This is a genomic window from Bradyrhizobium nivariense (genome assembly GCF_029846695.2).
Lineage (GTDB): Bacteria > Pseudomonadota > Alphaproteobacteria > Rhizobiales > Xanthobacteraceae > Bradyrhizobium.
This window is the reverse complement of sequence record NZ_JARWCR020000055.1, coordinates 1-57,671: the sequence shown is the minus strand read 5'-3', so window position 1 is coordinate 57,671 and position 57,671 is coordinate 1. Positions and strand designations below refer to the sequence as shown.

At 60.6% G+C, this 57,671-nt stretch carries 44 protein-coding genes, 1 tRNA gene, 2 pseudogenes and 1 other annotated feature (1 of these 48 running past the window's edge); of the genes and pseudogenes, 20 read left to right on the top strand and 27 right to left on the bottom strand.

What is annotated here, in order from left to right:
* The 3 genes from QCM77_RS33010 to QCM77_RS33000 form a co-directional block, all read right to left on the bottom strand.
* A protein-coding gene (locus QCM77_RS33010; RefSeq protein WP_279686269.1) for an IS91 family transposase crosses the window boundary here: on the bottom strand, positions 1-266 show its beginning. 934 nt of this gene lie to the left of the window's left edge; 266 of the gene's 1,200 nt are visible here — the first part of the coding sequence; it begins with the start codon at positions 264-266; the stop codon falls past the left edge of the window.
* A gap of 11 nt (positions 267-277) precedes the next feature.
* A complete protein-coding gene (locus QCM77_RS33005; protein ID WP_279686268.1) occupies positions 278-1,153 on the bottom strand; it encodes a tyrosine-type recombinase/integrase in 876 nt (291 codons plus the stop codon).
* 210 nt (positions 1,154-1,363) lie between these two features.
* Complete coding sequence (locus QCM77_RS33000; protein WP_027548237.1) at positions 1,364-1,564, bottom strand: DUF6494 family protein; 201 nt, start codon at positions 1,562-1,564, stop codon at positions 1,364-1,366.
* A 195-nt stretch (positions 1,565-1,759) separates the two neighbouring features.
* Here QCM77_RS33000 and QCM77_RS32995 point away from each other — a divergent pair.
* Positions 1,760-3,029, top strand: a pseudogene (locus tag QCM77_RS32995) (IS3 family transposase).
* Positions 2,085-2,199: a sequence feature (AL1L pseudoknot), on the top strand. Its footprint overlaps the pseudogene before it by 115 nt.
* A 788-nt stretch (positions 3,030-3,817) precedes the next feature.
* Here QCM77_RS32995 and QCM77_RS32990 read toward each other — a convergent pair.
* The 3 genes from QCM77_RS32990 to QCM77_RS32980 are packed head-to-tail and all read right to left on the bottom strand — an operon-like array spanning position 3,818 to position 6,275.
* Positions 3,818-5,452 (bottom strand): flavin-containing monooxygenase, encoded by a 1,635-nt coding sequence (locus QCM77_RS32990; protein ID WP_279686267.1) that lies wholly within the window; start codon positions 5,450-5,452, stop codon positions 3,818-3,820.
* A 48-nt stretch (positions 5,453-5,500) separates the two neighbouring features.
* Positions 5,501-6,031: a nuclear transport factor 2 family protein gene (locus QCM77_RS32985; protein WP_347882408.1), complete on the bottom strand. Its 531-nt coding sequence runs from the start codon at positions 6,029-6,031 to the stop codon at positions 5,501-5,503.
* 1 nt (position 6,032) lies between these two features.
* Positions 6,033-6,275: a hypothetical protein gene (locus tag QCM77_RS32980; protein WP_279686266.1), complete on the bottom strand. Its 243-nt coding sequence runs from the start codon at positions 6,273-6,275 to the stop codon at positions 6,033-6,035.
* On the opposite strand from QCM77_RS32980, the gene QCM77_RS32975 reads away from it, so the two are divergent.
* Positions 6,265-7,017: an IclR family transcriptional regulator gene (locus QCM77_RS32975; protein WP_279686265.1), complete on the top strand. Its 753-nt coding sequence runs from the start codon at positions 6,265-6,267 to the stop codon at positions 7,015-7,017. The two genes, QCM77_RS32980 and QCM77_RS32975, sit on opposite strands and share 11 nt — an antisense overlap.
* A gap of 32 nt (positions 7,018-7,049) precedes the next feature.
* Here QCM77_RS32975 and QCM77_RS32970 read toward each other — a convergent pair whose 3' ends face one another.
* From QCM77_RS32970 to QCM77_RS32925, 10 genes are all read right to left on the bottom strand, one after another.
* Complete coding sequence (locus QCM77_RS32970) at positions 7,050-8,549, bottom strand: tripartite tricarboxylate transporter permease (protein WP_279686264.1); 1,500 nt, start codon at positions 8,547-8,549, stop codon at positions 7,050-7,052.
* Between the two features lie 12 nt (positions 8,550-8,561).
* Entirely contained in the window at positions 8,562-9,029 is a 468-nt protein-coding gene (locus tag QCM77_RS32965) for a tripartite tricarboxylate transporter TctB family protein (RefSeq protein WP_279686263.1), read from the bottom strand.
* 23 nt (positions 9,030-9,052) lie between these two features.
* Positions 9,053-9,832: a carboxymuconolactone decarboxylase family protein gene (locus QCM77_RS32960; RefSeq protein WP_279686262.1), complete on the bottom strand. Its 780-nt coding sequence runs from the start codon at positions 9,830-9,832 to the stop codon at positions 9,053-9,055.
* Positions 9,829-11,349, bottom strand: a complete 1,521-nt coding sequence (locus QCM77_RS32955) for an SDR family oxidoreductase (protein WP_279686261.1) — start codon at positions 11,347-11,349, stop codon at positions 9,829-9,831. The genes QCM77_RS32960 and QCM77_RS32955 overlap by 4 nt, the downstream gene beginning before the upstream one ends.
* 35 nt (positions 11,350-11,384) lie before the next feature.
* The gene (locus QCM77_RS32950) at positions 11,385-12,158 is read right to left on the bottom strand and encodes an SDR family NAD(P)-dependent oxidoreductase (RefSeq protein WP_279686260.1); all 774 of its coding nucleotides are present in this window, start codon (positions 12,156-12,158) and stop codon (positions 11,385-11,387) included.
* Between the two features lie 15 nt (positions 12,159-12,173).
* A complete protein-coding gene (locus QCM77_RS32945) occupies positions 12,174-13,208 on the bottom strand; it encodes an acyl-CoA dehydrogenase family protein (protein ID WP_279686259.1) in 1,035 nt (344 codons plus the stop codon).
* Entirely contained in the window at positions 13,208-14,419 is a 1,212-nt protein-coding gene (locus QCM77_RS32940; protein WP_279686258.1) for an acyl-CoA dehydrogenase, read from the bottom strand. The genes QCM77_RS32945 and QCM77_RS32940 overlap by 1 nt, the downstream gene beginning before the upstream one ends.
* Positions 14,420-14,498: 79 nt before the next feature.
* Positions 14,499-15,728, bottom strand: a complete 1,230-nt coding sequence (locus QCM77_RS32935; protein WP_279686257.1) for an ABC transporter substrate-binding protein — start codon at positions 15,726-15,728, stop codon at positions 14,499-14,501.
* A gap of 54 nt (positions 15,729-15,782) precedes the next feature.
* A complete protein-coding gene (locus QCM77_RS32930) occupies positions 15,783-17,915 on the bottom strand; it encodes an acetate--CoA ligase family protein (RefSeq protein WP_279686256.1) in 2,133 nt (710 codons plus the stop codon).
* 2 nt (positions 17,916-17,917) lie between these two features.
* Positions 17,918-18,688, bottom strand: coding sequence for an enoyl-CoA hydratase/isomerase family protein (locus tag QCM77_RS32925; RefSeq protein WP_279664020.1), 771 nt, complete (start codon positions 18,686-18,688; stop codon positions 17,918-17,920).
* Between the two features lie 207 nt (positions 18,689-18,895).
* Between QCM77_RS32925 and QCM77_RS32920 the strand changes: the two genes are divergently transcribed.
* Positions 18,896-19,876 (top strand): tripartite tricarboxylate transporter substrate binding protein, encoded by a 981-nt coding sequence (locus tag QCM77_RS32920; protein ID WP_279686255.1) that lies wholly within the window; start codon positions 18,896-18,898, stop codon positions 19,874-19,876.
* A gap of 36 nt (positions 19,877-19,912) precedes the next feature.
* Here QCM77_RS32920 and QCM77_RS32915 read toward each other — a convergent pair whose 3' ends face one another.
* Positions 19,913-20,593 carry a TetR/AcrR family transcriptional regulator gene (locus QCM77_RS32915; protein ID WP_279686254.1) on the bottom strand — a complete coding sequence of 227 codons (681 nt, stop codon included), beginning with the start codon at positions 20,591-20,593 and terminating at the stop codon, positions 19,913-19,915.
* A gap of 127 nt (positions 20,594-20,720) precedes the next feature.
* On the opposite strand from QCM77_RS32915, the gene QCM77_RS32910 reads away from it, so the two are divergent.
* The gene (locus QCM77_RS32910) at positions 20,721-21,608 is read left to right on the top strand and encodes an SMP-30/gluconolactonase/LRE family protein (RefSeq protein ID WP_279686253.1); all 888 of its coding nucleotides are present in this window, start codon (positions 20,721-20,723) and stop codon (positions 21,606-21,608) included.
* Here the strand turns inward: QCM77_RS32910 and QCM77_RS32905 are convergent.
* Positions 21,605-22,519 (bottom strand): LysR family transcriptional regulator, encoded by a 915-nt coding sequence (locus QCM77_RS32905; RefSeq protein WP_279686252.1) that lies wholly within the window; start codon positions 22,517-22,519, stop codon positions 21,605-21,607. The two genes, QCM77_RS32910 and QCM77_RS32905, sit on opposite strands and share 4 nt — an antisense overlap.
* 128 nt (positions 22,520-22,647) lie before the next feature.
* Here QCM77_RS32905 and QCM77_RS32900 point away from each other — a divergent pair, with 128 nt between their 5' ends.
* From QCM77_RS32900 to QCM77_RS32885, 4 genes are all read left to right on the top strand, one after another.
* Positions 22,648-23,739 (top strand): LLM class flavin-dependent oxidoreductase, encoded by a 1,092-nt coding sequence (locus QCM77_RS32900; RefSeq protein ID WP_279686251.1) that lies wholly within the window; start codon positions 22,648-22,650, stop codon positions 23,737-23,739.
* Positions 23,740-23,781: 42 nt separating this feature from the next.
* Entirely contained in the window at positions 23,782-24,285 is a 504-nt protein-coding gene (locus tag QCM77_RS32895) for a flavin reductase family protein (protein ID WP_279686250.1), read from the top strand.
* A gap of 60 nt (positions 24,286-24,345) precedes the next feature.
* Positions 24,346-24,663: a hypothetical protein gene (locus QCM77_RS32890; RefSeq protein WP_279686249.1), complete on the top strand. Its 318-nt coding sequence runs from the start codon at positions 24,346-24,348 to the stop codon at positions 24,661-24,663.
* A 138-nt stretch (positions 24,664-24,801) separates the two neighbouring features.
* Positions 24,802-26,037 (top strand): tripartite tricarboxylate transporter substrate binding protein, encoded by a 1,236-nt coding sequence (locus QCM77_RS32885; protein ID WP_511337218.1) that lies wholly within the window; start codon positions 24,802-24,804, stop codon positions 26,035-26,037.
* A 61-nt stretch (positions 26,038-26,098) separates the two neighbouring features.
* On the opposite strand, the gene QCM77_RS32880 is transcribed toward QCM77_RS32885, so the two are convergent.
* A complete protein-coding gene (locus QCM77_RS32880) occupies positions 26,099-26,404 on the bottom strand; it encodes a hypothetical protein (protein WP_279686247.1) in 306 nt (101 codons plus the stop codon).
* Between the two features lie 370 nt (positions 26,405-26,774).
* Positions 26,775-28,021 (bottom strand): annotated as a pseudogene (locus QCM77_RS32875) (Y-family DNA polymerase).
* Positions 28,022-28,268: 247 nt separating this feature from the next.
* Here QCM77_RS32875 and QCM77_RS32870 point away from each other — a divergent pair.
* Positions 28,269-28,342: transfer RNA gene (locus QCM77_RS32870), tRNA-Arg, on the top strand.
* 238 nt (positions 28,343-28,580) lie between these two features.
* Here QCM77_RS32870 and QCM77_RS32865 read toward each other — a convergent pair.
* On the bottom strand, positions 28,581-29,681 hold the full coding sequence (locus QCM77_RS32865; RefSeq protein ID WP_279686246.1) for a LacI family DNA-binding transcriptional regulator: 1,101 nt from the start codon (positions 29,679-29,681) through the stop codon (positions 28,581-28,583).
* An 86-nt stretch (positions 29,682-29,767) separates the two neighbouring features.
* On the opposite strand from QCM77_RS32865, the gene QCM77_RS32860 reads away from it, so the two are divergent.
* From QCM77_RS32860 to QCM77_RS32830, 7 genes are all read left to right on the top strand, one after another.
* A complete protein-coding gene (locus tag QCM77_RS32860; protein WP_279686245.1) occupies positions 29,768-30,913 on the top strand; it encodes an aryl-sulfate sulfotransferase in 1,146 nt (381 codons plus the stop codon).
* A 51-nt stretch (positions 30,914-30,964) separates the two neighbouring features.
* The gene (locus QCM77_RS32855) at positions 30,965-31,930 is read left to right on the top strand and encodes an ABC transporter substrate-binding protein (protein WP_279686244.1); all 966 of its coding nucleotides are present in this window, start codon (positions 30,965-30,967) and stop codon (positions 31,928-31,930) included.
* Between the two features lie 80 nt (positions 31,931-32,010).
* A complete protein-coding gene (locus QCM77_RS32850) occupies positions 32,011-32,742 on the top strand; it encodes an ABC transporter ATP-binding protein (protein WP_279686243.1) in 732 nt (243 codons plus the stop codon).
* Positions 32,743-32,768: 26 nt separating this feature from the next.
* Positions 32,769-33,581, top strand: a complete 813-nt coding sequence (locus QCM77_RS32845) for an ABC transporter permease (protein ID WP_279686242.1) — start codon at positions 32,769-32,771, stop codon at positions 33,579-33,581.
* An 18-nt stretch (positions 33,582-33,599) separates the two neighbouring features.
* Positions 33,600-34,616, top strand: coding sequence for an isopenicillin N synthase family dioxygenase (locus QCM77_RS32840; protein WP_279686241.1), 1,017 nt, complete (start codon positions 33,600-33,602; stop codon positions 34,614-34,616).
* Between the two features lie 40 nt (positions 34,617-34,656).
* Positions 34,657-35,601 (top strand): isopenicillin N synthase family dioxygenase, encoded by a 945-nt coding sequence (locus QCM77_RS32835; RefSeq protein ID WP_279686240.1) that lies wholly within the window; start codon positions 34,657-34,659, stop codon positions 35,599-35,601.
* 513 nt (positions 35,602-36,114) lie between these two features.
* Positions 36,115-37,137 (top strand): hypothetical protein, encoded by a 1,023-nt coding sequence (locus tag QCM77_RS32830; RefSeq protein WP_279686239.1) that lies wholly within the window; start codon positions 36,115-36,117, stop codon positions 37,135-37,137.
* A 748-nt stretch (positions 37,138-37,885) separates the two neighbouring features.
* On the opposite strand, the gene QCM77_RS32825 is transcribed toward QCM77_RS32830, so the two are convergent.
* From QCM77_RS32825 to QCM77_RS32805, 5 genes are all read right to left on the bottom strand, one after another.
* Positions 37,886-46,372 carry an RHS repeat-associated core domain-containing protein gene (locus tag QCM77_RS32825; protein ID WP_279686238.1) on the bottom strand — a complete coding sequence of 2,829 codons (8,487 nt, stop codon included), beginning with the start codon at positions 46,370-46,372 and terminating at the stop codon, positions 37,886-37,888.
* A 46-nt stretch (positions 46,373-46,418) separates the two neighbouring features.
* A complete protein-coding gene (locus QCM77_RS32820; protein ID WP_279686237.1) occupies positions 46,419-47,081 on the bottom strand; it encodes a hypothetical protein in 663 nt (220 codons plus the stop codon).
* 79 nt (positions 47,082-47,160) lie between these two features.
* The gene (locus QCM77_RS32815; RefSeq protein WP_279686236.1) at positions 47,161-47,727 is read right to left on the bottom strand and encodes a hypothetical protein; all 567 of its coding nucleotides are present in this window, start codon (positions 47,725-47,727) and stop codon (positions 47,161-47,163) included.
* Positions 47,728-47,741: 14 nt separating this feature from the next.
* Positions 47,742-48,146, bottom strand: a complete 405-nt coding sequence (locus QCM77_RS32810; protein WP_279686235.1) for a hypothetical protein — start codon at positions 48,144-48,146, stop codon at positions 47,742-47,744.
* 126 nt (positions 48,147-48,272) lie between these two features.
* Positions 48,273-48,593, bottom strand: coding sequence for a hypothetical protein (locus tag QCM77_RS32805; protein WP_279686234.1), 321 nt, complete (start codon positions 48,591-48,593; stop codon positions 48,273-48,275).
* 261 nt (positions 48,594-48,854) lie between these two features.
* Here QCM77_RS32805 and QCM77_RS32800 point away from each other — a divergent pair, with 261 nt between their 5' ends.
* Together QCM77_RS32800 and QCM77_RS32795 are read left to right on the top strand one after the other, a co-directional pair.
* Complete coding sequence (locus QCM77_RS32800; protein ID WP_279686233.1) at positions 48,855-50,600, top strand: hypothetical protein; 1,746 nt, start codon at positions 48,855-48,857, stop codon at positions 50,598-50,600.
* 34 nt (positions 50,601-50,634) lie between these two features.
* Positions 50,635-55,137, top strand: coding sequence for a cytochrome (locus QCM77_RS32795; RefSeq protein WP_279686232.1), 4,503 nt, complete (start codon positions 50,635-50,637; stop codon positions 55,135-55,137).
* Between the two features lie 193 nt (positions 55,138-55,330).
* Here QCM77_RS32795 and QCM77_RS32790 read toward each other — a convergent pair whose 3' ends face one another.
* On the bottom strand, positions 55,331-56,095 hold the full coding sequence (locus QCM77_RS32790; RefSeq protein WP_279686231.1) for a hypothetical protein: 765 nt from the start codon (positions 56,093-56,095) through the stop codon (positions 55,331-55,333).
* A gap of 360 nt (positions 56,096-56,455) precedes the next feature.
* Here QCM77_RS32790 and QCM77_RS32785 point away from each other — a divergent pair, with 360 nt between their 5' ends.
* Positions 56,456-57,148, top strand: coding sequence for a hypothetical protein (locus tag QCM77_RS32785; protein WP_279686230.1), 693 nt, complete (start codon positions 56,456-56,458; stop codon positions 57,146-57,148).
* Positions 57,108-57,539 (top strand): hypothetical protein, encoded by a 432-nt coding sequence (locus QCM77_RS32780; protein ID WP_511337217.1) that lies wholly within the window; start codon positions 57,108-57,110, stop codon positions 57,537-57,539. The genes QCM77_RS32785 and QCM77_RS32780 overlap by 41 nt, the downstream gene beginning before the upstream one ends.
* Positions 57,540-57,671 lie beyond the last annotated feature (132 nt).

Here is a 57,671-nt window from a genome sequence, read left to right as displayed (position 1 = left end):
TCGGCCTCGCGCGCCGCCAGCCATTCCTTCGCTATGGCCCCCTGGCACTTCGGGCAATGCCGGTTGCGGCAGGAGTTGTACGAGATCTGGCTGTGCGCACAATTCTCGCAGCGCGCGACATGGCCGCCGAGCGCCGCCGTGCGGCAGTTCTCGATCGCCGACATCACCTTGAGTTGGCCGAGGCTGACATGGCCGGCGTTGGCTTGGCGCCATGCCGGGCCGTGGCCGCGGAAAATGTCCGCGACCTCCAGCGATAGACGCGGCACGCGAGCCGCGCTTAAGCGGGCGGTTCGACCCTTTCGATCCTGCGGGCGATATGCTCCAGCGGGCTCATGACTTGCTGGATCGTCTTGGTGGCGACGCGCGTATAGAGCGCCGTGGTGTCGAGCTTGGCGTGCCCGAGCAGCACCTGGATCACCCTGATATCGATGTTCTGCTCGAGCAGGTGGGTGGCAAAGCTGTGCCTTAAGGTGTGGAGCGACACGCGCTTGTCGATCTCGGCCGTCTGGGCCGCGGCATGGCAGGCGCGATTGAGCTGGCGCGTCGTCATTGGCTGCACGCGGTCACGCCCTGGAAACAGCCAGCCTTGCGGTCGTGCCGCCCGCCACCAGGTCCGTAGCAGTTCGAGCAGATGCGGAGACAGCATCACGTAGCGGTCTTTGCGGCCTTTGCCTTGTTCGACGCGGATCACCATGCGCTTGCTGTCGATGTCGCCGATCTTGAGCGAGATCACTTCGGCGGCGCGCAGGCCCGCACCATAGGCCACGCTCAGCGCCGCCTTGTACTTGAGCCCCGGCGCAGCATCGAGCAGCCGCGCCACCTCCTCCGGACTGAGCACGACCGGCAGCTTGCGGGGCTCGTGGAGGAACGTCGTGTGCTCGATGATGTCGGTGCGCCTGAGCGTGACCTTAAAGAAAAAACGCAACGCGGCCACGGTGTGATTGAGAACCGGGATGTGCGCGCCGTTCGCCGCCAGATGCAATTGAAAGCGTCGGACGTCCTCGAAGCTTGCCGTATCGGGCGAGCGGCCAAGGAACGCAGTAAAATCCCTGATCGTGCGGATGTAGCCTTGCTGGGTCTTTGGCGCTAACTTGCGGATCGTCATGTCTTCGATCATGCGCCGCCGCAATGGGCTCATGGCCTCGTCGGTCATGGGGATGCTCCTGTCTTGAGTGAAGGTTGCGAACCCCTCATCTCAGGACAGGACGTCCCGTTGCGCTATCGTCTTGGCTGTGCTGCCAGCCGCCGCGTCCTACCGCGAGAGCGGTTTAGTCCTTTGACCCGAAGGCGACGTTCGGCCGGCGACCGCAATGATAGCCTTCGTGAGGATCAGGGCCATGACTTCCCACAGCCGGGACAATCGTCAGAGCGCGACTGTTTCCTCGACCACATGTTTCAGCGGCGTCCCCTCAGCGGACAGGGTCATTCGCAGTTTGAGCTTGCCACCCTTCACCTCCCCGCTACGCACTAGGTTCTCAATTTCACGCTGCGATGTAACTCCGACATGCTTCAGAAATTTACGGATAGCCATATTGAAGCGGTCTTCATCGAACTCGGCGGTCATGGCTGTTCTCCCTGATCGGGCAGGTGAAGTCTAACACGAGGCGAGCAATGACGAAACACCGAGGCCCCGCTCGCGTCGCCGCCGACTTCCTCCTCAACCTGATTGCCTGCAACCTCGCCCCAAAGCTGAAGACTACACCTGGAAGTGAACCGCCCCGGGTTTGCCGGAGGCTCCAACTCCTGAGAGGATGGAGCCATGACGAGCAAGACGACGAACAAGTTTTCACCCGAGGTCCGGACCCGAGCGGTTCGGATGGTTCTGGATCACGCCAGCGAGCACCCGTCGCGCTGGGCGGCAGTGACGTCAATCGCGGCCAAGATCGGCTGCACGCCGCAGACGCTGCATGACTGGGTCAAGAAGGCCGAGGTCGACAGCGGGCAGCGGGCCGGCGTTCCGACCGACACGGCCGAGAGGCTGAAGGCGCTCGAACGGGAGAACCGCGAGCTTCGGCAGGCCAACGAGATCCTGCGCAAGGCAAGCGCCTATTTTGCGATGGCCCCTTTCGGCGAATGAAGGCATTCGCCTGTCGGGCGAGGGGAGCTCGACCGCCGGTCCAAGCCATGATCGCCTTCATCGACGATCATCGTGGGGCGCATGGGGTCGAGCCGATCTGCAAGGTCTTGCCGATCGCCCCCTCGACCTACCACGCCCATGTGGCCAAACGGCGCGATCCGGCCAAGCTGCCGGCGCGCGCCAGGCAGAACGCCGCGTTGAAGATCGAGGTTCGGCGCGTCTTCGATCAAAACTTCTCCGTCTACGGCGCGCGCAAGGTCTGGCGGAAGCTCAAGCGCGAAGGCTTCGATGTTGTCCGTTCCACGGTGTCGCGACTGATGCGGGACATGGGTTTGCAAGGGGTCATCCGCGGCAAATCCGTCAAGACCACGATCAGCGACAAGGCGGCGCCATGCCCGCTGGATCACGTCAACCGCCAGTTCAGGGCACCAAGACCGAACGTCCTCTGGCTCTCCGACTTCACCTATGTCGCGATCTGGACCGGATTCGTCTATGTCGCCTTTGTCATCGATGCCTATGCCCGCAGGATCGTCGGCTGGCGGGCCTCGCGTACAGCGCATGCGGGCTTCGTGCTCGATGCGCTGGAGCAGGCCCTGCACGATCGCCGACCGGTCCATCGCGGCGGGCTCGTGCATCATAGCGATAGGGGCAGCCAATACGTCTCTATCAAATACACCGAACGCCTGGCTGAAGCTGGCGTCGAGCCTTCTGTCGGCAGCGTCGGAGATTCCATGACAACGCTCTCGCCGAAACCATCAACGGTCTCTACAAGGCCGAGGTGATCCATCGGCGCGGACCATGGCGCCGCTTCGAGGCCGTCGAGTTCGCGACGCTGGAATGGGTGGACTGGTTCAACAACCGGCGGCTCCTGGAGCCCATCGGCAACATCCCGCCGGCCGAAGCCGAGCAACGCTACTACGCCATGCTGGAACAACCGGCCATGGCGGCATAACTTAAACCAAATGGCCTCCGGCAAACCCGGGGCGGTTCAGTTCGTCCTTTCCTGCCGGCTCAGGGGAAAGCGCGGTCGCCTGCCGCAGAAATACGAACTCTCGGTGAGGCCAAGCAACAGGAAGCTCAGGCGAGTGAGGAATGTCGCGCACAAGCACCGTTTGAAAAATCAGCTTCTCAAACGGTTGTTCTCGCTAAGCTATTGATTTGGTGGGCGCACCAGGGCTCGAACCTGGGACCCGCTGATTAAGAGACATACTACCGGTATTGATTTCTCAAGCGAATTTTTCCAACTGGGCCAATATCCGATCATTGCAGATCAATGGCTTACAGCGAAAACCCCAACCGCGAGTGCGCTTGGTGTGGCGCATCCCCCGCTATCGTTCGCGTCATTCTAGGGCTGGTTCAGCATTTTGGAGTTCGAGGTGCTTCCGCGCCGAAAGATGCGCATGTACAACCAACGGATCGCATCCAACAGAAGTGTAGGCCGACAGGTCGCACAACGATCAATCTGGACTTCGCCGCGTTGAACATTCGACGCTTCTATGCTGGCTGATCAATCGGTCTAATCCATCATGGGCTAGTTCGAACTAACTTAAGGAAGCGTCATCGAAGGACGTCAAATAGCAGCAAGGCGTGACACTACCAAGTTCGGGGGCTCGCAGCCACCGATAACGAGATTCGCTGATCGTGGCCTTTGGAAATGGAGCGATCACTTTTCTGTCCGACGGCACCCTCCCAGGATGCCATCCGCCATCCTAGACGTGGCGTCTCACTCGGTTGCGACCGTCAAGCTGCGACCGGCGTTCGCCTGCGTTCGAAGACGAAGTCGCGGTAGCCTGCCTGGATTGCGGCGGCACAATACTCCCGATATTTGGGGAAACCGCCGGTGAACAACGTCAGTCCCTGAGCCTTGTCCTTGACGTTGGTGCCGACGTACCAGGTCTTCGCCTTGGACAGCAACGAGCGCTGTGCGAGCCTGAAAACGAGCTCCATCCAGTCGTCTTCAGCCTGCTTGGTCGGCTCGATGGTGTCGAGGCCATGCTTGGCCATATGCGTGATCGCATGCGCAATCCAATCGACGTCGTTCTCGCTGATCCTGACGACGTTGGCGAGCGCCGCGGGACCGTTCGGCCCGGTGGTCATGAAGAGATTCGGAAATCCCTCCATCATGAGGCCGAGATAGGACCGCGCTCCCGCCCTCCACTTCTCCTTGACGGTCCGGCCGTTGCGGCCGACGACGTCGAAGGCCGTCAGCGCACCTGTCAGCCCGTCATAGCCGGTCGCAAAGATGAGCATGTCGAGTGCGGTCTCGCCGGACTGCGAGCGCACGCCATGCTTCGTGATCTCCACGATCGGATCTGTGATGCAGTCCATCAGCTGAACGTTCGGCTGGTTGAACGTTTCATAGTAGCCAGTGTCCAGGCACGGACGACGGGCGAAGATGGGGTAGTCGCGCGGCTTCAGCTTCTCGGCGGTGGCGGAATCCTTGACCACGTCGTTGATCTTGCCGCGCACGAACTCGGCAACGTGCTCGTTGGCCTCTTCGTTGCTCAAGAGGTCGGTGAAGGTGCCGAGCATCGTCAGTCCGCCGGATTTCCAGGCATCCTCGAGCAGTTCGCGACGGCGCGACGGGGTGATGCTGAAAAAGGCACGCGTCGTCCATGGACGCACGCCGCCGTTCGGGCTGTTCCGCGCCGCTTCACGAATGCCGGCGTAGTGGCGCTTGACCTCCGCGACGTAGTCGGGATCGAGCTTCTGGTTGCGCATGGGCATGGTAAAGCTCGGCGTGCGCTGGAAAACGAACAGCTCACGCGCCTGCCGACCGACCTCCTGCACGATCTGGATGCCGGTCGATCCCGTGCCGATCACGCCCACGCGCTTGCCGGCGAAGCTGACTGGATGGTGCGGCCATTTGCCGGCGCGCAGGAGCTGGCCCTCGTAGGCGTCGATGCCGGGAATTTCGGGATCTCTGGGAATCGAAAGCGGACCGGTCGCCATCACGCAATAAGTCGCCTCAACCGTCTCGCCGCGATCCGTCGTGACCTTCCAGAGCCTGCGGGTCTCATCCCAGACCGCGCTCATGATGCGGGTGTTGAACTGATAGTGCTTGCGCAAGTCGAGGCGGTCCGCCACGAAATTGAAATAGGCCAGCAGCTCCGGCTGCGATGCAAACTCTTCCGACCAGGTCCACTCCTGCTCGACCTCGGGTGAGAAGGAATAGCTGTAGTCGATGCTCGGAAGGTCGACCCGCGCCCCAGGATAGCGGTTCCAGTACCACACGCCGCCAACGTCACCGCCGGCCTCGAAGGCCGCGATCTTGAGACCCATTTCGCGGAATTTGTAGACGGCGTAGAGACCGCCGAATCCGGCACCGACGATGACGACGTCCAGCCGTTGTCCGCTGGCATCAGCGCTGTTCATGTCGGCGTTCCCTCGGTTTCGTGTTTGGTTCGTTGAGGATGGCGTCCGCTAGCGGGCGCGGAGAAGATCGTAGATGGGGTCGTCGGGAAAGCGTCCGCCCAATGGCAGCCGCGGACCAAAGCGCACCGCTTCGGGTTCGGTTGCAGCGACCTGCTCGTCCACCCAATCGTAGGCGAGCACGCGCCGGAACACCCGCCATTCGCCGTCGCGCTGCTGGAAGACATCGCAATAGCGACCAGCGATCAGAAATTGACGAACTTTGTCGTCTCTTGCCGGCCCGCGCTGCAACGCAAGAAAGTAGGTTTCGACAACGGCCTCGTTGGGCGCGGTGAATTCGATCAGGATGTTGCCGACCATGTGGACGTTACGGGCTCCGCTGTCGAAGATTCCGTTCGCCCATTGGAAGAAGCCTTCGACCGGCCCCGAATAGGGACCGTGCTGGTCCATTGCATCCGGCCAGTACGCGCCACGAAGCGAGGCCTCATCCGCCCGATCGACCCCGCGGCAATAGCGGTAGATGCAATCGCGGATCGCCTCTCTGTCGAGCAGCTCGGTGATCTTCTCTTGAGACATGGTCATATCAGAGCCCGTCCAAACTCCGGTCCGATGCGCTCAGTGCATCGGTCACTCCCTTGACGACAGCGACCATCTCATGTGCAGTGGGAGCAACCAACAAGAGTTCATATGTGAAGCCGAATTTCACATTCGTGAATTTGCTGCGACTAGGGAGCGGCACGAAGGGAAGCCAATTGCCGGCGCGCCTGACGACATCCGCCTCGATTTCCGCGGCCGGATCTACGGTCAAATCGGCCTTGCGCGCCATCGAAATCCTCGAGTTCTTCATGCGCGTGCGGCGGCCGTGCGCGATGTCCGAGATCGGCCTGGCGCTCGGCTATCCGCCGTCCAGCACCACGGTTCTGCTCAAGACGCTGGTCGGCCTCGGCTACCTGAACTTCGACCGCCGGGCGCGGGTCTATTTCCCGACACCGAAGGTGACTTCGCTGGGCGACTGGGTCCCGAAATCCCTGTTTGGCGATAGCCGCGTGCTCGAGGCGATGCACGACGTCCACGCCGCGACGGGTGAAACCGTTGCGATCGGCACCACGAACGATGTGTATCTGCAGTACGTCAAGATCGTACAGTCGATCCATGCGCTCCGCTTTCATGTCGATGAGGGAACGTTGAGGCCACTGACGCAGTCCGCCCTCGGCTGGCTCCTGATGTCGACGATGTCCGACGAGAAGGTCGACAGCATCGTTCGCCGCGCCAACATCGCCACACCCAACGCGTCCGACAGGGTCAAACTCCCGGACATGATGAAGCGCATTCGCCAGATCCGCGGCAAGGGCTACTGCTCCGCGGAGAACGTGCCCATGCTGGGCGGAGCCACGATTTGCGTGCTGCTGCCGTTCATGATTCAGAATCAACCCGTTGCCTTGGGGCTCGGTGGCATTGCCGAGCGGATCAAGCAGAACGCCAATCACTACCTCAGCGTTCTGCAACAGGCCGCCAGAGCGGTCAAAGCAAACGACGCGTTCGGTCGGCCGGCCGATACCAGCGCTTGATTTTGTATCAGCCCAGCCGACGCGCGACGCTTTCACTCCTGTAACGCCTCCTCCCGCCGCGTGCGGACCGTGGGCAGCATGATCAGGATGACCGCGATCGCGGCTGCGGCCAGCAGCGCGGCCGACAATGGCGATGTCAAAAACACGGTCGCATCGCCGCGCGAGAGCACCATCGCACGGCGGAAATTCTCCTCGATGGCGGGCCCGAGCACTAATCCCAGCAACAGTGGCGCGGCCGGCAGCTGCAGCTTGATCAGCAGATAGCCGAACACGCAGAACAGGGCGGCCTCATAGACCTCGAAGGTCCCGCTGTTGATCGAATAGACGCCGATCGAGCAGAACACCATGATCGCCGGAAACAGGTAACGATAGGGAATGGTGAGCAGCTTCACCCACAATCCGACCAAGGGAAGATTGAGGATCAGCAGCATCAGATTGCCGACCCACATCGAGGCGATCAGGCCCCAGAACAAGGTCGGGTTCTTGGTCATGACTTGCGGACCGGGCTGGATGTTGTGAATGTTCATGGCGCCGACCATCAGCGCCATCACGACGTTCGAGGGCACGCCGAGTGTCAACAGCGGAATGAAGGAGGTCTGGGCTCCCGCATTGTTGGCCGATTCCGGACCGGCGACGCCTTCGATCGCGCCCTTGCCGAACTGCTCGGGGTACTTCGACAGCTTCTTCTCCAGCGTGTAGGAGGCGAACGACGATAGCACCGCGCCGCCCCCCGGCAGCACGCCGAGCAGCGTGCCGAGAGCGGTGCCACGCAGAATGGCCGGAATCATGCGCCGGAAATCCTCCCGCGTCGGAAACAGATTGGCGATCTTCTGCGTCACCAGCGACAGCTTGTCTTCCTGCTCGAGGTTCTTCACGATCTCGGCAAAGCCGAAGATGCCCATCGCCAGCGGCACGAAATCCAGCCCATCGAACAGCTGCGGAACGCCGAAGGCAAAGCGCTGCGTTCCCGTGCTGAGGTCGGTGCCAACAAGACTCAGAAGCATGCCGAGCACGACCATCCCGATGCCTTCGATAAAGGGACCGCTCGATAGCACCGACGCCAGGATCAGGCCGAGGATCATCAGGGCGAAGAATTCCTTGGGACCAAATAGCAGCGCGGCCGCCGTAAGCGGCCCGGCCAGCGCGGCAAGCGCCAGGGTCGCCACGCAGCCCGCGAAGAACGAACCGATGGCAGCCGTCGAGAGCGCCACGCCGGCGCGGCCCTGCTTCGCCATCTGATAACCGTCGATCGTGGTGACGACAGACGATGACTCGCCGGGCAGATTGACCACGATAGCCGTGGTCGAGCCGCCATATTGCGCGCCGTAATAGATGCCCGCCAGCATGATCAGCGCCGCGTCCGGCGGCAGCGCATAAGTGATGGGCAGCAGCATCGCGATGGTGGCGAGCGGACCAAGGCCCGGCAGTACCCCGATCAGCGTGCCCAGCAGACATCCGAAGAAGGCGTAGAGCAGATTGGCCGGCTGCGCCGCGGTGGAGAAGCCGAGCGCCAGATTATGAAAGAGATCCATCAGGCTCCGCCTTCAATTGAACAGCGCCGGCCACACCGGCAGTTGCAGCCCAAGGCCATAGACGAACACCGCGAGGCACAGCGCAATCAGGATGGCCGCGTTCGCCAGCGCGCCCTTCCAGGTGAACTCGGGACTGGCCTTGCTCGACACCATGATCAGGACGAAGAGCGCGCCCACGAGGCCGAGTGGAAACAACAGAAGTGCAAACAGCGCAACCGAACCCGCGACCCAGGCGAGGCCCTTCATGTCCCAACTCTGCAAGGCCTGTCGTTCGGCGGTCCGCCTCACGGCGCCCAGCATCACGACCAGCCCGATGGCCGCGAGCACGATCGCAAGTAGCCGGGGGAAATAGCCCGGCCCCATCCGCGCCGCGGTGCCCGCCGGATAGTTCAGCGCAGTCACAAAGAAGAACACTGCAAAGGCGAGAAACAATGCACCCGAAGCGAAGGCGCGCTGGTCGCGGATGATCGGCCCGGTCATCTTCGTCCTCCCGCTTGTGTTTTCTACGCGCCGACAGCCGGCGACTTGCTCGTCGCCTGACCAATCGCATCCATCAGGAGCGGCACGCCCATGGCGCAGGCATGTACGCCCAGATGGGCCGTCATCTGAAGAACCTGGAGAATTTCGCACCGATCGATCCCAAGCCGCAGCGCTCGCCTGATCTGCAAGCGAAGCCCGTGCGGATTGAGCGCCGTGAAGCATCCGTTCAAGGCGAGCGTGATCAGGCAGCCCGATCGTTCGTCGAGACCGCCGGCCTGACGCCCCACCGCCAACAAATCGAGCATCGCAGCGAAGTAACCGGGATCGGCGCGCAGCCACAGGTCACAGAAGTCCGGCCAGTCGCCGAATTGGGCGACATAGGCGTCACGAAGCGCTTGCTGCTCGTTCGAGAGCCCCGCTTGGTCCGAATCGAGCCCCGCCATCACCAGCTCTTCAGCGAGGATGTCGACGCCGACGTAACAGCCCTCCAGCCCCTGCGCCGTGGCGAGCCGCAACACGTCGACGATCTCCTGCGCGGACGCGCCTTGCTCGAGCGCCAGCTGCATGTGCAAGGCAAGTCCCGAACGAAACAGATGCGTCGCCGATCCATCCAGCGCGACATAGATCAGTTCACACATCTTGCGCGACAGCGGACCGGTTTCGGCGGGATAGCCGCCATAGCGGGCATAGGTTGCAAGAAAGCCCGGGTCGAGCCGCAGCAAGCCCTCCGTCCAGGGCCGCCAGTAACCGCGGGCACGAATGAAAGCTTCCTTCAGGTCCTGCTCTTCGGCCGTGAGAGTCATGAGAGGTCTCCTGCAACGGCGCGATCGGGGCCCGCATAGACGCTGAGCCCACCGTCGACTGCGATGACGCTGCCGGTGACATAGGCGGCGTCCCGGCTGAGCAGAAACGCCGCCGTCTCGGCGATATCCTGCACGGATACTGCGCGCCCTAGCGGCATCCGGCCAATGGCGCTCGACGCCGTTCCCTCGATCGGTCCCGCGGCGATGGCATTGACGCGAATGCCATGCCCGCCCCATTCACACGCCAGTGTGCGCGTGAGCATCGCGACCGCCGCAGTGCTAGCTGCGATCTCGACATCGTGACCGAATGCGACCTCCCCCCCGATCGATGTCAGGTTGAGCAGCGTGCCAAAGCCCTGTCGCTGCAGGACGGGTCCAACCGCCTTCGCGACGCGAAGTGCTCCCGTCAGATGGACGGCGAGTGCGCCACCGGCAGCGGCTACGGCATCCGCGCCAACCGCATTCACCACTCCATCGACGCGCCCGAACCGGCGCGCAATGCTGACGATCGCCTCCGCCATGGCGGGCTCGTCCGAAATGTCGATCGGGAGCGCGTGGCATTCGGCTCCTGCTGCGGCAAGCGCCGCCAATTCGTGGCCGCCAGGATCGAGCACCACGACCGTTGCATCTTCATCGGAGAATCTTCGGGTCATCGCCTGGCCGAGCGAACAGCAGGCACCGACGACAATGTAGGTCGGCCGCCCAGACGGCCCCGCGTTGCCGTTGGCTTCTCGCACAACGCTATGACCGGCGACGTGCGATCCACCATCAACGAGAAAGGTGGCGCCTGTGATGGACGATACGCGCGGCAAGGCCAGAAATGCGATTGTCGCGGCAATTTCCTCGGGCGCCGCCATGCGACCGAGTGGAATTCTTCGAGCCACGGCGACCGGGTCGATGCGGCCGCGCGCGATCAGCGCTTCGACGAGTTCGGTGCGGGTATAGCCCGGCGCAACCGCGTTGACCCTTATTCCATCGCGCGCCCAAGCGCAGGCATGATGCCGCGTCATCGCGAGCACGCCCGCCTTGGAGGCGCTGTAGCCGTTTCGAAACGGCACCGGCCGCAACGCCGCCCCCGACGCGATATTGACAATGGCGCCTCCGCCGGAGCGCCGCATCGCCGCTGCCGCCTGCTCCGCGGCGACAAGGCTGCCGCGCAAATTGACCGCCACGAGATTTTCAAAGACGGACACCGGCTGGTCCACCACACCAACCCCATCCGTGTCGGTACAGCCTGCATTGTTGACGAGCACATCGATGCCACCGAGCCGACCAACGCAATAGCGCACCATCTCGGCGACCTGCTCCGGCTGCGCCATGTCCACGCCGAAGAAGCCGTGCGCTGCCCCAAGCTCGCGGGCGCGGATTGCGGCCTTGTCGGCATCGATGTCGGCGATCAGCACCCGGGCGCCCTGAGCTGCAAAGCGCCGCGCGGCCGCCCAACCGATTCCGGCAGCCGCCCCCGTGATCAGGACGACACGTCCGCTCAGTCCGACTTCCCGTTCCGCTTGCGTCACAGCCAGTCCCCGCGATGCACCTGCGTCGCTTGGCGCTAGGCGATGTTGGTGACGGCAATCCCGCCGTCGACCGTCAGCACCTGCGCCGATATGAATCCGCTATCGTCGCCAGCGAGAAAAGCGATCGCCCTGGCGATATCGTCCACCGTGCCGAGCCGCCCCAACGGCGTGCGTGCGATCCGGCGCGCGTCGAGTTCGGCATTGCGGTTTCGCATCGTGCCTTCGGTCGGAATCGCCGAGGGCGCCACCGCATTCACCCTAATGTTGCGTTCGCCAAGCTCCGCCGCCGCCGCGCGCGTAATGCCCATGACGCCCGCCTTGATGCCGCTATAGACGATGCTGTTCTTGGCCGAGATCAAACCGGCGACGGATGCGACATTAATGATCGCGCCGCCACGCTCGGCGTCCATGGCCTCGGCCGCGGCCTGAATGCCCCAGATGATCGCCTTGAAGCCGATATTGAGCATGCGATCCACGGTCTCGGGCGCAATGTCGGGCACCGACTGGTAGCGGACCCAGGCCGCATTGTTGACGAGGATATCGAGCCGACCCTGCCGCTCCGCATGGCCGAGAACCGCCGCGCGCATTCCGTCGCGGCTTGAGACGTCCTGCGTGATCGCGACCGCGTTCCCGCCGGCCGCCTTGATCGCATCCACCGTCGCATTGACGAATTCAGGCTTCAGATCATTGATGCCGACGATGGCGCCCCGCGACGCCAGCAGCATGGCGGTCGCCCGACCGATCCCGTTCCCGGCACCTGTGACGATCGCAACCTGACCTGCGAGGGCTCTGTCTTTCGTTTCGGTCATGGCGGTTTCCCTTCTTTATCCTGACACTGCGGCAGCGGCGACTGGCGCAATTGCATCGATGTAACGGCGACCGAGCGCGGCCAAGGTCGCGCTGGCTTCTCCCTGCGCCTGCAAAGCGCGGACACGGCGCAAGTGCCGGTGCACCGGCACGTCCCACGTGAAGCCCATGCCGCCATGGATCTGCAACGCGCCTTCGCTGATGGCGCTGCCATAGACACCCGCGGCGAGAAACGCCGCGTCGCGCTGGAGCGGGCCAGCCACGTCGCTCACGCTGCGCGTGATGGCGTGCCGGATGCCCTCGAGCCCGAGTTTCTGTCGGGCCAAGGCATGCCGTATCGCCTGATTATAGGACAGCGCACGGCCAAACTGGCGGCGTGTCGAGGCATGTTCATGTGCGAGCGTCAGGCATGCTTCGGCAGACCCCAAAATAGCGGCCGCGCGCAGCACGTTGGCGTCCGAGCACAGGAGATTCCAAGTGCCCTCGGGCAGAACGCTGGCCGCCGGAATGGTGACACCCTGCAAGCGGACGCTGTGTTCCGGCACGGTCAAATCCAGGCCGCTCGCGTCCTCGATGATTACACCATCGCGATCCGTCGGAACCAGCGCCGCCGCGCCGGCGCCGATCCGCACCAGCAGGTTATCGGCCTCACCGGCGCACGCCGCGCGCGCAACCCAGCCGTTGAGCACAATCGATTCGCCTTCACGCTCAGCACTGACGCTGCCCTGCCAAGCGATCGTCGCCAGCATCTCGCCAGTCACGACGGCTTCAGCCGCGCGCGGCAACGATTCATGCAACGCACGACCGAGCAGCAGCGCTTCCATCAGAGGAAAGCCGAGCAGGCCCGAGCCGGCGGCCGCGACCACGGGCACCGCAAAGGCCAGCGGCAAATCCAACCCGCCGACGCCCTGCGATGCTATCACCCCGAGCAGGCCGTCATTGGCCAAATGCCTTGCCTGCTCCCGCAAACCCAATGCCGCGCAGTCCGCAACCGCGCGTGACGCGGTGACGGCGAACTCGCTTGGCTGCAATCCTTCGCCGCTCAATGTCATCACTTGCCTTTCGAAAGCTGCAGGATCCTGTCGGCGATAATGCCGAGCTGAATTTCGGTCGTGCCGGCATAGATGGTTTCGGCGCGCGCCTGCAGATAGATCGCCTCGAAGCGACGGCGCGCCAGTTGCACGGCTGTGAGCTGCGGCAGCGATGCCTGCGACAGCAGTTCGAGCGCGAGCGCGGCAAAGCGCTGGTGCGCCTCGCTCCAATGCAGCTTTGCCAGGCTGCCTCGCGCACCGATCTTGTCGCCGTTCGCGAGCGCGTCCACCGCAGTCTCGACATGTGCCTTCAGCACCTCGATATCCACCACGACCTCACCGAGCCTGACCTCGTAGTGGCGCTCAGTGACCAGTTGCGCCAGCACGGGATCGCTCTTGCAGGCCGAGATCAGGTGGCGAAGCTCGTTCTCGAAGCGCCAGGACCGGTACATGCGGTTGGTCGCCCGCTCGATCTCGAGCACGCGGATCGCGGCATTCCAGCCTTCATCGGGTGCGCCGAGCGCGTCGGATTGCAGCACCTCGACGTCGTCGAAAAAGACCTCGCAAAAACTCTCGCGTCCGTCGATCGACTTGATCGGCCGCACCCGCACGCCCTTGGCATCGAGCCGCACCGCAAACATGGCAAGGCCGCGATGTCGATCTTCCAGCGGTCCGGTTCGCGCCAGAACCAGGCAGCGCTGGGCGCGGTAGGCCCCGCTGGTCCAGATCTTCTGACCGTTGATCCGCCAAGTGTCGCCATCGCGCGTGGCGCGCGTTCGCAGGCCCGCGAGGTCCGAGCCCGCTTCCGGCTCGGAAAAGCCCTGACACCAGACATCCCGCATCTCGAGGATGGCGGGGAGAAAGCGGTGCTTCTGCTCCTCGGTGCCGACGGCGAGAATGATCGGGCCGGCGAGCTCCTTGCCGATCGAATTGACGCTCTCCGGCATCGCGAGCGTGCCGATCTCCTGGTTTGCGATCAGGTGCTCGCGCAAGGTCCGGCCGTGGCCGCCATAGGCCTTCGGCCAGGTGATGCCGGCAAGCCCGGCGCGATACATCGCCGCTTCCCAGGCAATCGATTGCGACAAGGTCGGCGATGCGAATGCTGCGTCATCGCTGCGAAAGCTCGCCGGCAGATTCGCCCGCAGCCAGCGACGCACGGCGACCCGATACGCCTCGCCGGATAGCTCACCGGTCGTGGCAGCTTCAGGCGGCGCTATTTCAATCACTGTCATCGTCGACATCCCGCTTTAACTTACTCTGCAGGGACCGACACCGGCCGAATATCGGCCGGGTCGCCCCATGATCACCTGCTCATTGCGACTTGAGCAGATCGCACACGCTCTCCGAGGCCGGCCGCCATGCCTCCTCGGCGGGGATGGTTCCCGTGATCTCGTAATAGTCGTAGGTGTATTTGGACTCGGCCGGCGTCTTGATGCGGGCGACGTAGAGCGGACGCATCACCTGCCCGTCGGCGCGGATGCCGACATCCTTCATCTCGAAATCGTTGATCGGCGTGTTCTTCATCTGCTTCATCACAACGTCCCCGTCATCGGTACCTGTTGCCGCGACGGCCTTGAGATAATGCGTGATGGCACTGTAGGTGGCGGACTTGGCCTCGTTCAGGATCTGGCCGTTAAACGCCTCGCCAAAGCGCTTGGAAAATGCGCGCGTTTCGGGATTGAGGTCCCAATAGAACGGCGTGGTCAGCCGCACATTCTCCAGGTCGCGCAGCCCGATGCCGTGCGCCTGGTTGATCATCAGTCCCAGCGGCACGAGCAATTGCTTCGGCGACAGTCCGAATTCATGCGCCTGCTTGATGGCGTTGCCGAAGTCCGCTCCCGAATTGGCGAGCGCGATCGCCTTGGCGCCGCTCGCCTGCGCCGTCAGCAGGAAGGAGGAGAAGTCCGACGAGTTGAGGGGATGCAGCACCGAGCCGACCACCTTGCCGCCACCGGCCTTGATGAAGTTCGTGGCGTCAGCCTGCCAACCCTTGCCGAACGCGTAGTCGACGGTGAGGAAGAACCAGGTGTCGACGCCCTGGGCCAGCAAGGCCTTCACCGTGGCCTTTGGCTGTGCATAGGTGTCCACCATCCATTGCGTGGTCATGGGCGAGCATTTGTCGTTGGTGAAGAACGAACCGGCCGTCCCTGCCAGCATGTAAGGCTTCTTCCGCGCCTTCATGATGTCCTGCACGCCAAGCGCGATCGAGGAGGCCGAGCAGCCGACGATGGTGTCGACGCCCTCATTGTCGAGCCAGCGCAGCGCGACCGCGACGCCGATATCGGGCTTGTTCTGGTCGTCGGCGACGACGAGCTCGATCTTCTTGCCATTGACGGTGCCGCCGAAATCGCTGACCGCAAGTCTCGCTGCGGCCACTGAACCGGGGCCGCAATTGTCGGCATACGGGCCGTTCTGGTCGTTCATGATGCCGATCTTGATTACGTCGCCGGAGACGCCTTGCGCACGCAGCGGCATCGCCAGGACCAACAGAGCGCCCAACATCACGGCGATGTTGAGAAGACGGGTATTGAGCTTCGTCATGGATTCCTCCCTACAATCATTGAGCCGACTTCGCGGTTCTTGTTGATCGACGTCTCACTGGTGATGCGTTGGTGGGCCGCCGTGCGGCACGAGCAGTGCGTCGAGTGCGATAGCGCCCTCGCCTTCCGCCTTCAGCAGCAGTGGATTGATGTCGATTTCCGACACCGTGTCCGCGTGTGCAACAGCGAAGCGCGACAGAGCAGCGATCGCGTTCGCCGCGGCCTTGAGATCGGTGCGCTGCCGTCCGCGCGCCCCGTCGAGGACAGCGAACGCCTTGAGCGATTTCAGCATCGCTATGGCCTGCGTCTCGTTCACAGGCGCCATCTGCACGGCGGTATCCCGGACGATCTCCGCAAAGATGCCGCCAAGGCCGACCATGATGACCGGTCCGAACACCGGATCGATCCGGCTGCCGAGGATCAGCTCGGACAGGCCCCGCGCCATCGGGGCGACGATCACGCCATCGATCACCGCGCGCGGCGCCTTCGTGGTAACACCCGCCAGCATCTGGGTATGGGCCTGCCGCACCTCCTCCTCGGAGCGAAGGCCAACAGCAACGCCGCCGACCTCCGTCTTGTGCGGCAGATCGGGCGAGGCGATCTTCAACACCACGGGAAAGCCGATTTCGCGCGCGGCTCGCGCCGCAGCATCGGCGTCCGACACCAGCCGCTCGCCAAGCACGGGGATACCGGCGTCCGCCAGCGCTCGCTTGGCGCCGGGCTCATGCCGGAACGCGTCGGCGGCCAGCGGCGAAGCCTTTGCAATGGCAGGCTGGCTTGGTTCCCTTGGCGCGGTCGCCAACGCCTGCAATCGCGCCAGCGCCGCAATGATGGCGCAGCAGCCGTCAAAGCTCGCAATCGTCGGATAGCCCAAGAGATGTAATTCAGCGAGCGCATCCGGCGGGCCCTCGACACACAGAATGACGGGCCGATCGGGATACTGCGCGCGGATGGTGCGCAAGGTCTCCATATAGACCGAGCGCAGGCGTGGCATGTGCAGCGAGAACGGCAGCGGCAGCACGATCACGTCGGAGCGGTCGTCAGCCACGACCGCCGACAGGATCTTCTGCAGCATATCGGGTCGGCTGGACATCTGCGCGGTGGCATCGACCGGATTGCGCGCTGACGCAAACGGCACGAGCTCGAGGATCGCGCGCTGCGTCGCTTCGCTCAGCTCCGGCAGCGACAGCCCGACGGCCTGCGCCGCATCGGCGAGCAACACGCCAAAGCCGCCCGATGCCGTCACGACCGCAAGGCGCGGCCCCTTCGGCAACCGATCCGGTAAGAGGATGGAGGCCGCATGACCGAGATCGATCAATTCCTCGATGCTGCGCACCCGAACTGCGCCGTAACGCGCGAGCAGCGCATCAAACACGGCGTCCGATCCCGCCATGGCCCCGGTGTGCGACGCCGCCGCAGCCTGCCCCGCCTCCGATGTGCCGACCTTCAGCGCAATGACCGGCTTTCCGGCATCGCGCGCCTCGGTCAGCGCGGCGATGAGCCGACCGGCATCGCGGCAAGCCTCGAAGCAGCACAGGATGACTTTCGTAGCAGGATCACGGGCCATCCACGCGATACCGTCGGCAATGTCGATGTCGCACTCGTTGCCGGTGGTCATGAAGCGGCTGATGCCGGCGCCGCGATCACTCGCCATGCGCATGGTGTAGCTGCCAAGATTGCCGCTTTGCGAGACGATGCCGAGCGAGCCGGCCGTCGGCATGCTGTGCTCGAGCACGATCGAGAACGTGGCGATGGCGCGTTCGGCGATACTGACCGCGCCGAGACAATTCGGTCCCAACAGACGCATGCCGGTCCGGCGCGCCGCCGTTTGCAATCGATCCTGCATCGCGCGCCCCTGCTCGCCGAGTTCGGCGAAACCGGAGGAGAACACAACGACGCTGCGAACGCCGCGCGCAGCGCATTGCTCCACCGCTTCGGCCGCCCTCTCGGCGTCGACCGCGATGATGGCCAGATCAGGAGCTTCGGGCAATTCAGCCACAGACGCGTAGGCCTGAAGACCCTGGACCACCGCGGCCTTCGGATTGACCGGATAGATCCGGCCCGCATAGCCGTAGCGGCGCAGCAGATCGACTGGCCGACCACCGATCTTGGTCGGCTCCTGAGATGCGCCGACGATCGCGATCGAGCGCGGCGACATCAACGCGTCGAGACCCTCTCCCGGCCGCATGATCAGCGTCCCTTGAACACCGGCGCGCGCTTCTCCAGGAAGGCCATGCGCGCTTCCTTGGCGTCCTCGGTCTTCGACAGCGCCATGGTGATGTTCTGCTCGAAGCGATAGGCATCGCGCGGCGGCATCAGCTCGACCATGTTGGCCGCATTCTTGGCGTACTCGATCGCAATCGGACTCTTGGCGGCGATCTCGCGCGCGATCTTCATCGCCTCGGGCATGAGATCCTCCTTGCTGGTGCAGGCCTCGATGATGCCGAGGCGATAGAGCTCGCCGGCCGGCACCCGGTAGCCGGTGAAGAACATCCGCCGCATCAGCGAGCGCCCGAACAGCGTGTTGAGCATCGCCGCACCGCCGGCGAGGCCGACATTGATCTCGGGCATGCCGAACACGGCTTCTTCGGAGGCGTAGAAGATGTCGCACGACGCCATCAGGCCGAGGCCGGCACCCAATGCAACGCCGTTGATCGCGGCGATGACGGGCTTGGAACATTCGCGGATGCAGTTTCCGGTTTCGCGGGTGATGCGGTTATGGTCATGGAACGCGCCGACCTTCGCCGGGTCCGGACGGTCTTTGAGGTCGGCGCCGCTGCAGAAGATCTTGCCGTTGCCGGTGAGGATCGCCACGCGGACGTCGCTGCGCTCGGAGATCTCGTCGAACACACTGACGATGCGGTCGCGCATCGCGCGATTGAGCGCATTCACCGGAGGACGGTTCAGCGTCACGATTGCGATATGGTCGGATACTTCGAGCGTCACGATGTCATCGGACATGGCTTCCTCCTGGCTTTGCTTGATCTTGACGTCGTGGTCTTCGACGTTGGCGACGACTTTTATCGCCTGACCGATCGGTCAGTCGATTGGCTCATAACACCAGGGTTGCCGGCTTGCAATAGCCGCGACGATAGACCTGTTGACTGACCGATCGGTCAGGTCGTAGATTTGGACCAACCGACCACAAACTCACCGGGAGAAATCGCCATGGCCGAAATCAGCCGGCGTCAGGCCGCAACCCTCATGGCCGGCGCCATCATCGCGCCGTTTGCCGCGCCCGCGATCGTGAGGGCGCGCTCGTCGCAGACCATCTTCATCATCGTGCCCTATGCCAGCGGCGGCTCGATCGACAGCCTGATGCGCTCGATCGCAAAGGGAATGTCGGAGACACTCGATCAACCGGTTCTGGTCGACAACAAGCCCGGCGCCAACGGCATCGTCGGATCGCAATATGTGGCGCGCGCGCCCAAGGACGGCACCGTCCTGCTCGCCGGCGGCACTGGCCCGATCTCGCTGAACGTCCTGCTGCGCAAGAACCTGCCCTACAGGCTCGCGGATTTTGCATCCGTTGCGATGCTTTGCAACGGTCCGCTGTCGCTGACCGTGAACGCAAAGATGCCGGTCACCGATGTGAAGAGCTTCGTTGCCTACGCCAAGAGCCGCGACAAACCGCTGTTCTACGCCACGCTCGGCCCCGGCAGCGTCACGCATCTGTTCGGGATCATGATGGGAAAATCGATGGGGTTCGCTGTGACCGACGTCGCCTATCGCAACAATCCGGCGTCGATCATGGAAATGCTGTCGGGCGAATGCGATCTCAATTTCGCAACGCCCGCCGCCGTCATCGAGCACGTCAAATCGGGCCAGCTGCGCCTGCTCGCCGTCTCCTCGGACAAGCGCATGCCGAACCAGCCCGATGTTCCGACATTCGCGGAGTCGGGCTATTCAGAGCTTTCAGCATCGTTCTGGACCGCGCTGCACGCGCCCGCCGGCACGCCGCGCGACGTTATCGAACGACTGAATGCAGCAGCCAACGCCGCGATGCAGAAGCCTGATATCGCAAAACAGCTGGAAACCGATGGATTGCAAGCCGATACCGGCGCGCCGCAATTGCTCGACTCCCAACTGAGCAGCGACGCAGCTCTCTGGGGACCCGTGATCACGGCGCAACATATTGCGCTCGAATGAAGCGGGCTTGCCCTCACTCGCAGGACCGCCTCGGCCTCAGTTGCCAGCGCGCTTTCGTCGGGCCTGCTTGGGCTGCTCACCGGTCGGCGGCTCTCCGAAATCCGGGTTACGGAGACCATTGAACACCATGTCGAAGAAGATATCGGCGATCTGCTCGGGCGTTGCCGTCTTGTTGGGATTGTACCACCGATGCATCCAGTTCAGGGACGACAGGATCAAGCGTCCGGTCATTGGAACATCGAGCTTGCGGATCTCGCCGGCGTCGATCGCGTCCTGGATCAAGCCGCGCAGGAAGTTCTCGAACCGGTCGCGGCGCGTCAGCCTTTCTTTCTGCCTGTGACGATCCGGATCGTTCCAGAAGGCCGTCGTCGATGCGATCCAGGCCCAGCGATAGCGCCGGAAATATTCGGCGGTCGCGACCATGAAGGCGCGGATCTTCTGCGACGGTGGGCCGTCCGGAATCCGGTCGCGCACGAACAGATACAATTCGAGCGTAGAGCCGACCGCCACGCGCGCGTAAATCTCGTCCTTGTTGGAGAAGTGATGATACAGCAGCGATTTCGAGATGCCGCAAGCGACCGCAATGTCGCGCATCGACGTCCCATCATATCCCTTGGTGGCGAACAGCCGCGCGGCTTCCGCGAGAATCTGCAGGACACGATCGGACTGCTCTGCCTGATTGGCGGTTCCGTCCTTTGTCGTCGATAATTCAACCATCGAACCTGCAATCTGCCCTGACGCATCCAAACAGGCCGACCATCGACCAGCACATGGAAACAACCGTAGTTTTTCACCGACCGATCGGTCAAGCCCGCTCTGTCCTGCGGACCAAAGAGGCGCCCTGATGAACCCGGTCCCACGCATCACACGTATCGGCGAAACCACAGACCAGCTCGGAGAGAGCCCGGTGTGGGATGACCGCACGCAGTCATTGTACTGGATTGATTCGCTGGCGGGATTGATCCGCAGATTGTCCTCTGCGACTGGCGCGATCGAGGAGTTTCAGGTACCCGCTCCGATCGGATCGATGGCCCTGGCGGACAATGGCGATGCGGTCCTGGCGCTGCGCCATGGTTTTGCGTGCTACGATTTCCGGACGCGAGGCCTGACCCCGGGTCCCTCGATCGGCCTCGATCACCCCATGCTCCGCTTGAATGACGGCAAGGCGGATCCCTATGGACGCTTTCTGGCCGGCACCATGCAAGGCGGGCGGACTGAGGAGGAAAAGCCGCTCGGCGGCCTCTATCGCATCGACGCATCGGGCGCCATCGCGCAGCTCGAAACCGATCTCGCCGTGACCAACGGCCCATGCTTCAGTCCCGACGGCAAGACCTTCTATCTCGCCGACACGGCGCGGCACGTGATCTGGGCTTATGACTACAGCCGCGATGGCCCGCTTGCGAACAAGCGCGTCTTCGCCAACATGGATCCTCTCGGCTCGGGCGGCGATGGGGCGACGGTCGATGCGGAGGGGTATCTGTGGACCGTGCTCGTCCGCATCGGGGCAATCGCGCGGCTCGCGCCGGATGGGACGATGGTGCGCAAAATCGACATACCCGTCCGCCATCCGACCAGCGTGACGTTCGGCGGCGCCGGCCTCGATGTCCTCTATGTGACGTCGATCTCGCGCAGCACTCACCTCTTGGACGAGACGCCCGGCGCCGGCGGATTGTTCGCCGTCGAGGGTCTCGGCGTGACAGGGCTGCCGGCCCACAGGGTCGACACGCGCTAGGTGGATCGCTTGATCTGCCGCGGCACGCTGTCCGCCATGTAGTCGACGAAGACCCTGATCTTTTCCGGCAGGTAGCTGCTCTGCTGGAAGGCGGCGTAGATGCCCTCGTCGAACGTCGAATTGGTGACACGGAATCCGGGCAGCAGCCGCACCAGTTGCCCGCCCTTCAGCTCGTCCGCGACCGTGTAATCGTCGAGCAGCGCGATGCCATGACCGCCCACCGCGAGATCGCACAGGATGATGCCGTTGTTGCTGCTGAATGAGGACGGAACGACGACCTCCCGAAGCCTGCTCTTGCGCATGAACTTCCAGACCACATCGTCCGGCCCCATCCAGTAGGTCAGGCAGTTGTGCCCCGCCAGATCATCCGGCCCGCGCAGCTTCGGCATCCGCGCGACATAATCCGGTGACGCCACCAGGATGCGCTCGCTCCGCACCAGGCGGCGCTGCATCAGGCCTGGGTCTTTTGGCGCGGCGATCTGGAAATCGATATCGAACTCCTCCTCGCGGAGGAGGACACGCCGCTCCGACAGCCGCAGCTCGACCTTCAACTCCGGATACAGCTTCTGGAACTGCGGAATCAACGGTGACAGCACCTTGATGCCGAACAGCGTCCGCGAATGAACCCGAAGCGTTCCGCGCGGCGTGCTCTGGAGGGAAAGCGCCGCAGCCTCTGCATCCTCGATGCCGTGCAGCACCTGCTCGGTTCGCTGGAAGAAGATTTTTCCAGCCTCGGTCAAGCCGAGATGGCGGGTGCTGCGGTTGATTAATTGCACGCCGAGCTGGGCCTCGAGCTCGCCGACATAGCGCGACACCGACGCCGGCGAGAGCCCCGCCCGGCGGCCGGCCGCGGAGAAACTGCCTTCGCGGACGCTGCTGACGAACAATTCCATAGCCTGGAGGCGATTCATCGATCTTTTCAGATTCTGCAAAAGACATGCTCAGATTACGCCAATTGTTCGAAAAATCTCAAGGCCATAACCTTGCTTCAACCGGTCGAAAAACGGCCGCAGCGCAATATGGTGGAGGAATGCATCCCATGGAATTCGGCGTTTTCATCCTGGCGCAGCAGCGCGGCTATCATCAGACCTCGCAGCAGGTCATCAACAACGCGGTCGAGCAGACGGTGGCCGCGGAAGCCGCCGGCTTCGATACGGCCTGGTATGCCGAGCATCATTTCAACAATTACAGCCTGTGCCCCTCGCCGCTGATGATGGTCGCGCATTGCGCCGGACTGACCAAGCGCATCAGGCTCGGCACCGCGGTCTGCGTGCTGCCGCTGTATCATCCCGCGCGCCTGCTGGGCGAGATCGGTTTTGCCGACACGGTCTCGAACGGCCGCCTCGATCTCGGCATCGGCTCGGGCTACCAGCAATTCGAGTTCGATCGTTTCGGCGTCGACCTGAAGAACTCACACTCGTTGTTCGCCGAGCTCTACGACGTGCTTGAAGCCGGCATGAAGGAACACGTCTTCTCCTATTCCGGCCAGCATCTGCAGATTCCGCCGACCTCCATCGCGGTGCGTACCGTGCAGAAGCCGATGCCGCCGATCTGGGTAACGTCGGGACATGCGGAGACGCTCGGCCGCGCCATCCGGGACGACCACAATCTGTTCGTCACCGCCCTGCTCAACGGTACCGACGCCATCAAGGCGCTGCGCGAGCGGCTCGAAGGCATCGCTGCCAAGGAAGGCCGCTCGATCGACGACACACATTTCGGCTTCCTGCGCTGCGCCTATGCCAGCGACAATGACAGCGAGATCCAGTCGTATCTGGACAATGCGCGCTTCCAGCGCCGGCTCTCCGAAAGCCTGAAGTTCCGCCGTGCCCAGAGCGATGACGGTTACCTCATCAAGGAAGAGGCCGGGCCGAACGACATGAGCCTCGAGACGATGCGGAGCAACTTGCCCGTCGGCAGCGTCAACCAGGTGATCGACCGCATGCTGGAAGAGATCAGCATTCTCAAGCCGACTCACATCGCGCTTCAGACCCAGCTCGGCGATTTCGACCAGCGCACGATGCTGCGCCAGATCGAGCTGTGGGGCAGCAAGATCATTCCCGCGATCCGGAAGGAGCTGAAATCCGCTACCGCCGGACGCGGCAAGATCGCGGGCGAAGCGGTTTCCGCGTAGCCCTGGTACCCTCGCGTAGGGAGGAACGTCATGGGATGTCAAATGGCTCAAATGACCGATTTCCGCTCGGTTGAGGCCGCCGAATTCCGGCTCGCCATGCGGAACCTCGCCTGCGGTGTCGCGATCGTGGCGACGGGACGTGAGACCGCACGGCGTGGATTGACCGTGAGCTCCGTCACCTCGCTGTGCATGGAGCCGCCCTGCCTGCTCGTCGGCGTCAATGCGAGCTCCGAAACGTATGCTGCCATTCTCGCCAACGACCGCTTCGGGGTCAGCCTGCTCGGCCGAGGCCAGGAGGATCTGGCGCTGCGTTTCGCGGGCGGCGCCAAGGGGGCCGAACGCTTCGCGACAGCACCTTGGCAGCAAGGCGTCCTCGATGTCCCCCTGCTCGAACCGGCGATCGGCATCTTGGAGTGCGTGCTGCATCATCACCACTTGGTCGGCACGCACGGTCTCTTCATCGGCAGAATCGTCGCAACCCGCGGCGGGAACGGCGATCCCCTACTCAACTATCAGGGGACGCTGCGCGCGTTGCCGCAGGCATAGTTGACGTTCGGTGCTAGCGAAGCGGCATAATTGCAACACGAATAGAAGGATAGCGGCTCCGTGATCATCGAATGCTTCTACGGCGGCATGGTCCAGCTGAGCGAGCCGCTCGACTTCCGAAACTTCAAGCTGGTGCTGCATGCCGATGCAGGATCTAAAGCGCAGGGGTGGCAAGGGATTACGCTGCTCGACAATCGGGATGCGCTCGTTTCGGTCGATCTCGTTCCAACCCTTGCCGGTTGCCCCGGCGGGGCCAACTGGGCTCAAGGCTACGCGGACATGATCGCCAAGGCCGGCGAGCATGGCTGGATTGATCCAGAACGGAACGTTATCCGGGCTCATGTCGAACGCGCGGCCGAGACGAGTGGCCTCAGTTAGCACGCGCAGATCTGCTGGCCTTCACGTCGGTCGCCGTCGACGTGAACTCGGCGACGCACAGCGGCGCTCCCGTCAACATTCAGAACTCAATTGCGGACGATGCCTCAATTTTTTAGTCGCCAAGAATGGAATGTACCAATGATCACAGAGTGTCCAGCTGAAGGCGATCTACAACTGACGGAGCCGTTTGACTTCCCGACGTTCGAGGGATCGCTGAAGGATAACGCAGGCATCCAATCGCTTGAGCAAGCCAGGATGATTATCATTGATGACGGCAATGTCCTCGCGCCCACGGCTCTGGTTCCAGCCCTGCTCGGCGGTCCGCCTGGCCCTGCTGCAGCATTTGGCACGCGCCGCGGCCTGAGGGGGCGCCGCGGAGGGGTGGTGGCGAGCGCGCTCCTATGTCTCGTCGTCGCGACGACGCTGGTGTTTCAGACGAGCGCCGCGACGGCCCAGACGGCGGCGGAAACTTGGCCGAACCGAGCGATCACTTGGATAGTACCGTTCGGGGCTGGCGGCGTCACCGACCTCGTCTCGCGCAAGATCGCAGAGCTGCTGCGGACGCGGCTTGGGCAGCCCGTGGTGGTAGAAAATCGACCCGGCGCTGGCGGGACCATCGGGACGGAGTTCGTTGCCCGGGCCCAGCCTGACGGCTACATGGTGCTCTACGCCTCGGGCGGGCCTATGACGATCCAGCCAAACCTAGGAATGACGAAGCCGAATTACGACCCGCTCAAGAGCTTTGTTCACGTCCGTGGCGTGAGCTCGTCAAATCAGATCCTCGTCGCGACTGCAGCAGCGCCATACAACACGCTGGCTGAGTTCGTGGCCTACGCGAAGGCTAGCCCGGGCAAGATCAACTTTGGCTCCCCGGGGCCCGGCACCGCCCAGCACCTCGCCGGCGAGATGTTCCAGGCGGCCGCCGGGATCACGCTGACACACGTGCCCTACAAGTCGGGCTCGAGCCAGATGACCGACATGATGTCCGGCATCCTGGATGTGTCCTTCGACTATCTCAGCGTGCTCAGGCCGCTGATCGACACCGGCAAGGTCAAGGTGCTCGGCACCACCGGTGCGGCGCGGTTGGCCGCGCTGCCCGATGCGCCGACGGTCCTCGAGGCCGGCTACCCGGACGCCGTCAGTGTCGGCTCAACCTGGGTCGCGCTCCCGGCCGGGACAGACCCGAAAATCGTAAGCAAGCTCTCTGAGGCACTCAGCTCTGTCCTTGCCGACCCAGGCCTCGTCGCCGACCTCGTCACCAACGGCCAAGTGTCGATTGCCGACAAGGGGCCGGCCGAGATGGTCCCGTTCATCGTCAAGGAGACCGCAAGTTACAAGCGGGTGATCGACAACACAGGCATCGCCGTCCGTTAGCTCTGGCGCACGGGGTCAAACACCGGCCACAGCAGCGCCGCCGTTCGCACGAATGTCGTGTTCAGCCAATTCTGAAAATGTCTTGCCGCGGGGTCAAGTATTTCAGCGACGAGTGCGGGCGCTCCGCCACAATAGCAATTGGTTGGGTCGGTGAGAATGCCGCTTGTGCTGACGTGATGACTGCTATTGGCCCCCTTTGGCGTTCGCCGTGCATCACCTGACGACTCAGCTTCTTGCTATGACTAAAGCGAGTCCGCCCGTGCGGTGCATCGAAGGTTAGTGTCCTGAGGCCAGCCGAGAATTGGGATACGTCAGTTGGCATTCTGCCGCCGAGCTTCTCAAGCATGAGCAGGATGGTCTTGATCATCACTGCGCGGTGCTTGTCTTCGGCTTCCTGGTCGGCACCGCCGGACTGTTGTTTGCGCTGCCTGCGCTTGTGACCCTCTCTGCATCACGGGACCGAGATCGCCCGGAGAAGGGTTTATTGGTTGCGGGGAGGCGCAACCACCGATACCGACAATCGCTTCAAGTCCAGATCTGAGCGAGGCCCCCATGCGTCCCGAACGCAGTGAGCATCTTCTAAGTTGTTGATTTTTCTTGTCCAGGCAGGTGCTTCCGTCACGTTCTGTTCACGGTCGTTTCACCCAATTCGTTGCGATTTCGTTGCGGCGTTCTCGCGCCAGGGCTCGCACGCGTTGGACGCACATTGCTGCGGCCTTTCCCGTTACGGATGACGGTCATAAGTCTTTTTCAGCGAGCTCGCGAAACTCGTCAGGAACCGAATGAAAGATGCTCAACGCCACCGAGCCATAGCCAATGGCATCCCATCCAAAACGATCACGGATCTTATCGACGGCACGGTCGGCCGCCCAACGTGCCATGCCTATTTTGCTGCCGGGGCGACGGGGTTCATCGTGAAGCCCAAGCGGAAGGTCCAGCTCCAGATCCCAGTCCTCCTCAAGGTGCGACACTGAGATCGCGAGGAGCGAAATGGTCTTCTCGTCAGGGTAATCTGCGAGGACGGCGCGCACCAGGTCCGCGGCGAGTTCGGCAAGGATCACAGTCGCCGAGATTGGCGCGTCGAGCGTTACCGAGCGCGTAGCGGAGTTCAGATTGGCGAAGCGAACACGGACCGTCACGGTTCGGCCCGGCCTTGCCTTAGCCCAGAGCCGGGTGCCGATTCGGTCCGCAAGGTGAAGCAGGATCGGTCGAATAACTCGCTCTTCAGCGGGCTTCCTGCCGATCGCCGATTGCGCTCCTGCCGAGCCGGCTCGGCGGTGAGCTTTGATTTCCCATGGATCACGATTCCAAGCCAGCGCTGCGAGTTTCTCCCCAGCAGCGGGGCCGAGCAACCGCTCGAGCGACCATCCCGGTGTCGTCGCCAACTGCCCGGTCATCACTACGCGTATCTCGGCCAGCCGCGCCTTGGTGACCGGGCCCACTCCCCACATCAGTTCGACGGGCAGATGGTGAAGGAATTGCAGCTCGGTGTCAGGATCGACGATCACCAGCCCATCGGGCTTGGCCACTTGCGACGCAATCTTTGCAAGATGCTTGGTGCGAGCCACGCCGACTGAAATCGGAAGGCCGAGCTCAGCCCGCACACGTCGGCGGATTGTCCTCGCAATTTCGTCAGGTGGACCGAAGAGATAGGTACAGCCAGCAACGTCGGCGAAGGCCTCGTCGATGGAGATCCGCTCCACGAGCGGTGTGAAATCGCCGATCACCTTGATGGCGGCATCGCCCAGCCGTTGGTATTCCTTGAAATGCCCGCTCAAAAAGTGAGTTGCGGACAGAGTTCGCGCGCTCGCCGTCCCGGCATCCCCCCGCTGACCCCGAAGGCACTGGCTTCGTAGGAAGCGGCAAGCACGACGCCACTACCGACCGCGACGGGTTTGCCGCGCAATGAAGGATCAAGCAGCTGCTCTACGGAGGCATAGAAGGCGTCCAGGTCCGCATGAAGAATGGTGGCTGTCGTTGCCATCCGATCGTTCGCTCGTCTCGTTTCGAGGAAACCCTCGCCGAGAACATAATGAGAACACGGGCAGCAGGTGTCGAGCCGATTTGTGAATGACAGAAAGCCATGGCTGGGCGCCCCTTAGTAAACACGCTGCCGATGGCAAGTATTCGAACGCAACAGATGGCGGGGACTGCACGAATGTCCGGTCTTAACCCCTCTCGCAAACTTTCTCGAGTAGGTTCAAATGCCTGACGTGCAACCGTCTCAAATTGCTATCTGAGGCGGCCGCTTAGCGTTGCCCTCCGAAGGCGAAGGCCACACGTTCGAATCGTGTCGGGTGCGCCAAATATGATCGGGACCTTTGATATTGCTATTCTCGTACCGAGATCGTCCCACCGCGAAATAAAAAAACTCGAACCACAACCAATCTCCATTGGATGGCATCGGTCCTTTAGGTATCGGCAGTGCGCCATTCAACACCACCCTCGTAGTCCCAACGGCTTGAGAGTTATCGTGACGTAGCGGTGCCGCCCGTTCAACTTCGCGTTCGTGCCGGATTTTGAGCGTGAAGGTTCAGCGATATTCAGGCCGACGACGCCCGCTGTATCAATGTCGCCATCGGACCTGTTGCAAATTTGCGCTCGGTTCGTCCGGCGATATGTTCGAGCAGCATTTCAACGCCCAGAATAGCCAGTTCGTCCAGATGCAAGTTGACAGCTGTGAGCGGTGGGTCGCTTTCGCGCGCGTGGATGCCGTCATAGCGCGTAGCCATCTTCAAATCACCGGGAACCGTGCGCCCAAGTTCAGCAACCGCGCGCCGCGTCCCGGCGGCAAACGCATCGACTGATACGAACAGTCCATCGAGTTCGGTGTGTTTTGAGAGGAGATCGAGGGCCGTGGCATGGCCGGCCTCCTCGCCTCCAGCCTCGTTCGCGCGGCGCACGATGGCGGGCATTCGATGCGCACGCGCAAAATCGCGGTAGGCACGTTCGGTTTCCAAATGCGTGTGTCTCTGTTGGGCCCCGACGATCAACGCGATGTTGCGCGCCTTCTGTTGGTAAAGGTGCTCGGTCAGTAACTTGGCCACTTGATAGGGGTTAAGATCGACGTACGGCACGACCTCCTTGCCGGGATATTGGCCGATCGAAACAATCGGGACGCCGCGGTGTTGCAGAAGCATAAATTCAAGATCGCTCTTCGTTGGCTCGACGATGAGCGCGCCGTCAATGTGCAGGTCGCGAAAAGCGGATTGTCCGTTGGTCGATGGTGGGACAAGCACCAGCGCGATTCCGCTTTCGAGCGCGCGTACGGCAGCGGCGGCGGCGATTTCCATCGTGAAGCCCAGCCGCGCCCGCCCGCCGGCGATGGCCATCGACATAGACGAAAAGATCGCGATCGTGTCGGCTCGGCCCGTACGCAGCCCGCGTGCACGAAGATTGGGCGTGTAACCTAGCTTTTCGACCGCCGCCAGCACACGTTTGCGTGTTTCCTGATCGACATTCGGCCGGTCATTGAGCGCGTTGGAAACCGTCGCCGGCGACACCTTCGCCATCTTCGCGACATCGATGATCGTCGGCCGGGGGCGTCTGGCCGGTTCTGGCATCGATGTCGCTGCCGGACTCGTCTGCTCGTTTTTTGAACCGGCCCGCACAATATTTTTGCTAGGTGTTGGATTGACTTTCAACGGGCAAGATCCTCAGAATAGCGCCATTAAAACGTTTTAATAAGACGTTTGTACAAACTACCAGAAAATCGACTCTGAGGACAGAGATGTTGCAAGACGCCGGCCTCCCCCATCATGACCCCGTTTCTGTTGATCAGGTGACCCTTCGGCGACGGGGGGGCGGAGTTATTGCCCACGATCCGGCGCGCAGCGCGGGCGGATATACGCTGATTGCGCCGCAGACCGACGATGGCAACGTCTATCTCATCGATATGACCGGCGAAGTCGTCCATCACTGGAAGATGCCGTGCCGGCCGGGTCGCCACGCGGTGCTGCTGCCCAACGGCAATCTCGGCTATAACGGCAATCTGCCCAATTCGACAAATGCATATCCCGCCTGGAAGCTTTGGCGCGGCGGCGCTTTCTACGAAGCGACGCCCGAGGGGGAGATCGTTTGGGAATACTCCGATCCGTTTCACCATCACGACGGCCAGTGGCTGGCGAACGGCAACCTGCTTTATGGAGCGATGGAGCCGATGCCCAAATCGATCGCCGCGAGAGTTGTCGGCGGTAGCTCGGCACATGACCTTCCGGATGGAGCAGTCTATGCCGACGTCATCAAGGAGGTGAACCGCGAAGGTGAGATCGTATGGATTTGGCGCAGTTGGGAGCATCTGCGCCCGGAGGATTTTCCTATCCACACGATTTTCGACCGCTACCACTGGCCGCTCATCAATGGCCTCGGCGTGACACGCGCCGGTCTTGTGCTGATGAGCCTGCGAACCACTTCCGGCGTCATCGGCGTGGACAGGGCCAGCGGCGACGTCAAGCTGCACATTCCTCATCCTGTCGTCGCGCAGCAGCACTCGCCGGTCGAGCTCGATAACGGCAACATCCTGATCTTTGATAACGGCAACTTGCGTCATGGTGTGACCTCGCCGTCGTCGCGAGTCGTTGAGGTCAACCCACTGACCAACGCCGTTGCGTGGGAGTATTTCGACGAGATGCGACCGGCCTTTTTCTCTCCCTATATGGGCGCCGCCGAGCGTCTGCCGAACGGCAATACGCATATTACGGAGTCCGCGACCGGCCGCCTGTTCGAGGTAACGCCCGAACGCGATGTCGTTTGGGAATACGTCATCCCGTACTTCTCCGTATATCCGGAGCCCGAGGTGCGCAGCTATTCGACGGGCCAGCATAACAGCGTGTTTCGCTCGCACCGCTATCAACAGTCGCAGATTCCATGGCTCTGAGCCGCTGTCAGAAGCGCACGAATTGATCCCGATACCTCATGGAGAAGACAGATGTCCGGTCCGTCTAAAATGACCTACGTCGCACTTTGCGGACTGACCGTGTCCATGCTCCATATGGTCTCGGTCCATGCCCAAGAACCGAAGCAGGTTCGGCTGCTGATGGGCTGGTTTGCTCAGGCGGACCAGAGTGGCTACTGGCAGGCCCAGATCGATGACGCCGGCAAGGACAAAGGTCTCAAGATCACGACCCTTGCCGGTGGTCCAAAAATTCAGACCATTCCCCAGGTTTTGGCGGGGCAGGCCGAATTCGGCGTTGGTAATGCGGACGACATCATGCTCGCGCGCTTGCGCGGCGCACCCGTTCGCGCGGTCTTTACGTCCCTCGATTATGTGCCTTACACGCTCGTCTATCACGCTGACCCCGCAGTCAAATCGATCACCGACCTCAAGCAGAAGACCTTCGCGGTCAATATCGGCTTCGGCTATTGGGAATGGATCAAAAAGAAATATGGAATTGCGGGCGTTCGCGAAATTCCCGTGAGTGGCGACCTCAGCCTGTTCAAGTCCGATCCGAACATGGTGCAGCAAGGCTACTCCCTCTTTCTGCCGGCGCGCATGACGGAAGCGAAAATTCCCAATTCGCAAATCAAGGTCTCCGACCTCGGTTACAAGCCATACAACGTGCTATTCACCAGCGACGACATGATCGCGAAGAATCCGCAACTCGTGAAAGACACGGTCGCCGCCGTGAAGGAATCCTGGAAACACTTTGCGCAAGACCCGTCCACGTCACGTGCGTTTATTCTCGGACTGAACAATTCGGTTTCCCCGACCGTTCACGATGCAGCGGTCAAGGATTTGACGTCGGAGCTTCTGCCCAAGGATATTTCAAAGATCGGTTGCATGACCGATGGCCGATGGCAGGAGCTCTCTGCGCAGTTGAAGGACGTCAATTTTCTGCCCGCAAGCTTTGACCCCAAGACAGCCTACGACCTGTCCTTCGTCCCGGGGTGCTGACCGTGTACTCTCCTACTCCAGCCGCCGTCGTCCCTGAAACGGACCCGTTTGCGCCCTCATCGCGGCGGCGCGCCGGCGCGGTGTCGATCTCTATCGAAGATGTCTGGAAGCAATTTTCGTCCGGCGCGAAGGCGCTCGATAACATCAACCTCGCAATTGCCGGAGGCGAGTTCATCTCGATTGTCGGTCCGTCAGGTTGCGGCAAGTCCACTCTCCTCCGGATCGTGGCCGGTCTCATCGCGCCGACAGCCGGGACGTGCCGGAAAGCAAGCAATGCAACGGCGGCATTCGTCTTTCAAGAGGCCGCGCTGTTGCCATGGCGCAACGCGGCGCGCAACGCCGAATTGCTGATGGAATTGGAACGTTATCCGCTCGCGGACCGTCGCGCGCGCGCTCAGGAGGCGCTCGATCTCGTCGGACTTGCCGGTTTCGAAAGATTTTATCCGCACCAGCTGTCGGGCGGTATGCGTATGCGGCTTTCGTTGGCGCGCGCCATTGCATTGCGCCCGGATCTAATGTTGCTGGATGAGCCGCTCGCAGCCGTCGACGAACTGACGCGCGATATCCTGCAGGAAGAACTGTCCAGCCTGTGGCAGAAGACCGGCTTTACCGCCTTGCTGGTCACGCACAACATCCACGAGGCGGTGTTCTTGTCCGATCGCGTCGTCGTGATGTCGCAGCAGCCGGGTCGCATCGTCGATGTAGTGGATGTTCCTTTCCCGTTTCCTCGTTCTCCCGAACTGCGGTCGACAGTCGAATTCGTAAAGCTGACGGGAACGGTGTCGGCGGCGCTGCGACAGCGGAAAAGCTGAGACCAAAGCAAGGCTGGGATCAACACATGGCGACCATGTCACACATTCGCAGCAAGGTGACCTCGGGGCTCGCGATCGGCCTGCCGCCCACCCTTGTGGCGATCGCTGCCCTGTTGCTGTGGTACGTGCTGGCGATCAAGGTCTTCAAAGGCCAGAGCTACCTGCTGCCGGCGCCGGACGACGTGGCCGCCGCCTTCGCCGAAAACGGCGCAGTCATCCTTGCCGCAGCCATGACGACGCTCAAGGAAGCGACGTGCGGTTACGTCGCGGCAGTGGTGCTTGGTATCTCCTTCGCGGCGATCCTGAGCCAATCGCGCGTGCTTGAGCGCAGCTTCTATCCCTATGCTGTTCTGCTCCAGACTGTTCCCGTTGTGGCGGTCGCGCCCCTGATCGTCTTGTGGTTTGGCTACAACGACCTTTCGGTCATCATCATCAGTCTGATTATCTCTCTGTTTCCGATCATCAACAATTCTTTGCTTGGGTTTCGGTCGACGTCCCGAAGCCTGGTGGAACTGTTCGCCATGCACCGCACGAACAGGCTGACGAGTTTCTGGAAGCTGCGGCTCCCCGGAGCGCTTCCGAATATCCTGGCGGGCCTCAAGATTTCCGCCGGCCTTTCGGTGATCGGAGCCATCGTCGGCGAGTTCATCATTGGCTCGGGCAATTCGCAGGGCGGATTGGGCGTGCAAATCATCTTTGCCCAAGGTCGCATGTACACGTCGCTTCTGTTTGCGGAGGTGATCGCGGTGACCGCACTTGGCTTTCTATTTTTCACCGTCATCAGCCTGATCGGCAATCTGTTGCTGAAAAATTGGCATGAATCGGCAACGAGTCACTGAATTTCCAAGGAGAAAACCATGACCGCAGGCGTTCCTATTGTCGATATCTCCGCGTGGTTTAACGGCAGCGAGGCGGAGCGTGACCAGGTCGCGCAGAATGTCGCCCGGGCTTGCGAAGAGTGGGGCTTTCTTCTCCTCGCGGGGCACCAAATCGATCTCCATCTGATGCGATCGGTGGCCGAGGTTTCGCGCGGGTTTTTCGATCTTCCCGTTTCGGAGAAAATGGAATCGAATGCCATGGGCAGCATTGGCGGCCGTGGTTATTACCGCATGGAAGCGAAATCTCTCGCGCGTACATTGGGCGACAAGAACGCGCCGGGCGATTTGCGCGAGTCGCTCCGGATCGGGGCGGAAACGCGTGACGATGATCCTGCGACAACGACGCCAACTGCCGCCGGCCATTTCGCCTCCAACACATGGCCACGAAAGCCCGCCGAATTGAAGGCGATCTGGACGGCCTATTACAATGCTTGCTCGAAGCTTTCAGCGGAGTTGATGCGAATTTGCGCACGCTCGCTTGGCCTCGCGGACAACTGGTTCGACGACAAGATCGACCGGGCCACCAGCAACCTCATCGCCCAGAATTATCCGGCGCTCGACAAGCCTCCGGTTCCCGGCCAAATCCGTAACGGCGCGCACACCGATTTTGGAACGCTCACATTGTTGATGGCTGAAGACAAGCCGGGTGGGCTTCAGGTTGTGGGAATAGACGGCGAGTGGCACGACATTCGTCCCGTTCCGGGAACGTTCATCGTCAATCTCGGGGACATGATGGCGCAATGGACGAATGATCGCTGGCGTTCGACCCTGCATCGCGTCGTCAATCCCCCGGTCGACGCCGGCGCCGCATCGCGCCGTCTCTCGGTCGTGTTTTTCCATACGCCGAATTACGACGCAACGATCGCCTGCATCCCGTCGTGCACCGACGCGGACCATCCTCCGAAATACGCGCCGATCCTGTCCGGGGAACACATCGCTGGCAAGCTCAGGGCCACAGAGAGCCTGGCGAAAGAACCGGCCAAGCCCAACGCCTAACGGAACGTGATCGTTTGCTCTGGACTGCGGAGTTGTCTGAGTGAAGATCCCCGTTGGAATTCCTGTCATCGACATCGCGCCATTGCTGGAAGGCGATTCGGATAAAGTACGCGACGTCGCCGGCAGCATCGGCGACGCGTGCCGCCAGATCGGGTTTTTCCATATCACCGGACACGGTATACCGTCTGAAACGGTCTCGAGAATCTTTCAGATGTCGGCCGCCTTCTTTGCGGCGCCCGACGTCATCAAGCAATCCGTCGGGTTCACCGGAATTGGCAGCAATCGCGGCTATGTCCGGGACAGGGGCGAAGCGCTCGACCGCCGGCAGCCCGCGGAGGTGAAAGAGGCGTTCAATATAGGATTGGAGCTTGCGCCGAACGATCCCGAACTGTTGGCCAAAAAGTCGTTTCGTGCAGCGAACATGTGGCCCAACATACCGGGCTTCCGCACGACCATGCTCGACTATTTCGACCGGATGTGGGGCTTGGGCCGCACACTGCATCATGCGTTCTCGATAGACCTTGGCCTTGAGGCAACTTTCTTTGACGAACACTTTCGGAAGCCGATGGCGAAGTTGCGCTTGCTGCATTACCCGCCTTCGACGAAGCCCCTTGAGGAGGGGCCGCTCGGCGCGGGCGTCCATACGGATTACGGCCACGTCACCGTCCTTGCGACCGATGCCGTCGGCGGCCTCATGATTCGTGACCGCAACGGCCGTTGGCTGTATGCCCCCGTTGTCCCTGGAGCATTCATTTGCAATGTCGGTGATTGCCTGATGCGCTGGACAAACGATATCTACGTCTCGACACCTCACAAGGTATTGACGCCGCCGGGGCGCGACCACTTTTGCGTCGCATACTGTTTCAATCCTGACCCCGGCGCGGCGATCCGGTGTCTGCCGACATGCGCAACTCAGGACCGCCCTGCGCGATATCCGGCGGTGACCTACGTGGATTTTCTGAAAGCGAGACTGGAGCCGACCTAAACGGGCAACGGGCGGCTGACGCTTGACCTCGATGCAGATGCGCAATCGATCGGGTGGCGCTCCGAGGTCAACCGTGTAACTGGCGGCGCGGCCTCGCTTGGGCGAGGCCAGCGGCCGGCTATTTTGACACGCATTTTGGTTGGTGGCGACAGGCGCGTCAATTCTACGGGCGAGCGCAAGCGTCGATCATGCGGCGTACACCTGAGACAAGGCGCGAAGATAATCACTCGTGCCTCATTGCGATGCCGCCAGTTTAATCAATGACGCCACGCTTTGACCACGACACAATCCAATTAAAACGTTTTAATACGGCCGATCTTGATGCCAGATGGTTTGACCAACTTAAGCGAAGCAGGCGAGGCCGTCAGGTTCGACGAAGCAAAGGTCAAAATGAAATCGTCGATCAGGTGGCGCGTGGGGGCAAGAATCGCGCGCTGTCAAATCGATAGAGCACCGCATTCAGCGGTGTTGTGACGTCAGTCAAACATTGTGTGTCGAACGGGGGACTTCCTTATGGCCTACAGTTACCGGGCAGTCGCAGCCGCGACGATGCTTGCACTTGCGATCCTTGATCCATTGAGCGCGGCAAGCGCCGCCGACCTCGAGCCATTCCCGGCCAAGGCGAAACCGATCGCAGATCTTCCGTTCTTTCTGATCAACGACAATCGCCTGACCTTCGCATACCAGTTTACCGCGACTGAGCCGGGTGCCACGGCCAAGACGGCGAAACAGGTTTATGCCTTCACCCACTTCGACGCGTGGGCTTACGGCACCAACTTTTTCAACATTATAGCGTTGAAGTCGGATCACGCCGATCCCGCCGGTCCGTGCCTCGGCACGGTCGCCACGGGTTGCGCTGGCGCCACCGAATTCTTCGGCGCGGCCCGCAGCACGTTCGGTTTCAATGAAATCTTCAACACAAAAGCGTTCAGCATGGGTCCACTGCGCGACGTGTCGTTTGAGGTCGGCGCGGACGTTGGCGTCGAGAACCGGTTCTTCGGTGCATCGAGGCGCGCCCTTGTCGCTGGTCTGCAATTTGCGTTCGATTTGCCTTACAAGGGCTTCTTCAACATTGCGCCGATGGTCTCCCAGATCAACAACCATAACAGCTTCGCGCAATGCGGCTTTGCCGCGTCTGCGACGAACTGCCTCCCTGACGGAAACACCCATTTCGACGCAACCTGGGCGGTTGAAATGAACTACTATATGGACCTCGGATTTCTACCTCCGAGCCTGTCGTATTTCGCGATTAGCGGTCGCGCCGGCTTCACCGGTCCGAAAGGCAGCTCCACCGCACCGGCGGTTAGTACGCCGACCAAAACGGAGCTCAACAGCGAGCCGATCCGTCTGACATTCGATGCCGGCAAGGCCTTCTGGGGAGCGAAATACACGCACGGTGTCGACATCTGGGTCGCATACAATTACTGGCAGAACAAATTCGGCTCTGATCACAACAAAGCCTTCGCCTGTATCGGCGCCTTTGCCGGATCCTGCACCGAGAGTACTGTGTATTCGGGCGTCACCGTCAAATTTTGATCCGGCATAAGCTCGACAAATAATATGGCGTCGCGATGACCTTGCGGCGCCAATTTTGTTTGGGCTCAGCTCCTTACAATGTAGAGAAGCCTCCAAGATTTTGACACCGATTGCCCCCTCCGCAGGCGGCGCAAGCGATTCCGGCGAATCCGCGATTACAATTGCGGGTGACAAAGCCCCGCTTTAGCGCCGCCCAATATCGTGCGCCATCGGATCCGAACCGAGGCCCTTGCTCGTCAGCAAACGGTTGAACTGATCGGCTGAAAAAAGCTGCCCGTCCGGGGCCGTTGCTCTTCATCGCAAAATCCGTCCTCCGACCCCACGCTCAGGAGCTACGGCGCGCGCGGTGACTAATTTGGGAGTAACATCACGAAACTGGCCGCAACAGCCGCTGTCGCACTACGCATTGAGTTGCTGCCGGTTCGAACGATCGGATACAATGAGAACAGTGCAGCGGCGGAGAGAGTGTCAGTCAATCCCCATTGAAAGATAAAACATTTTCGAACTTCCTAGGCTACAACCCACCGTTTGACCTACGGCCAAATAGGATTGCGCCTTCGACAAAAATCTGTTTCGGCCAATGGCCCATTGTGGATCGGCTTAACCTTTGCCCCCAGTCGCGCCCGATCCCAGCTCGTGGGCTGTGCGTGCCGCAACCCATTCCAGTTTGCAGCGCTGCACGAGGTCGATGTTTGCCGCCGAAGGCGAGGCAATCGGAGCCGCGACACAGGCAGGGTGCGATTGTTTGTCATCGGAAACCCGAGAACGCCCCACCCTCGCCGCGTCCATATTTGTCGGCCGATCTCTCGAAGCCGTTTGTATCCTTGATCCCACCAAACATGAAATATGCTGGTGCGAAGAGTGGCCCTAACCTCTCGTACTGATAAGTGTGCCCCTCCTCGTGCGGCCCGTACTGAACCGAATTTGTCGAATTGAGTGGCTGAGATTGATCCGCGCCATAAACGTAGGTTAGCTCGTCTCGACGAACACCGTTGAATATCTCGACACTTCCGATGGTTATCGCTCCGCCGGTACCCCACGGCGCGTTCAGCAACTGCAGGGAATTATTCCCGAACGTCCATTCGGGATGGGTACCCATGAGCAAACCAGCACCATACTCAACCAATCCAACTGCGAGGCCAAGCACCGTATTCGGGAGCGCCCATATCTTTCCTACCAATGAGGACCCACCCTCGACCCAGGTCCTGAAATCGGCGCTGAAGGCGCCGAGGATTGCTCCATTTGCAAACTTCTCGCCATTAATCGCCGAAGTTGTCCCCCCGATTAGACCGGACTTCACGACATTCCCTGTATGGCTCATGTCCTGGGGACCATATGTGCTGACTGCTGTGGCAATGAGTCCGGCCTCTAAACCGGTCCAGAAATTACCGCCTTCCGCAGCCTGACGAGCTCCGGAAATCACACCATGCGTGGCGATCGAGCCGACCTCGGATGCAGTCGTCGTCTGCGTACCAACCGCCCCGAAATAGGCATTGGCTTCCCCGGACGCAGCGCCCGCAAAAGCACCTATCACAGCACCTTTGATTGCAGCGCCGATGATGTCGTCCGTGCTACCTCCATATAGGGCGGCACCGAGCGCACCGCCCGCGGCCCCAGCGGCCATTCCGCCAAGAATCCCCGCCCCCACCGCACCTAGCGCCGGTGTAGCAGCACCGACTGTTACAACTTCGATCACGATAACGACGACAACGACAACGACGATACGCCAGTTTTCACTGAACCATTTACCCACCTCGCCGCCAAAATGCTTTATACCCTCCCAGGCAGAGCCGATGGCGCCGCCGACAGCGTGTGCAGCACCTTCTATAGCTCTGCCGATGTCACCAAGTGAGAAGTAGCCGGTCGGATCGGTGTATCGGAGCGGATTTGCGCGCGTGTAAAGATAACCGTTCCCGCTCTGTGTATCGGTGACCATCTGATTGAGTGGGTCGACAGAGGTAAACAGACCAAGGGCAGAGCTGTATACTCGCCCGTTCATGTGTACCAGCGCAAACTGATCCAGTTGTTCTTGCCCGGTAAATCCTCGCGTCCACGTACCCGCGATCCGTTCCGACTCTCCCTTCCCAGGATGATTGTTTTCGCGCTTGGTTGTTGCGCCCCACGGATCGTACCAAAATCGTTCGCGAATTCGCCCATCCTGATCGGTCACGCGGAGAGTCGAACCGAGCTGGTCTGCATGAATATACCAGGTTTCGGTCTTTGTTCGCTTTCCAAACCACCGTGATTTCGGATCGCGCGGCTCGAAGAGCTCAGTGTTAGCGTACGACTCGTCGGTCTCCACCACCGCAAAGACGCCGGATCCGTTACTGATGTAGTTTCGAGACCGCGTAATCCCGCCGAAACCGCTAAATTTTGACGGTCGAAGATAATCGGTGTTTCGAGACAGGGAATAGTCGGTGACCCGTTCGAACAGACCAACGTAGAGCGTTTCCTGCGAAACGGTACCCTTGCGCGCAAATTGCCGGAAACGATCGCCACCAGGACCGTAATCGAAGCGCGACCATTTCGCTTCCTCGAGATAGATCAACTTGACGCGGTTGTCCGACGTGTAGTCGAGATGCCCCTGTGGCATCGAAATCATGTTGCCGTTCAGGTCGTATCTATAGGTGTGAGAGTCCTTTCCGTCTCCAGTCCCCTCTACGCCATGGAACGGATGAAACCCGTCGTTTTGTATGGTGCCTGGATGTTTGGCGTATTGATAGTCTCCCAATCCGGCCTTGAACTTGAACCGCCCGGCGGCGTCATAATTGTACCTGGACTTGCCGTTGTCGGCGCTCACGACGGCGATCAAGCGATTGAGATCGTCGTAATCGAAAGTCTCTTTTTTCTGTTCAACGGCTTCGTCGCGCTCCGTGAGATTTCCGATCAAATCAAAATCCAGCGCGAGATCCATCACTTTTCTGCCATTCATTCCCCTGGCCGAGATCTTGGATATGCGTTCGTCGGACCGTCTGTATTCCTTCACTGTTGTTACGCCATTGCCTAACGTTTCCTCCGTCACGCGTCCCAGAACGTCGATTGCTTTTGCGTCCCAATAAGTCTGGGATGTCGCTGCATCTGTGACTTTGACGAAAAATCCGTTGGTGTCGTAAACATTCCTGACGGCAAACCCGCTCGGATATGAGACGCGAACAGCACGTCCGTAGGAATCAAACTCGCTCGTCGTGAAAAACTGTTCTTGATCGATCGCTACGGCGGTGCCGTTCATCCGACCAAAGTTGTCGTAGAAATATTCTGCGCGATACCCATTCGAGCTCGCTACCGAAGCGATTTTGCCAACTCCGTGTTTCGCGCGGTCATACTGCCAGGTCGTCAATACGTCCTGGGCGGCGCGCCGGAAGGGGCGACCTGCCAGGTCGTACTCCATCGTCGTTTTCTGACCTTTGGCGTCAGTTTGCCAAACAACACGACCAAACGGATCATATTGGTAGCTCCAAAGTCCAAGGTCAGGATCTGAGACCGCAGCCTTGTTCCCGAGCTCGTCGTAAGTGTTGACAGTTACGGCGCCGGTCGGGCCGGTAATCTTATCCACGCGTCCGCCAGCATCATATTCGAGAGACACACTGCCCTTGGCGTCTACGGACACGACCGTCTGCTTGCGCATGTTTATCGTTGAGGAAGTCCGCCGCCTGAGCCCCTTGCTGTTGTAGATATTCGAAGGAAATGCCTTTCCGCATGACAGCAACTGCCGATCGCTGTCGCTCAATTGCTTCCGTGGATCGACTTCCACTATGACGGTGCCGCCTCCTTTGGGTCTTCCGACAAAGAGCGTCTCGGAACGCAGTCCGTTAATCCCGGTCGCCGCGCACACGCGGCCGAGCGCATCGTATTCGTTACTCATCCAGCGAATATTAGCGTCTGCCGCTTCATGCGGCACAGACGATCGCATTACCCGTCCAAGCGAGTCGTACTCAGCTTCCTTGAAAATGAGACGCTCGCTGGACGCGTTTGTTGCAAAGCCGCTCGTGACCTGCCGCAACTGGCGTCCCTTTGCATCGAACAATGCCCAGGTTTCCGGAAGCGTCCCTACCTGAGACCTGATAGCGTAGCTGACTGGCGCAGTAAGTCCCCAGGCAATGTCACGGCCTGCACCGGCTTTGGGAAGTGCAGATGGACTGACCAGATCAGTAATGTTTTGGACTCCGGTCGGCATGATTTGCCTTCGTAGCCGTCCAAATCCGTCATAGATGAAGGTCGTCGTGAGCCCATTCATGTCCGTTGCGAGCAGCGGTTGACCGGACCTCGGGTCGCGTTCGACTGACGATTTATGCTTGAAAACGTCAGTTTGGGAGACGGCGTACCGTCCAAATTTATCGAAGCTGGTAGACGTGACCTGGTCAGGCTCACCTGCCGCCAAAACGATGTTGGTCTCTATGTTTCCATATCGATCGCGCAATAGCTCGGTTTTGACGGCCTTTGGGTTCCCGCAATTTGTCTCCTGCAACCTGGTGAGTCCGGTGTCTCCATAGTATTCAAACCTGGAGCAGTGCGTCTCCGTCTTGCGGTCCGCTTTCCCCGGTACGACGTCCCCTTTCTTTGTGACAATCGAGTGCGTCAACCGTCCCAGGAACCAGGCCGCCGAATTGTCTTCATACTCGTTGTCAGTCTGGATAGAGGTTTCGTCCGCGAGTTCGCTCCGGGTACTCAGGACGTTGCCGTGTCGATCGAAAAGGCCTCCCGTATCGTCGTAAGCAAAGGTATCTGTCCCTCGTGAGATGATATTTCCATCAAGCTCAAACGATGTTGAAACCGACTTCCAGATGGCGGCCTGACGAACCACTTTACCCGAAAGCGTAGCGGCAGGACGGCCGGAGCGTGCACATGACGCGACTTCGGGAAGCTGAAATTCGTTGATGTGCCCCTGTGCGTCGCCCTCAACAATGCTCCAGCACTTATTCAGTTCGGAGATCTTCCGTCCCCAGGCAGGACTGACCGCGTTTCCCGACGCGCACAGGCTCTTCGGGAATTGATCGTTAGGATCACTACTTGAAAGCGCCTTCGCTACCATCGATCTCAACTGATCATTATCGACGGCGCACGATGTCTCCACCGCCGCACCGGGTCGAGCGCGCGCATCCTGAATCAGCTCGCTGCGCGTGAGAATTCTGCTGAACTCATTCAGGCTCTCACGCCATCCGAAACCAAGGGACCGACTGGCATTGGCATCCATCAAATACTCGCCGTACCGATAGTCGAGAACAACCGGCGGCTTGCCATCTGCTTCATCAACGCTTGATTGCCGGACAACGTATGTGGTCGGCACAGGTGCTACCCTTGGATAACCGCTCGCCGGTTTGCGCTCATAGACGCGCCAGCCGAGAGGATTTGGCTGGACGCCTGCCGGCGAGGCATTGCAATCGTTGCCAGATGGGGAGTCGGAGCAATCGTATTCAAGTAACGTCTGATATGCGATATTCGTTTTGATCCCGTAGCCATCCAGAACGGAAGATAGGACGTCGGCGCGCCGGGTCTGATTCAGATATACAGTCTGCGAGCCTCCGAATGAGGCAACAATGTCGGTGACCCCTTTCCCCGTAACGCTAAACAGCCTCACACCCTGATCGACGCCGTCGCCATCGACAAAGCTGATGCCTGCTGGCACCACGTTGTCCTTTCGCGTTTTCCAGTCGTGCCCGTTGTTCAGCGACAGCCCACGTCTGGCCTGTCCATTTTCATCCGGCCTTAGCCACAGGACGTCGATGTAGCCATCACCATTGGCATCGACCAGCCGAAAGCCTGGATCTCCGTCCTTTGAGGAGATAGCGTCGGCCGGGATCTTCCAGTCGCTTGCTTCAATCCAGCCGGCCCCGGTGCCGAGCCACGTCTTTGACTGATCCGGTGCATCTCCCTTTGACATCACAACGTCGGGCAAGCCATCGCCGTTGACATCAATAAGCTGAATTAGCGTCTTGGACTCACGATATACGGCATCGAGTTCGACAGGGGCCTTGATTCCGCTCGCGATCCACTTTGTGCCGTCGTTCGTCCAAACACTGTTCCTGGAGCCGCCAGTAATTGGATCCTGGTAGGCAGCCACGACCGATGGCAGGCCAGCGCCGGTAACATCCGAAAGTTGAACAAACAGATCGATCGAGTGGTCACTGGGTGAGGAATATTGCGTCACAAATGGGACTGGCGGAAGGTAGCCGGCACCAGCGTCAGTCCATTTGTTGCCGTCAAACGTAAAAGCTCGTCTGTTCCACGCTCCTTCCGCCGGGCAGCCCGGACGCGGATTAATGGGACCGCATTGCGCTCGGCCTTCCCGGAAGCTTTTGAGAACACCAAGCTGATGAACGTCAAACTTAACGAACCGTACCCCCATGTCTCCGATGCCGGAAGCGGCCAAAGGGAGAGCTTCAACGGGCGGAGAGAACCGCGCGAGTTTTTCTGGATCATTCGCTGCGTCTACCCACTTCCTCCCGGTCGCACCGTCGCTTTCGTTGAAGTAGATCTTTGTGACGATATTGTTCGACTTATCCCGATAGCTGTAGATCAGATCAGTGAAGCCATCGGCATTCAGGTCGACAAACTGGATCGGGTTGCCCGTTATGTCGGCACCCGCAAAGGGTATCGGTGGACAAAGTCCACTCTTCATCGGAAGCGCTGTCTTCGATGTATCGAACGCTTCATCTGGATTGGTGCAACCTGTTCCCTCCGGGGCCCAGCCGTGACCGGTGTTTCGATAGGCGCCGCTTTCCAGATACGTTTTTCCATTCTTCGTGACGAGGCGGCTGTATACCGCGTCAGGCAGACCAGTACCGTGCAGATCGACGAATCGCACTCTGGTGTCAGTCTTGTCCTTGGTCGCGATCTGTATTGGTGGTGCAAACGACGGTTGAAGCGTGAATCCGCTGCCATCGTTTGTGTAGAATACTCCAAACTGACGATTGCGTCCCTCGTCCGTCGAGCTTGTCACGCGTTGGTTGTTGAGGATTGCAACATCGTCGCCGCCATCGCCGACTATTGGCCCGACAAACGAGAATACCGGATCTTGCGTATCCAGACTGTTGAGCGCAGCTTCAGGCAAGAACTTCGGTGAGTCATGCCATCCGGCTGCGTCCTGAGTATAAGCGAACCGGATCGACGAGCCGTTCGGCAACAAAGTATTCGCAACTATTCCGTCGTATCCGTCGCCCTTCAGATCTGCAACAAGCGCTTTTGAAGGCGTCCCGCTCGCATCAACGAGATTGAATTTTGGCACCTTGTTGTTGCCAAGCAGCTTCCAGCCGTTTTTGCTCGGAACGACTGCCAGATGCAGATTGGCCTTTGCAGAGGCAACGATAAATCCCCTACACTTTGAAGACGCGCCGTCAAAGTGCACTTCCCTTACAGCTTCCGGGTCAGTATCTGCGGGGAACGGGGGGCGCCATTTTGGATCGGTCTCTTCCGCCCAACCCGAGGGAGTATAACGGAAGATCTTCCATGCCGAGGTGCCATCTGCATTTTTGACTGGCCCAACCAGAGCTGGCGGCCCCCCCGAACACTCGAGGTCAATCAGATAGGTCTCTCGATCGATAGAAATCGGCGGAGAGAATTCGTCTTTCTGTACTTCCCAGCCTAGTTTGTCGCCCGGGCCAAGGTTTTTCAGAAAGCCCTTCTTGGTCCCCGAAGTATATATCAAGTCCGGACCACTACCGCCTGACCACTTCGCGAACCGATAGCTTGAGGCGACCTTTCCATCTTCACTCACGACAAAAGGTACGTTGTATTCGGGGTGAAGTTCATACTGTTTGGCCCCGGCAAGGTAGGCCGACTGGACCCACTGCTTCGCGCGAACATCGCTTTCGATGATCGCCGCCCTTCCCGAACCATCGATGTCCGCAACAATCACACCCAGGTCGGAGCCGTCTTCGTCGACGAACGGAACGGGAGGCGCAAAACCAGACGCTTTTCCCTGGAGGTCAGTTCTTCCGCTTTCCGTCCAGGGCTGGCCACCCGGCTTCCACGAAGCGGGGCCGCCGTTCTTGAACGCGAACGCGACGTTCTTTCCGTTTATCTGAGCCGCAAAAAGTAAATCAAGTCCACCCGCCAGGCCCGGATCGACGTGGGCAAAGCGGTACCCTCTGGCCACGCGGTCAATATCCCCGAGAGTCAAGGCCGAAGGCAATAGGTTCGGCGCGGAGATCCAACCCGCATTCGCCGGCGTATAGTCAAAGCTGGTTGGTGCAATTTCAGTGGCGTCGTCCGCTCCAAACATATGGAGCTTGGAAAGAACCAGTCTGCCCGCAGTCTCGGTCGGTTTGTAATCAAGGTGATAATGTGCGACCTGACGAACGCCGGCGACGGCGCCCGAGATCTTCGACTTGCAGTCGAATGGATAAGAGATCAAAGTTTCCGAGACGCAGGAATGCAAATCGGTGAGATTTTTCTCTTTCTTTAGCAGACCACCCGACAGATAGACTTCGAGCGGTCGTGGGGCATCCTGGTATGTAAACGATACACTTGCAAATGGAGCACGGTCGACCGAAATCACGGCCTTTTCGTCGATGGAGCCATGACCCGTGTAGAGCACCTGATCGATGTTATAGTCGCCTTTGCCGTTCTGCTTGTAATGAAATTCTACAATGTTTCCTGCAGTATCGATTACGGCGCTTTCAGGGAACGCAAGAACGTGGTCCTTGAGATTATCGCCGGCAACGTCTCGTCGGATCAGAATCGACGCATCATATTTCAGCGGGTCGGGCGACGGGGTTGACGCATTACCCGGGTTACCGAACACGATTGTGAGTCCGCCCTTGGTACGAACGCGAAAGTAAGATCGCTCAAGACTGGCTCCATACCGAACGATCTCGGTATAATCGTCATTGACCTTTCGATAATATGTTGCACCCGGTATTGACGATGCAGCCGCCGGGACTTCAACCAGTCTCTGACCATCTAGATAGAGCGCATCCTTATCGTCGAAGCTAATTCCCGAGGGGAGACCATCGACGAAAACATCACGCGGTCCGCGCGTTATCGCGGAGAGACCTGCTATAGACCAACCGGCTCCGAGAACACCACCAAACGCCTGACTATCATATCCCAAGGATATTTGTGGCTGCGTGCCCGCCGAACCGGGCGCAATCTTGATTGGAACAGAGTAGCTACTGCTTCCGGATAGTGAGACGTCGAAACTTCCAGGAATTGCCCCGACGGTCACGTCAGCCGAAAATGCCGCAGGTGATGCGCCCATGGTCGCAAGAGCGCACAAGATGGCTGCTTGCCTTCGCATTGTCCCCCTCCCAGGAAGTCCACTCCGAAAATTGGCCGAATGGTTGCTAGCACCAAGGGATGCAGACCCGATGTCCCCCGACACTTCCAACTTCGATCGGCGGAGGAGCGGACGGCAACTGCGGCAGGGGCGGCAATTGCGGCAGTTGGCCGAGCGGCGGGATATTCAGCCCGGCGATGGGAACGCCAGGCATCAGGGTCGGCAACCAAGGCGCGCGGATGGGGCCTTGCGGCGTCACCTGCAACGGATTGCGAATAAAATCGGCAGCACTCCCGCTAATCCCGAGGCGCGCCATGATGTACTCGCGCGTTTGCGGCACCAGCGCGTTCGGCCCGCCAAATGGCGTTCCCGCGAGCAATCGACCCGCATCAATTTGCCGGGCGCGCTCGGGGATGACTTGTTGCATGCCGCCGAACAGGAAGTAGCTTCCGACGTCAACAATCCTTTGATAGGGCGCGACATTGTTCCGGCATTCCTGGAACGCCTGGAAAATAGACGCGATGCCTTCATCTCGCTTGGCCGAAATTTTTTCGATCGTGTCGATCAGATCGACCGCCGTGATGTTCCCGCTATTGTCGGCCTGGGGAAAACTGCGCGGATCAAAGCCCTTGGACTGGGCGGCGGCCGCGATCTTCATAAAATAGTCGATGGTGTGCTGATATTGCTCGCGGACCAGGGCATCGCCCTGGCCGGCGGCATCGCTGCACATGTCTGCCCTGGCCGATCCAATTGCAAGAAACGACGCAAGCAGTGACAGGAAGATGGACCTCAACATCTCAGCCTCCCGTCTAACAGCCGCCGAAGATCTTCTTGGGATCGCGGATGATGCAAGCCACATCCCCGCCGATGCCCAATCCGTTCAGCACGTCGTCCCGCAACTTCGGGATCAGGGCGTTTGGACCGCCGAACGGCGTTCCGGACAGCAATTGAGAAACGTCAACATGGGTCATCCTGTCCGGAAGAACTGCTGACAATCCGCCTGTTGCAAAGAACACCGCCGCGTCGGCGATCTTTTGCGGAACGGCGAAGCCCTTGTTGCACTCGTCTACGGCCTGCGCGACCTGCTTGTAGCCGCTGGCTTTCTGGATCGCGAGCTTCGTCACCAGTTCGACCAGATCCACCGGTTCGACGCCGCCCTGCGGAGTCACGTAGGGATATCTCTTCGGATCGAAGCCCTTCTCCTTCAGAGCCCCGCTGATCTTCATGAAGAGGTCAAGCTTCGGATCGTACACGCTGTTGATTTGTTGGTATCCCTTGTCGCCTGCTTCGACGCATTTGTCCGCCGCGAACGCGGCCGGAGCTGCAAGTTGAGCGAGGGCTATCAGGGCCAGGCCAGAAACACGTAGCGATGTCATTGCATCCTCCCTTGTCAGCATCCCGTTACGGTGATTTTGATTCCAATCTGGTTCAGAAACTTGATCACGTCGTTGCTGGGTCCCGGCCCGCAGCGAAGGTCGTTGTTGATGTTGGTAAGGATCTTCAAGAGATCGTTATTCGGACCTGGGCCATGCTTGAGATCGTTGAGCATGGTGTTGATTGCCTTCACGAGGTCGTTGTTTTTGCCGAACGGATCATCCTTGCCCAACTCGACCGCGATCTGCGCCAGTGCCATGATGATGAGTCCGGTCGCCGGATCGATATCGCCGCAGGCGTTGGCGGCGCACACTTGCGCGGCGATTGCAACGTTCTTGGCAACATCTTGAGAGAATGACTGGGAGGAAGAGAGCAGAAGGAATCCCAGCGCAACGCCCGATATTCTGCGATTGAATTTCATTGCCGCCTCCACGAGATTGCGTTCGCCAGAACGTTCTTGCACCGGTCATCTTCGGCATGCGCGGTTGCGGCAGAGAACGTGACGAACGCTGCAGCAAGAAATCCCATCCTTCTCATTGTTAGCCTCCTAATGCGCGTGACCGACGTCGACCGTGACGGAATGGATGCCATTGGCGGTCATCACGAGTGTGTACGGCCGCCCGGGAGGGCGCTCCTCGTATCTCAGGGGGATCGTCGTGGCCATCTCGCCGGCTTTGCCGTGCGGCCTCTCTGAGGTGACGTCGAGGATCAGGATGTTGGGATTGATGCCTTGCGGCGAGCGGCGCGTGAGCCTGACGTGCCAACCCGCGGTCGGCACCTGCACCTCGCCGATCACGATCAACTTCGGGCCGCTGTCGAGCACGTGATCGATCCAGGCCCTGAACGTGTCTTCCAAGAGAACCGGCATTGATAAAACCTTCTCTCCAAGGGCAGCGCGGGACGTGCCGACCGGTCCGGCGCAGCCGGTCTATGGATCCAACTCCAACCTGTGCCGGGCACCTCGGGAGCCGACAGATCCAGCCCCGTGGCTTCCCTGGGTGCGTGGTAAAAACTGGCATCGCGGCCGTTCGCGCGACGCGACCCCAGCGTTCCGGAAGCGAAAATAAAGCGTGAAAGTTGCGTTTAGTCCGCTATCATCGGTTGTAGAGGTAATCGGCGAATGTTGACCTTGCCGTCGAAATTCAAGCTGCGTCTTCTGGGTCCGTTCAGCCTCATTGACCCGGAAGGCCGCCGGATTGCGATTCCAAGTCGCAAGGGAGCAGCGCTGATCGCAATGCTTGCCGTCTCCAAGGACGGCGAGAGGGCTCGAGGTTGGCTCCAGACGCAACTTTGGGGCAGCCGTGAGCCGAAGGAGGCGAACGGGAGCTTGCGGCGCGAGCTGTCGGACTTGCGAAGACGGATCAATCAACACCCCTGGGCGCCCCTCGTCTGCGAGCGGGACAGGGTGCGGCTCGATCTCGGCATCGTCAGCATCGACGTGCTCGAGTCCGGCGAAGAAACGCTCGACTCCGGCCAGCCGGGCGAGTTTCTCGAGGGCATCGATATCCCAGGGGAGGACGCGTTCGAGGATTGGCTCCGCGAACAGCGCATCCGACTGGCGAGGTCTGAGGCAGGCCACGCCCGGAGCGAGACGGCTTCGAAACCTTCGGATGCCGTCGCGGTCGTCCAGCCCGGCTTCAAGTGGTCGGCACAGGGCCCGAATGACGGGCCCTCGCTGGCGGTCCTGCGTTTTTCAAACCTGACGGGCAATCCGGAGGAAGCCTATATCGCAGAGGGCTTCAAGCAGGAGTTGATCAACCGGTTGTCGCGCGTGCGCTGGCTGGCCGTTATCGCCGGCGATTCCGGTGGTCCACGCGCATCGACGATCACCGCCCAGGAAGCAAGATCGCTGGGCGCCAAATATCTCGTCGACGGGACCGTCCGGACCTCGAGCGATCTGACACTGATCGACGTCACGCTCTACGAAGCAGCACGGCTCCAGGTGGTCTGGTCCAAGCGGCTCCAGATCGTCCGATCGGTGATTGCGACCGCCCTCGACGAATGCCTGCAGGAGCTGGTCGCACATCTCGACGCCAAGATCGATCATGGAGAGCAGTCGAGCGCGCGGGACCGGTTGCCGTCGGGAGCGAATATCACCGATCTCATCTGGCGGGGCCGATGGCACCTCTACCGCCTGCAGCACGCGGATTCGGACGAGGCGCAGGAGCTGTTCGCTAAGGCCCTGGCGCTCGATCCTCACTCCCCCGAAGCCTTGATCAATGTCACCCACGGACTGGCTTGGTCGATCTGGACCGGACGACAGCCGGCGCATCGCGTGTTGGAAATGCGACGCCTCGCCCAGCAGTCGATGCGCGCCGATCCGTCCGATGGCCGGGCGTACTGGTTGGCGGGCACCGCGGAGACATGGTTGCGGCATATGCAGCCTGCGCTCGACCTTCTGTTCCAGGCGGTGGAACTGACGCCGAGCCTGGCCATCGCTCACGCACAGATCGGCAGCACCCTGAATCTTGCGGGCAGGCCTGAGCAGGCGGGCGAGCCCCTCCAACTGGCAAGGCGGCTTAGCCCGTTCGACGTGCATCTCTTCTTCGTCCTTGGTGAGCTGGCGATGAGGTCCAGTCTGCTCGGCGACTACCGCGAAGCGATCTCCTATGCGGACCTCGCCATCGTCCGGCGGGAGCAATATTGGTACGCCCACATGGTCAAGATTGACGCCCTCCTGAGGCTGAGGGAACGGCAACAGGCCGTGGCAGCATTCGAAGAGCTTCGGGGCCTCAAGCCCCGCTTTTCGAGCACATATATTGACTGGATTCCATTTGAGGATCGAACGCTGAACCGGCGATTTGCCGAGTCAGTCGATTCGGTCGCGGCAGGCCAAGCTCGTCTGGTCACCGGGAGCAACAATTCGCGAAGTTAGGACGTGGAGATTATTTCAGCACGAAGGGGGCGTTATGGGGAACGCGAAAGCGGCAGGCGGATTCTTCGCCGGGTGGACGCTAAAATATTTTGACAAGATTGCCGCAGCCAACGCGATATCCGCCGACGAGAACGCATCTGCGGCAGATGCCTTTGACTTCAACGACCTTGGCCCTGACTGGTGGTGGTCGCCGGTACTGAGACAGCTTTGGCTATGGTCGCTGCGGCTGGCATTCGCCTCCTTCCGGATATTCTGGCCGTTCCCGAAGTTCGGCCGCCTCGTCATCATCACCCGCAACACCGACGTGCGAAACGTCCTTTCGAACCCCGAGATCTTCGCCGTGCCCTATGGCGAGGAGATGAAGGAGCTTGGCGGAGGAAAGGCAACATTCGTGCTCGGCCTCGAGGGTGCGAAGCAGCGCTGTCAGCACGAACTCATTCATCGTCTGATAGAGCCGCAGGACGCGGACTGGCTGGTCGAGCGGACGCAGCAAATCGCCGATACGCTGATCGATGCCTCCCAGGGGCGCATCGACGTCATGAAGGATCTCATCACCCGCGTGGCGGCCGAGACCTGCGCCGAATACTTCGGGCTGAGTGTCGACGATCGCGATGCTTTCGCCGAATGGTCGATGTCGATATCAGCGTTGCTGTTCGCCGATCCGTTCGGCAATCCTGCCACCCGCAAGCTCGCACTCGCCGGAGCGTTGCGCGTGCGCTCCGTAATCGACGCTGCCAAAGAGAGGCTTTCGGTCGCCCCGCCAATTCCGCCCAAGGGGCTGGGCAAGACGATCCTTCAGCGCCTCGTCGACACCGGTATTTCGGACGATGAAATTCGCGCCATCATGGTGGGCATGATCACGGGATTCATCCCAACGACCACGCTCGCAGCAGGCAACATCATCGAGCAGTTGTTGTGGACAAGGGGCGGGCTCGATGCGGCGGCCGAGGCGGCGAGGAAGGCCCGCAGCGGCAATGAGGCCGCGCGCAAAGAGCTTGAGCAGCTTCTGTTCGAGGCCGCGCGATTGAATCCAGCGCTCAACCCCGGGCAATGGCGTCATGCCGTCCAGGACGGCACCGTCCCGACCCGTTGGGGTTCACATCGCATTCCGGCCGGATCAATCCTGCTCGTTGCGACGGCATCCGCGATGCGCGACGACAGCTCCCGCAGCAACGAATTGATGTTTGGATCCGGCGTTCACGCATGCCTCGGCAAGACGCTGGCGATGGCGCAGATCACCGCGATCTTCGAGTCGCTGCTATCCAAGGACGGCGTGCGCGCCAGCAAGGGGCGGTGGGGACGGATCTTCCGGGTCGGCGTGTTTCCCCGCCGGCTAGACATGGAGTTCAAGCCGGCGTTTGGCTCGCAAACCCAGAGCATGGTCACGGTGCTGGCTCCGCTCGAGGAAAAAGTCGACCTCCAACTCTGGCAGGACGCGATTCACAACCTCATGCAGCCGGCTGCGCCCGATCTCCGTAGGGCGCTTCGGGCCACGAATGTCATCCATTTCGCCTCGCTCAACGCCGTCGACCTTGGCGATGCAGCGACGCCGGCGCCGCACCTGCTGCTGGAAGTCAACGGCGACGGTGATCCCGACGACCTAATCGATGCAATCGATGCCTCCGCCAGCCCATGGCTACTGCCTCTCTTCAGCTCCGCGGAGAGCGGCAAGACGGTACCGGATCCGACGGCGGGCGACGGTCAATCGCTGCGAGAGCTGTTGGAGGCCCGCAAGATTGACCTGCAGGCCCGGCCATGGGGAGCGACCGGATTGTGCTTCTACGGTCTGCCCGGCCTGTCGATCGCGAGCATCCGGCAGCAGGAGGAATTGGCGAATTTCTGCCGCGATGCCGTCGACCGCTTCGTCATGATTCACGCAGGCCTCGGCAGCCATGCGGCAACCGCTCTGCAGTTCGTTCGAGACCTCATCCGTGGCGATGCCAAACTGAGCCGAATGGGCATGCAGGATCTGGTAGATCGCGGCACTGCATTTCGTTCTTCCCTGATGATCCCGAGCCGTCAGGAGCCGCCGACAATCTGCTGGAAGGAGCCGGACGGTCGCCTCCTTGCCATCCTGTCCTCGCCGACGCTTTTTCCTCTCTATGGCTGGCTAGGGCTGGTCGCGTTGACCGTGAGCGTGCTGTGCTTCCACTGGTTTGGCTTTACGTTGTCGTTTGCGTGGAGGGATCTTCTGATGACCGCCGGGCGGTGCGCAATCGCCCTGGTGTCCGGGGGGATCGGTACCGCCACGCTTGTCGGTATCGTCGTCGGCGCTTTTGCCATACGGCTGCGCTGGGCCGAGGTCACCGAGAAGCCGGAGGATCTCGATCCCAACCTTGTCAAGGTCGGCGAGATCGCAAAGCGTGAAAACGAACCCGACTTCGCGCAGAACCATTTTCTGTCGGTATCACCGCTCAAGCCAGGCCGGTTCCGGAAGTTCACGCTCGGCATCGCGCTCTGGGGAATCGAACTCGTCGTCTCACGTGCCTTCCGTCCCGGCTTTATCGTCAACATGGGGACGATTCATTTCGCACGCTGGTTCCGACCGCCGGGTTCGGAGCGCCTGGTGTTCCTTTCCAATTACGACGGCAGTTGGGAGAGTTATCTCGAGGATTTCATCACCAAGGCCTATCCAGGCCAGAACGCGGCCTGGAGCAACGCCGTCGGCTTTCCGCGGACGAAATGGCTGATAGACGACGGCGCGCAGGACGGCGACCGGTTCAAGCGATGGGTGCGCCGCCAGCAACAGCCGACGCAGTTCTGGTTCAACCACTTTCCGCACCTCACGGCGGATCAGATGCGCAACAACGCGGTGATCTCCTGGGAGTTGGCGCGCGCAACGACGGACTCGCAAGCACGCGCGTGGCTCAGCTATTTCGGCTCGATGCCGAGAACCGACACCGTGATCGAGACGCAGGAGGTCCAGGCGCTCGTGTTCCGCGGTTTCAAGCGGCTTCCATTCATGAAGTTCGCGGCCATCAGCCTTCCCTCAGATCCGGCCGATTGCATCGAGTGGCTGACGTCGCTGGCGAACGCCGACAATCCGCACAAGACTCGAACCCTTGAACGCGGTCTCCTCGAAGTCACTTTCGGTGACCGACCGCTGTCCGGTGAGGAGGAGCGGTCGGCAACCGGCGTCGCCTTTACGGCGGAGGGCCTCTCTCACCTTGGGCTACCCGACGGCGGCGAGCCCGGCACGGTGGCGACGTTTCCAACTGTGTTCAATCTCGGAATGTCGTCGCGACAGCGCATTCTCGGCGATTATGTGAAATCCGACCCGTCGGCATGGCGCTGGTCGGACGCCGACGGCGACAAGCCCATTCACGTCGCGCTTCTCGTATATGGGAAAACCAAGGCCGACTGTGACAAACTGCTCGGGCTGCATCGTGACAAGTTGACCGGAGCGGGTTTCGCCGTCTACGAACTCGACACCCAGCCTACGGATAAGGGTGTCAACTACGAGCACTTCGGCTTTCGCGACGGTATCTCCCAGCCGGTGATCCGTGGCACCCAGCGTTTTGCACGTGGCGCGCTAGCCCGCGATATCGCGGCGCCGGGCGAATTCATTCTCGGCTACAAGAGTAACCAAGGCTACTACCCACCTACGCCGGTGGTCGCCCGGGGATGCGACGTCGGCAATAGGCTGGCCTCCGTCCCAACGTCGGTGGAAAGCCGTTTCTCGGCCTTCCAGGACCTTCGCCCGCAGGTGCGCGACTTCGGACGAAACGGCACCTTCCTGGCAATCCGGCAATTCCAGCAGCATGTTGATGCGTTTCATGAGTACGCTAGCGACTGCGCGAAAGAATTGAGCGACGAGACGGCGCGCTTGCCAGAGTTGATTGGCGGTCCGGTGACGCCGGAGTGGATAGAAGCCAAAATGATGGGACGCTGGCATGACGGCGTGCCGCTGATCGACCGGCCGATCTCACCCCCGCCGGAGGAGCACGCCGCCGAAACTTCCACCTGTGAGGAGCACTCGCACGCCAAGCATGCGCATCGCCAGAGCCGCATGCGCAAGGATACCGACCTAGATTTCGGGGTCGACGACCCCCAGGGCCTTTACTGTCCTTTCGGCGCGCATATCCGCCGGGCCAATCCCCGCGGGAGCCTGGCGCCGGGGGACGACTCGCAATTAGCCATCACCAACCGGCATCGTCTGTTGCGGCGCGGCAGATCGTATCAACAGGGAGACGAAAAAGGACTTCTGTTTGTAGGCCTGTGCGCCGATCTCGAGCGCCAATTCGAATTCATCCAGCAGTCGTGGATTGGAGCACCCGGTTTCGCGGGACTTACCAATGAGCCGGATCCAATCGTGTCAGTGAAGCCCGCCGCTGCATCCACGCGGTTCACGATCCCGACTTCGGCCGGCTCGCTTGCACTGGAGGGAGGCCAGAGCTTCGTGACAGTTCGTGGGGGAGGATATTTCTTCTTGCCCAGCCGTTCCGCGCTTTTGTTCCTGGCGGACCTTAACCAGCTCCGCGGCCTCAATCGACAGCGCCCAAGCAGTGTCTCGGAAACAGACAACCCGCCTCAATAGAGATTGCCTATGAAACTCCCCGAAGGCCGCCTTCCTGGCATCGGCATCGTGTTGTCTCCAACCGCAAACGGCGCAAAAGCCCCAACGAAGTAGCGCCGGTGCAATCACTACGAGACCGTGGCGCTCAAAGTCAAAACCGATTCGCTCTCAAAATGCGGCGTCCAGGAAAGTCTCGCCGCTCTGGGCGAACCGTTCAGTGCGGCCCCATATCAACATCGACTTTATTCCTCGTACAGTAAGCATGGATCCTTGAGATAAATCGGAATGATTCTACCTCAACGGCACGACTAAGCAGCGGAAGCCCCCTGAGGTATCCAGCCATCAGGCCAAAAGCGCTCGCGATATTTATGAGAGAATTGACGATATACAAATAGTTAGTGTTCAACTCACCCGTCAAAATATCTGATAATGGGCTGGCTAAGAACAGGCCGGAGCACATGGCCAAGAATTTGATAATGCTCCAAATCGCCACTTGCGAAATGCGAGAAACAAAAACCAGTGAACTTGATGATCCTGATATCCCGCTTAGTACATATGCGAGCAATTGCGGAACGCACACCAATAAGACAACGAATGCAATCAGCTTAAGCTCTTCACCAAAATCGAGAGAGTATGCGTAGATAGAAAAAACAATCCTAGACAACTTACGTCCAAACATATCCTCAATCGACATAACGCCAGCTACGTTTGCATATGCAAAGACAGAAAAGGCTATAAAGAGGGACAAAGAGAAAAGGTACCAGATCAGATATATCTTGGTCGAGTTCTCCTTTCGCAGAAAGTAAATTGATAGGCAGGTTACTGCAATCGAGCCAGCGGTGGCGAGAACGACACTCAGATCAGCAAGGCGACCTATGTTCCCCACCCTATCACCTTCAATAGCGTTCCACCGATAGTTCGATAGGCGTAGCTCGCTAGCCCATGAACGGGCACAATGCTCAGGCCGCGAACTGCTCATCGTTATGATATGCCGTGGGCGCGTTGTTCAGCAAGACCAGTCACGATGTGCCCGATGCGTTTCTGCTTTCAGACCAAACGCCGGCGGTCGCTTGCCAAGTCGTCACACTGGCGAGACCGCTTCTTGTTGGATAGCGCAGCAGCTAAGCGGCGCTCCACTTCGCCCTCCTCTGTCTCGGCGCCTGATGCCTTCTTCGATCTAGTCCAATGGCGATGCCACTGGTCGTGGCGAGGGCCTGCTCTGCTTCTAGTCCTAGCTCAGCGCATCGTCTTTCGGATCACGTCTGGTCGTTTGTCGCGGCGCGTTGCCAAACGGGCCCAGCTAGTGCGCAACCGCTAAATCTCGCAAGAGGAGGAACAAGTGACGCTTCGCTTAACGCGAGAACAACTCTATGAATTGGTCTGGTCGGAGGCAATGAGCCGTCTTTGCAAGGCGATCGGCATTTCTGACGTGGCGATAGCCAAACATTGCCGTAAGGCGGAAGTACCAATTCCGGAACGCGGATACTGGAACAAACTGCATGCTGGCCAAAAGGTTACCCGATCCCCCCTGCCCCCGCGCGATCTCGCGACGATCAATGTGATCGAAATGGGTGGAGAGCTACCACCCGAGCTAAGAGCACGAATCACGGGTGAGCCCGGTATCGAAGGCGAACCAGAGAGTATAGATGTGCTGTCGGAGCGGCTTCGGAAGCGCCTTGGCAAGGTAGCCGCATCCCGCGATCTGACGCGCGCAGATCCCGCTATCGCGAAACTGCTGAAGCGCGATGAAACCATTCGTCAGAAGATTGCATCGAGTTCCTTCTCCTGGGAGAAACCTCTTTTCGAGTCCTCCTACGAGCGGCGGCGCCTGCGCATTCTCAATTCAATCTTCCTCGCCTTTGCGCGGGTGGGTGGCGGGAGTGCCTATATTCGCGACCGGGAAGCTCGCGGGATTTCGATCAGCGGACCTGCCGGCGTCAGCATAACTTTAGATTATCCAAAGAAGCGTCAGGCCCGTAACCGTCAGACCGATGATGCGGGACACAAAGGGCAAGCTGGAGCTACGTGCTGAAGGCGGTAGGCATCATCCAGATATTGTCTCGAACTGGATGGATGACGACGCAGGCAAGCTCGAAGAGAAGCTGACCGAAATTGTCATCGGCCTTGCGATTGTGAGTGAGCGCGAATCGCGGCGGTGGCAAGCCGAAATGGCGGAATGGCATCGCAAGCGCGAGGCAGAGGAAGCCGAAGCACGTCGCAAAGCCAGGGAGAAGGCCGAACGCGAAGAGCGGGAACGAATTGCAGCCGAAGAAAAGGCGCGCCGGGATGGGCTGATAACCGAAGCCATGAACTGGCGAAGTGCTGGGCTGATACGCGAGTACGTGGAGGCAAGACGCACCTCACAAATCACGCAAGCTCCTAAATTCGAAGATTGGGCGCGGTGGGCTCTAGCAGTCTGCTGAAAAATTATGAAGTCGAGAGTTTTCTTGTCTTTGTTCGGTCGCTGTCGGGGCGGAGCGCTGGAGGTTGGATGTCGTGTTCGGCTTGGCGCCGGGTTACCCCGGCGCGGGGTGGCTATGTGGCAAGTAGTTTGG

Coding starts and splice junctions, on each gene's coding strand:
- QCM77_RS33005 (WP_279686268.1), bottom strand. CDS start 1,153: ATGACCGACGAGGCCATGAGCCCATTGCGGCGGCGCATGATCGAAGAC.
- QCM77_RS33000 (WP_027548237.1), bottom strand. CDS start 1,564: ATGACCGCCGAGTTCGATGAAGACCGCTTCAATATGGCTATCCGTAAA.
- QCM77_RS32990 (WP_279686267.1), bottom strand. CDS start 5,452: ATGAACAGCGCTGATGCCAGCGGACAACGGCTGGACGTCGTCATCGTC.
- QCM77_RS32985 (WP_347882408.1), bottom strand. CDS start 6,031: ATGACCATGTCTCAAGAGAAGATCACCGAGCTGCTCGACAGAGAGGCG.
- QCM77_RS32980 (WP_279686266.1), bottom strand. CDS start 6,275: ATGGCGCGCAAGGCCGATTTGACCGTAGATCCGGCCGCGGAAATCGAG.
- QCM77_RS32970 (WP_279686264.1), bottom strand. CDS start 8,549: ATGGATCTCTTTCATAATCTGGCGCTCGGCTTCTCCACCGCGGCGCAG.
- QCM77_RS32965 (WP_279686263.1), bottom strand. CDS start 9,029: ATGACCGGGCCGATCATCCGCGACCAGCGCGCCTTCGCTTCGGGTGCA.
- QCM77_RS32960 (WP_279686262.1), bottom strand. CDS start 9,832: ATGACTCTCACGGCCGAAGAGCAGGACCTGAAGGAAGCTTTCATTCGT.
- QCM77_RS32950 (WP_279686260.1), bottom strand. CDS start 12,158: ATGACCGAAACGAAAGACAGAGCCCTCGCAGGTCAGGTTGCGATCGTC.
- QCM77_RS32945 (WP_279686259.1), bottom strand. CDS start 13,208: ATGACATTGAGCGGCGAAGGATTGCAGCCAAGCGAGTTCGCCGTCACC.
- QCM77_RS32940 (WP_279686258.1), bottom strand. CDS start 14,419: ATGACAGTGATTGAAATAGCGCCGCCTGAAGCTGCCACGACCGGTGAG.
- QCM77_RS32935 (WP_279686257.1), bottom strand. CDS start 15,728: ATGACGAAGCTCAATACCCGTCTTCTCAACATCGCCGTGATGTTGGGC.
- QCM77_RS32930 (WP_279686256.1), bottom strand. CDS start 17,915: ATGCGGCCGGGAGAGGGTCTCGACGCGTTGATGTCGCCGCGCTCGATC.
- QCM77_RS32925 (WP_279664020.1), bottom strand. CDS start 18,688: ATGTCCGATGACATCGTGACGCTCGAAGTATCCGACCATATCGCAATC.
- QCM77_RS32920 (WP_279686255.1), top strand. CDS start 18,896: ATGGCCGAAATCAGCCGGCGTCAGGCCGCAACCCTCATGGCCGGCGCC.
- QCM77_RS32915 (WP_279686254.1), bottom strand. CDS start 20,593: ATGGTTGAATTATCGACGACAAAGGACGGAACCGCCAATCAGGCAGAG.
- QCM77_RS32910 (WP_279686253.1), top strand. CDS start 20,721: ATGAACCCGGTCCCACGCATCACACGTATCGGCGAAACCACAGACCAG.
- QCM77_RS32905 (WP_279686252.1), bottom strand. CDS start 22,519: ATGAATCGCCTCCAGGCTATGGAATTGTTCGTCAGCAGCGTCCGCGAA.
- QCM77_RS32900 (WP_279686251.1), top strand. CDS start 22,648: ATGGAATTCGGCGTTTTCATCCTGGCGCAGCAGCGCGGCTATCATCAG.
- QCM77_RS32895 (WP_279686250.1), top strand. CDS start 23,782: ATGGCTCAAATGACCGATTTCCGCTCGGTTGAGGCCGCCGAATTCCGG.
- QCM77_RS32885 (WP_511337218.1), top strand. CDS start 24,802: ATGATCACAGAGTGTCCAGCTGAAGGCGATCTACAACTGACGGAGCCG.
- QCM77_RS32880 (WP_279686247.1), bottom strand. CDS start 26,404: ATGATCAAGACCATCCTGCTCATGCTTGAGAAGCTCGGCGGCAGAATG.
- QCM77_RS32860 (WP_279686245.1), top strand. CDS start 29,768: ATGTTGCAAGACGCCGGCCTCCCCCATCATGACCCCGTTTCTGTTGAT.
- QCM77_RS32855 (WP_279686244.1), top strand. CDS start 30,965: ATGTCCGGTCCGTCTAAAATGACCTACGTCGCACTTTGCGGACTGACC.
- QCM77_RS32845 (WP_279686242.1), top strand. CDS start 32,769: ATGGCGACCATGTCACACATTCGCAGCAAGGTGACCTCGGGGCTCGCG.
- QCM77_RS32840 (WP_279686241.1), top strand. CDS start 33,600: ATGACCGCAGGCGTTCCTATTGTCGATATCTCCGCGTGGTTTAACGGC.
- QCM77_RS32830 (WP_279686239.1), top strand. CDS start 36,115: ATGGCCTACAGTTACCGGGCAGTCGCAGCCGCGACGATGCTTGCACTT.
- QCM77_RS32825 (WP_279686238.1), bottom strand. CDS start 46,372: ATGCGAAGGCAAGCAGCCATCTTGTGCGCTCTTGCGACCATGGGCGCA.
- QCM77_RS32820 (WP_279686237.1), bottom strand. CDS start 47,081: ATGTGCAGCGATGCCGCCGGCCAGGGCGATGCCCTGGTCCGCGAGCAA.
- QCM77_RS32815 (WP_279686236.1), bottom strand. CDS start 47,727: ATGACATCGCTACGTGTTTCTGGCCTGGCCCTGATAGCCCTCGCTCAA.
- QCM77_RS32810 (WP_279686235.1), bottom strand. CDS start 48,146: ATGAAATTCAATCGCAGAATATCGGGCGTTGCGCTGGGATTCCTTCTG.
- QCM77_RS32805 (WP_279686234.1), bottom strand. CDS start 48,593: ATGCCGGTTCTCTTGGAAGACACGTTCAGGGCCTGGATCGATCACGTG.
- QCM77_RS32795 (WP_279686232.1), top strand. CDS start 50,635: ATGGGGAACGCGAAAGCGGCAGGCGGATTCTTCGCCGGGTGGACGCTA.
- QCM77_RS32790 (WP_279686231.1), bottom strand. CDS start 56,095: ATGAGCAGTTCGCGGCCTGAGCATTGTGCCCGTTCATGGGCTAGCGAG.
- QCM77_RS32780 (WP_511337217.1), top strand. CDS start 57,108: ATGATGCGGGACACAAAGGGCAAGCTGGAGCTACGTGCTGAAGGCGGT.